Annotated in this window: 57 protein-coding genes and 1 other annotated feature (2 of these 58 running past the window's edge); of the genes, 25 read left to right on the forward strand and 32 right to left on the reverse strand. The window is 60.5% G+C overall.

Annotation, left to right across the window (positions count from 1 at the left end):
- The 6 genes from hisH to hisL form a co-directional block, all read right to left on the reverse strand.
- Window positions 1-91 carry the beginning of an imidazole glycerol phosphate synthase subunit HisH gene (gene hisH, locus ACJ8PN_RS03670; protein ID WP_021504315.1) on the reverse strand. 500 nt of this gene lie to the left of the window's left edge, so 91 of the gene's 591 nt are visible here — the first part of the coding sequence; its start codon is at window positions 89-91; its stop codon lies beyond the left edge, outside the window.
- Window positions 91-1158, reverse strand: coding sequence for a bifunctional histidinol-phosphatase/imidazoleglycerol-phosphate dehydratase HisB (gene hisB / locus ACJ8PN_RS03675; protein WP_015377254.1), 1068 nt, complete (start codon window positions 1156-1158; stop codon window positions 91-93). The genes hisH and hisB overlap by 1 nt, the downstream gene beginning before the upstream one ends.
- On the reverse strand, window positions 1155-2243 hold the full coding sequence (gene hisC / locus ACJ8PN_RS03680; protein ID WP_171453671.1) for a histidinol-phosphate transaminase: 1089 nt from the start codon (window positions 2241-2243) through the stop codon (window positions 1155-1157). Before hisC ends, hisB begins: the two co-directional genes overlap by 4 nt.
- Entirely contained in the window at window positions 2240-3547 is a 1308-nt protein-coding gene (gene hisD / locus ACJ8PN_RS03685; protein WP_351106588.1) for a histidinol dehydrogenase, read from the reverse strand. Before hisD ends, hisC begins: the two co-directional genes overlap by 4 nt.
- Window positions 3548-3551: 4 nt before the next feature.
- Window positions 3552-4451 carry an ATP phosphoribosyltransferase gene (gene hisG, locus ACJ8PN_RS03690; RefSeq protein ID WP_004938793.1) on the reverse strand — a complete coding sequence of 300 codons (900 nt, stop codon included), beginning with the start codon at window positions 4449-4451 and terminating at the stop codon, window positions 3552-3554.
- Window positions 4452-4521: 70 nt separating this feature from the next.
- Window positions 4522-4648 (reverse strand) — a sequence feature (His leader region).
- Window positions 4624-4671: a his operon leader peptide gene (hisL, locus tag ACJ8PN_RS03695; RefSeq protein WP_100396937.1), complete on the reverse strand. Its 48-nt coding sequence runs from the start codon at window positions 4669-4671 to the stop codon at window positions 4624-4626. It overlaps the preceding feature by 25 nt.
- Before the next feature lie 229 nt (window positions 4672-4900).
- Between hisL and ACJ8PN_RS03700 the strand changes: the two genes are divergently transcribed.
- Window positions 4901-5725 (forward strand): SDR family oxidoreductase, encoded by an 825-nt coding sequence (locus tag ACJ8PN_RS03700; RefSeq protein WP_442534621.1) that lies wholly within the window; start codon window positions 4901-4903, stop codon window positions 5723-5725.
- A gap of 15 nt (window positions 5726-5740) precedes the next feature.
- Here the strand turns inward: ACJ8PN_RS03700 and ACJ8PN_RS03705 are convergent, their stop codons facing one another.
- Entirely contained in the window at window positions 5741-6625 is an 885-nt protein-coding gene (locus ACJ8PN_RS03705; protein WP_351106592.1) for a LysR family transcriptional regulator, read from the reverse strand.
- A gap of 137 nt (window positions 6626-6762) precedes the next feature.
- Between ACJ8PN_RS03705 and ACJ8PN_RS03710 the strand changes: the two genes are divergently transcribed.
- A complete protein-coding gene (locus ACJ8PN_RS03710) occupies window positions 6763-7953 on the forward strand; it encodes an MFS transporter (RefSeq protein ID WP_351106595.1) in 1191 nt (396 codons plus the stop codon).
- Here ACJ8PN_RS03710 and ACJ8PN_RS03715 read toward each other — a convergent pair.
- Window positions 7944-8849: a LysR family transcriptional regulator gene (locus tag ACJ8PN_RS03715; RefSeq protein ID WP_171453674.1), complete on the reverse strand. Its 906-nt coding sequence runs from the start codon at window positions 8847-8849 to the stop codon at window positions 7944-7946. The two genes, ACJ8PN_RS03710 and ACJ8PN_RS03715, sit on opposite strands and share 10 nt — an antisense overlap.
- 248 nt (window positions 8850-9097) lie before the next feature.
- Here ACJ8PN_RS03715 and speB point away from each other — a divergent pair, with 248 nt between their 5' ends.
- The 3 genes from speB (at window position 9098) to ACJ8PN_RS03730 (ending at window position 12407) form a co-directional block, all read left to right on the forward strand.
- Window positions 9098-10030: an agmatinase gene (speB, locus tag ACJ8PN_RS03720; RefSeq protein WP_166729752.1), complete on the forward strand. Its 933-nt coding sequence runs from the start codon at window positions 9098-9100 to the stop codon at window positions 10028-10030.
- Between the two features lie 77 nt (window positions 10031-10107).
- Window positions 10108-11493: a sodium:solute symporter gene (locus ACJ8PN_RS03725; protein WP_411261786.1), complete on the forward strand. Its 1386-nt coding sequence runs from the start codon at window positions 10108-10110 to the stop codon at window positions 11491-11493.
- Between the two features lie 104 nt (window positions 11494-11597).
- Window positions 11598-12407: a nitrilase family protein gene (locus ACJ8PN_RS03730; protein ID WP_351106602.1), complete on the forward strand. Its 810-nt coding sequence runs from the start codon at window positions 11598-11600 to the stop codon at window positions 12405-12407.
- A gap of 74 nt (window positions 12408-12481) precedes the next feature.
- Here the strand turns inward: ACJ8PN_RS03730 and ACJ8PN_RS03735 are convergent, their stop codons facing one another.
- On the reverse strand, window positions 12482-13465 hold the full coding sequence (locus tag ACJ8PN_RS03735) for a magnesium and cobalt transport protein CorA (RefSeq protein WP_015377262.1): 984 nt from the start codon (window positions 13463-13465) through the stop codon (window positions 12482-12484).
- 11 nt (window positions 13466-13476) lie between these two features.
- A complete protein-coding gene (locus ACJ8PN_RS03740; RefSeq protein WP_016928392.1) occupies window positions 13477-13896 on the reverse strand; it encodes a GNAT family N-acetyltransferase in 420 nt (139 codons plus the stop codon).
- A gap of 131 nt (window positions 13897-14027) precedes the next feature.
- On the opposite strand from ACJ8PN_RS03740, the gene ACJ8PN_RS03745 reads away from it, so the two are divergent.
- Window positions 14028-15128, forward strand: a complete 1101-nt coding sequence (locus tag ACJ8PN_RS03745) for a PQQ-dependent sugar dehydrogenase (RefSeq protein WP_351106605.1) — start codon at window positions 14028-14030, stop codon at window positions 15126-15128.
- Window positions 15129-15141: 13 nt separating this feature from the next.
- On the opposite strand, the gene ACJ8PN_RS03750 is transcribed toward ACJ8PN_RS03745, so the two are convergent.
- The gene (locus ACJ8PN_RS03750) at window positions 15142-15762 is read right to left on the reverse strand and encodes a glutathione S-transferase family protein (RefSeq protein ID WP_351106609.1); all 621 of its coding nucleotides are present in this window, start codon (window positions 15760-15762) and stop codon (window positions 15142-15144) included.
- 89 nt (window positions 15763-15851) lie between these two features.
- Window positions 15852-16508 carry an HAD family hydrolase gene (locus tag ACJ8PN_RS03755; RefSeq protein WP_004938759.1) on the reverse strand — a complete coding sequence of 219 codons (657 nt, stop codon included), beginning with the start codon at window positions 16506-16508 and terminating at the stop codon, window positions 15852-15854.
- Between the two features lie 107 nt (window positions 16509-16615).
- Here ACJ8PN_RS03755 and ACJ8PN_RS03760 point away from each other — a divergent pair, with 107 nt between their 5' ends.
- Window positions 16616-16852 carry a hypothetical protein gene (locus ACJ8PN_RS03760; protein WP_171453092.1) on the forward strand — a complete coding sequence of 79 codons (237 nt, stop codon included), beginning with the start codon at window positions 16616-16618 and terminating at the stop codon, window positions 16850-16852.
- Complete coding sequence (locus ACJ8PN_RS03765) at window positions 16797-17819, forward strand: isopenicillin N synthase family dioxygenase (RefSeq protein WP_021504376.1); 1023 nt, start codon at window positions 16797-16799, stop codon at window positions 17817-17819. Before ACJ8PN_RS03760 ends, ACJ8PN_RS03765 begins: the two co-directional genes overlap by 56 nt.
- A 59-nt stretch (window positions 17820-17878) precedes the next feature.
- On the opposite strand, the gene ACJ8PN_RS03770 is transcribed toward ACJ8PN_RS03765, so the two are convergent.
- Together ACJ8PN_RS03770 and ACJ8PN_RS03775 are read right to left on the reverse strand one after the other, a co-directional pair.
- Complete coding sequence (locus tag ACJ8PN_RS03770; RefSeq protein WP_004938751.1) at window positions 17879-19024, reverse strand: trans-sulfuration enzyme family protein; 1146 nt, start codon at window positions 19022-19024, stop codon at window positions 17879-17881.
- Between the two features lie 12 nt (window positions 19025-19036).
- Window positions 19037-20404: a cystathionine beta-synthase gene (locus ACJ8PN_RS03775; RefSeq protein ID WP_351106614.1), complete on the reverse strand. Its 1368-nt coding sequence runs from the start codon at window positions 20402-20404 to the stop codon at window positions 19037-19039.
- A 467-nt stretch (window positions 20405-20871) separates the two neighbouring features.
- Between ACJ8PN_RS03775 and ACJ8PN_RS03780 the strand changes: the two genes are divergently transcribed.
- Entirely contained in the window at window positions 20872-22077 is a 1206-nt protein-coding gene (locus ACJ8PN_RS03780; protein ID WP_015377270.1) for a serine hydrolase, read from the forward strand.
- Window positions 22078-22131: 54 nt separating this feature from the next.
- Here the strand turns inward: ACJ8PN_RS03780 and ACJ8PN_RS03785 are convergent, their stop codons facing one another.
- From ACJ8PN_RS03785 to deoC, 4 genes are all read right to left on the reverse strand, one after another.
- Complete coding sequence (locus tag ACJ8PN_RS03785) at window positions 22132-23499, reverse strand: L-serine ammonia-lyase (protein ID WP_166729759.1); 1368 nt, start codon at window positions 23497-23499, stop codon at window positions 22132-22134.
- A 93-nt stretch (window positions 23500-23592) separates the two neighbouring features.
- A complete protein-coding gene (locus ACJ8PN_RS03790) occupies window positions 23593-24891 on the reverse strand; it encodes an HAAAP family serine/threonine permease (RefSeq protein WP_166729760.1) in 1299 nt (432 codons plus the stop codon).
- A gap of 980 nt (window positions 24892-25871) precedes the next feature.
- On the reverse strand, window positions 25872-26636 hold the full coding sequence (deoR, locus tag ACJ8PN_RS03795; RefSeq protein WP_004938695.1) for a DNA-binding transcriptional repressor DeoR: 765 nt from the start codon (window positions 26634-26636) through the stop codon (window positions 25872-25874).
- Between the two features lie 152 nt (window positions 26637-26788).
- On the reverse strand, window positions 26789-27469 hold the full coding sequence (deoC, locus tag ACJ8PN_RS03800; protein WP_004938693.1) for a deoxyribose-phosphate aldolase: 681 nt from the start codon (window positions 27467-27469) through the stop codon (window positions 26789-26791).
- A 217-nt stretch (window positions 27470-27686) separates the two neighbouring features.
- Between deoC and ACJ8PN_RS03805 the strand changes: the two genes are divergently transcribed.
- Window positions 27687-28523, forward strand: a complete 837-nt coding sequence (locus ACJ8PN_RS03805; protein ID WP_171453683.1) for a hypothetical protein — start codon at window positions 27687-27689, stop codon at window positions 28521-28523.
- A 36-nt stretch (window positions 28524-28559) separates the two neighbouring features.
- Here ACJ8PN_RS03805 and ybjG read toward each other — a convergent pair whose 3' ends face one another.
- A complete protein-coding gene (gene ybjG, locus ACJ8PN_RS03810; RefSeq protein WP_015377285.1) occupies window positions 28560-29165 on the reverse strand; it encodes an undecaprenyl-diphosphate phosphatase in 606 nt (201 codons plus the stop codon).
- Between the two features lie 5 nt (window positions 29166-29170).
- The gene (locus ACJ8PN_RS03815) at window positions 29171-29905 is read right to left on the reverse strand and encodes a phosphatase PAP2 family protein (protein ID WP_351106618.1); all 735 of its coding nucleotides are present in this window, start codon (window positions 29903-29905) and stop codon (window positions 29171-29173) included.
- A 293-nt stretch (window positions 29906-30198) separates the two neighbouring features.
- Between ACJ8PN_RS03815 and eco the strand changes: the two genes are divergently transcribed.
- Together eco and ACJ8PN_RS03825 are read left to right on the forward strand one after the other, a co-directional pair.
- Window positions 30199-30711 carry a serine protease inhibitor ecotin gene (gene eco / locus ACJ8PN_RS03820; protein WP_351106621.1) on the forward strand — a complete coding sequence of 171 codons (513 nt, stop codon included), beginning with the start codon at window positions 30199-30201 and terminating at the stop codon, window positions 30709-30711.
- A gap of 471 nt (window positions 30712-31182) precedes the next feature.
- Window positions 31183-31551: a hypothetical protein gene (locus tag ACJ8PN_RS03825; RefSeq protein ID WP_071796762.1), complete on the forward strand. Its 369-nt coding sequence runs from the start codon at window positions 31183-31185 to the stop codon at window positions 31549-31551.
- Between the two features lie 458 nt (window positions 31552-32009).
- Here the strand turns inward: ACJ8PN_RS03825 and ACJ8PN_RS03830 are convergent, their stop codons facing one another.
- Window positions 32010-33698, reverse strand: a complete 1689-nt coding sequence (locus tag ACJ8PN_RS03830; protein WP_004938680.1) for an aspartate:alanine antiporter — start codon at window positions 33696-33698, stop codon at window positions 32010-32012.
- Between the two features lie 294 nt (window positions 33699-33992).
- Here ACJ8PN_RS03830 and ACJ8PN_RS03835 point away from each other — a divergent pair, with 294 nt between their 5' ends.
- A complete protein-coding gene (locus ACJ8PN_RS03835; protein ID WP_015377289.1) occupies window positions 33993-34382 on the forward strand; it encodes an inner membrane protein YbjM in 390 nt (129 codons plus the stop codon).
- Window positions 34383-34419: 37 nt separating this feature from the next.
- On the opposite strand, the gene ACJ8PN_RS03840 is transcribed toward ACJ8PN_RS03835, so the two are convergent.
- The gene (locus ACJ8PN_RS03840) at window positions 34420-34683 is read right to left on the reverse strand and encodes a GrxA family glutaredoxin (protein WP_004938676.1); all 264 of its coding nucleotides are present in this window, start codon (window positions 34681-34683) and stop codon (window positions 34420-34422) included.
- Between the two features lie 230 nt (window positions 34684-34913).
- Here ACJ8PN_RS03840 and ACJ8PN_RS03845 point away from each other — a divergent pair, with 230 nt between their 5' ends.
- From ACJ8PN_RS03845 to rlmC, 9 genes are all read left to right on the forward strand, one after another.
- Window positions 34914-35228: a YbjC family protein gene (locus ACJ8PN_RS03845; protein ID WP_015377290.1), complete on the forward strand. Its 315-nt coding sequence runs from the start codon at window positions 34914-34916 to the stop codon at window positions 35226-35228.
- A 54-nt stretch (window positions 35229-35282) separates the two neighbouring features.
- Window positions 35283-36185, forward strand: a complete 903-nt coding sequence (rimK, locus tag ACJ8PN_RS03850) for a 30S ribosomal protein S6--L-glutamate ligase (RefSeq protein WP_041922205.1) — start codon at window positions 35283-35285, stop codon at window positions 36183-36185.
- 136 nt (window positions 36186-36321) lie between these two features.
- Window positions 36322-36801 carry a YbjN domain-containing protein gene (locus ACJ8PN_RS03855; protein WP_004938666.1) on the forward strand — a complete coding sequence of 160 codons (480 nt, stop codon included), beginning with the start codon at window positions 36322-36324 and terminating at the stop codon, window positions 36799-36801.
- A gap of 405 nt (window positions 36802-37206) precedes the next feature.
- Complete coding sequence (gene potF, locus ACJ8PN_RS03860; RefSeq protein ID WP_015377292.1) at window positions 37207-38316, forward strand: spermidine/putrescine ABC transporter substrate-binding protein PotF; 1110 nt, start codon at window positions 37207-37209, stop codon at window positions 38314-38316.
- A 122-nt stretch (window positions 38317-38438) separates the two neighbouring features.
- Window positions 38439-39572 carry a putrescine ABC transporter ATP-binding subunit PotG gene (potG, locus tag ACJ8PN_RS03865; RefSeq protein ID WP_049187444.1) on the forward strand — a complete coding sequence of 378 codons (1134 nt, stop codon included), beginning with the start codon at window positions 38439-38441 and terminating at the stop codon, window positions 39570-39572.
- 24 nt (window positions 39573-39596) lie between these two features.
- Window positions 39597-40559, forward strand: a complete 963-nt coding sequence (gene potH, locus ACJ8PN_RS03870) for a putrescine ABC transporter permease PotH (protein ID WP_033633472.1) — start codon at window positions 39597-39599, stop codon at window positions 40557-40559.
- Window positions 40556-41401, forward strand: a complete 846-nt coding sequence (gene potI / locus ACJ8PN_RS03875; protein WP_442534622.1) for a putrescine ABC transporter permease PotI — start codon at window positions 40556-40558, stop codon at window positions 41399-41401. Before potH ends, potI begins: the two co-directional genes overlap by 4 nt.
- A 104-nt stretch (window positions 41402-41505) precedes the next feature.
- Window positions 41506-41985 carry a YbjO family protein gene (locus tag ACJ8PN_RS03880; protein WP_442534623.1) on the forward strand — a complete coding sequence of 160 codons (480 nt, stop codon included), beginning with the start codon at window positions 41506-41508 and terminating at the stop codon, window positions 41983-41985.
- Between the two features lie 69 nt (window positions 41986-42054).
- Complete coding sequence (gene rlmC / locus ACJ8PN_RS03885) at window positions 42055-43185, forward strand: 23S rRNA (uracil(747)-C(5))-methyltransferase RlmC (RefSeq protein WP_411261466.1); 1131 nt, start codon at window positions 42055-42057, stop codon at window positions 43183-43185.
- A gap of 32 nt (window positions 43186-43217) precedes the next feature.
- Here rlmC and artJ (ACJ8PN_RS03890) read toward each other — a convergent pair whose 3' ends face one another.
- The 6 genes from artJ (ACJ8PN_RS03890) to ACJ8PN_RS03915 all read right to left on the reverse strand — a co-directional run bounded on the left by artJ (ACJ8PN_RS03890) (window position 43218) and on the right by ACJ8PN_RS03915 (window position 47843).
- Window positions 43218-43952 (reverse strand): arginine ABC transporter substrate-binding protein, encoded by a 735-nt coding sequence (artJ, locus tag ACJ8PN_RS03890; RefSeq protein WP_082996896.1) that lies wholly within the window; start codon window positions 43950-43952, stop codon window positions 43218-43220.
- A gap of 199 nt (window positions 43953-44151) precedes the next feature.
- Complete coding sequence (artM, locus tag ACJ8PN_RS03895; RefSeq protein WP_004928418.1) at window positions 44152-44820, reverse strand: arginine ABC transporter permease ArtM; 669 nt, start codon at window positions 44818-44820, stop codon at window positions 44152-44154.
- Window positions 44820-45536, reverse strand: coding sequence for an arginine ABC transporter permease ArtQ (artQ, locus tag ACJ8PN_RS03900; protein ID WP_171453687.1), 717 nt, complete (start codon window positions 45534-45536; stop codon window positions 44820-44822). Before artQ ends, artM begins: the two co-directional genes overlap by 1 nt.
- 9 nt (window positions 45537-45545) lie before the next feature.
- On the reverse strand, window positions 45546-46277 hold the full coding sequence (gene artJ, locus ACJ8PN_RS03905; RefSeq protein ID WP_004928409.1) for an arginine ABC transporter substrate-binding protein: 732 nt from the start codon (window positions 46275-46277) through the stop codon (window positions 45546-45548).
- Window positions 46278-46309: 32 nt separating this feature from the next.
- A complete protein-coding gene (gene artP / locus ACJ8PN_RS03910) occupies window positions 46310-47038 on the reverse strand; it encodes an arginine ABC transporter ATP-binding protein ArtP (protein ID WP_004928406.1) in 729 nt (242 codons plus the stop codon).
- A 262-nt stretch (window positions 47039-47300) separates the two neighbouring features.
- Complete coding sequence (locus tag ACJ8PN_RS03915) at window positions 47301-47843, reverse strand: lipoprotein (RefSeq protein ID WP_015377301.1); 543 nt, start codon at window positions 47841-47843, stop codon at window positions 47301-47303.
- 159 nt (window positions 47844-48002) lie between these two features.
- On the opposite strand from ACJ8PN_RS03915, the gene ACJ8PN_RS03920 reads away from it, so the two are divergent.
- Together ACJ8PN_RS03920 and ACJ8PN_RS03925 are read left to right on the forward strand one after the other, a co-directional pair.
- Window positions 48003-48326 carry a heavy metal-binding domain-containing protein gene (locus ACJ8PN_RS03920; RefSeq protein WP_044031552.1) on the forward strand — a complete coding sequence of 108 codons (324 nt, stop codon included), beginning with the start codon at window positions 48003-48005 and terminating at the stop codon, window positions 48324-48326.
- A 121-nt stretch (window positions 48327-48447) separates the two neighbouring features.
- A complete protein-coding gene (locus ACJ8PN_RS03925; RefSeq protein ID WP_442534624.1) occupies window positions 48448-49284 on the forward strand; it encodes an N-acetylmuramoyl-L-alanine amidase in 837 nt (278 codons plus the stop codon).
- On the opposite strand, the gene ACJ8PN_RS03930 is transcribed toward ACJ8PN_RS03925, so the two are convergent.
- A complete protein-coding gene (locus tag ACJ8PN_RS03930; protein WP_004928393.1) occupies window positions 49285-50295 on the reverse strand; it encodes an NAD-dependent epimerase/dehydratase family protein in 1011 nt (336 codons plus the stop codon). It lies immediately after the preceding gene.
- A gap of 158 nt (window positions 50296-50453) precedes the next feature.
- A complete protein-coding gene (locus ACJ8PN_RS03935; protein WP_442534625.1) occupies window positions 50454-51893 on the reverse strand; it encodes a DUF2867 domain-containing protein in 1440 nt (479 codons plus the stop codon).
- Between the two features lie 149 nt (window positions 51894-52042).
- On the opposite strand from ACJ8PN_RS03935, the gene ACJ8PN_RS03940 reads away from it, so the two are divergent.
- Window positions 52043-52390 carry a DUF1294 domain-containing protein gene (locus ACJ8PN_RS03940; RefSeq protein WP_060444279.1) on the forward strand — a complete coding sequence of 116 codons (348 nt, stop codon included), beginning with the start codon at window positions 52043-52045 and terminating at the stop codon, window positions 52388-52390.
- Between the two features lie 31 nt (window positions 52391-52421).
- On the opposite strand, the gene ltaE is transcribed toward ACJ8PN_RS03940, so the two are convergent.
- Both ltaE and poxB read right to left on the reverse strand, forming a co-directional pair.
- Window positions 52422-53438, reverse strand: coding sequence for a low-specificity L-threonine aldolase (ltaE, locus tag ACJ8PN_RS03945; RefSeq protein WP_442534626.1), 1017 nt, complete (start codon window positions 53436-53438; stop codon window positions 52422-52424).
- A 75-nt stretch (window positions 53439-53513) separates the two neighbouring features.
- Window positions 53514-55013: the 3' portion of a ubiquinone-dependent pyruvate dehydrogenase gene (gene poxB, locus ACJ8PN_RS03950; RefSeq protein ID WP_033633465.1), read on the reverse strand. Its footprint extends 222 nt past the window's final position; only the last 1500 of its 1722 coding nucleotides appear in the window; the start codon falls outside the window, past its right edge — the gene reads right to left on this strand; the stop codon is at window positions 53514-53516.

Genomic DNA, 55013 nt, shown 5'->3' on the forward strand with positions numbered 1-55013 from the left:
GGCTCACTTCCGGCTGATAACCCAGGCGCCGCACCGCGTAGGTGACGGAGGCCAGGTTGGCGCAGCCGGTATCCAAAATCACCACGTTCATCACAGCACTCCTTTCGAACTCGGCAGGGTATTGCCCTCGACGCGGATCGCCTGGCGCAGCGTGCGGCCAAACACTTTGAACAGGCTCTCGACCCGGTGGTGGTCGTTTTTGCCCTTGGTCTTCAGGTGCAGCGTGCAGCCCATGGTGTAAGAGAGCGAACGGAAGAAGTGCTCGACCATTTCGGTGCTGAGATCGCCGACGCGCTGATAGTTGAACTCGGCCTTGTACTCCAGGTGCGGGCGGCCGGAGATATCCAGCGCGCAGCGCGCCAGGCATTCGTCCATCGGCAGCACGAAGCCGAAGCGGGCGATGCCGCGCTTGTCGCCGAGCGCCTTGTTCAGCGCTTCACCCAACGCCAGGCCGGTGTCCTCTACCGTGTGGTGATCGTCGATATACAGGTCGCCTTTGACGTCGATCTCCATGCGGAAGCCGCCGTGGGTGGCGATCTGATCCAGCATGTGATCGAAGAAGCCGACGCCGGTTTTGATCTTGCTGCCGCCTTCGCGATCCAGCCAGACGTTGACGTCGATCTGCGTCTCTTTGGTCACGCGATTAACCCGCGCGTGACGGTCACGCAGGGTCAGCTGGCGCACGATCTCTTTCCAGCCCAGCACGCCGCGCTGGTAACGCAGCCCCTGGATGCCCATGTTTTCCGCCAGCTGCACATCGGTCGGCCGATCGCCGATCACGTAACTGTGCGCGGTATCGAGCACGCCGGGTTCAAGGTAGCCTTTCACCAGCGCGGTTTTCGGCTTGCGGCAGTCGCAGTTGTCCGCCGGCAGGTGCGGGCAGATCAGCACATCGGCGAACTGAATGCCCTGGGAGCTGAGGATCTGCATCATCAGGTTGTGCGGCGGATCGAAGGTCTCCTGCGGGAAACTGGCGGTGCCGAGCCCATCCTGATTGGTGATCATCACCAGCTGATATCCCGCCTGTTGCAGCGCCAGCAGGGAAGGGATCACGTCTGGCTCGAGCGCCAGCTTGTCCAGGCGGTCAACCTGGAAATCTTCCGGTGGCTCGGCGATCAGCGTGCCGTCACGATCGATAAAGAGGATTTTTTGGCTCACATTGGCTCCTGGCGAGTCTGGTTGGCGCCGGGCAGGGCGGACAACGCGTCCACCACGCGTTGACATTCGTCGCGGGTGCCTATGGTGATGCGCAGGCAGCCGGACAACCCGGGCTGTTTGTTTTGGTCTCGTAAGATAATGCCCTGATCCCACAAGCTTTTAAACACATTACTTGAGGCGGTGAAGCGGGCCAGCAGGTAATTGCTGTCGCTGGCGAAAACCTGCTCGACGCAGGCGCATTTCTCCAGCTGTTGCTGCAGCCAGCTGCGGGTGGCTGCGATGTCGGTGACGCGCTGGCGCATGGTGCGGATACCTTCTTCGCTCAGCGCCTGCGCGGCGATATCCGCCACCGGCGTCGAGAGCGGGTAAGGGGCGATCACCTTCAGCAGCAGGGCAATCAGATCTTCATTGGCGAGCGTAAAGCCGCAGCGCAGGCCGGCCAGCGCAAAGGCCTTTGACAGCGTACGCAGAATAGCCAGGTGCGGGTAGTCGCTCAGCCAACCGGCCACCGAGGCCTGCGGGCAAAACTCGATATAGGCTTCGTCCACCGCGACGATCGCTTTGCCTTTGGCCAGCTCCAGCAGATTGCGCAGAGAGTCCGGGTCGATCAGGTTGCCGGTCGGGTTGTTCGGGCTGCAGACGTAGATCAACTTCACGTTGTCCAGGCTGTCTGCGATGGCCGGCAGATCCAGCTGCCAGTCCTCTTTGGCGGCCACGGTGCGGCGCTCCACGCCAAAGGTTTCGGCGCTGACGGCGTACATGCCGTAGGTCGGCGGGCAGAACAGAATGGCGTCTTTGCCCGGCTCGCAGAAGGCGCGGATCAGCAGCTCGATGCCTTCATCGGCACCGCGGCTGACCAGCACCTGTTCTTTCTTCACCCCGGCGTAGGCGGCGTAGCGTTCGATCACCTGCGCCGGCTGGCACTCCGGATAGCGGTTGAAGGTTTGCGCGGTCAGCTGGAATTCCGGGGCGATCGGGTATTCGTTGGCGTTCAGCCATACGTCACCCTTGCCGCCGAGGCGGCGCGCCGATTGATAAGGGGTCAGCTCGCGAACGTTGGCGCGCGCCAGTTTTTCGATGCTCATGCTTGCTCCTTCAGGGCGGCGACGCGCAGGGTCACGGCGTTCTTGTGGGCGATCAGCTGCTCGGCGGCAGCCAGCGTCTCGATGGTGGCGGCCAGGTTGCTGAAGCCCTGCGGCGTCAGCTCCTGCACCGTCATGCGTTTTTGAAAGTCGGCCAGGCCCAGGCTGGAGCAGGTGGCGGTGTAGCCGTAGGTCGGCAGCACGTGGTTGGTGCCGGAGGCGTAATCGCCGGCGGACTCCGGCGACCAGTCGCCGAGGAACACCGAACCGGCGCTGGTGATGCCGTCCACCAGTTCGCGCGCATTGCGGGTCTGAATAATCAGGTGCTCCGGGCCGTAGCGGTTGCTGATCGCTACGCACTCAGCCAGATCGCGCGCTACGATCAGGCGGCTGCTCGCCAGCGCCTGGCGGGCGGTCTCGGCGCGTGGCAGCTCGGCCAGTTGGCTTTCCACTGCTTCGGCCACCGCCTGCGCCATTGCCGCGTCCGGCGTCAGCAGGATCACCTGCGAATCCGGGCCGTGTTCGGCCTGCGACAGCAGATCGGAAGCGACGAACGCCGGAGTGGCGCCGGCGTCGGCGATCACCAGCACCTCCGAAGGGCCGGCCGGCATGTCGATGGCCGCGCCATCAAGGCGCTGACTGACCTGCCGCTTGGCTTCGGTCACGAAGGCGTTGCCCGGCCCGAAGATCTTCGCCACGCGCGGCACGCTCTCGGTGCCGAACGCCAGGGCGGCGATCGCCTGCGCGCCCCCGACCTGAAACACTTCCTGCACGCCGCACAGCTGCGCCGCATACAGGATCTCATCGGTGATCGGCGGCGGTGAGCACAGCACCACCCGGCGGCAGCCGGCGATGCGCGCCGGCGTCGCCAGCATCAGCACGGTGGAGAACAGCGGCGCCGATCCGCCGGGAATATACAGGCCGACCGAGTCGATGGGGCGGGTCACCTGTTGGCAGCGCACGCCCGGTTGCGTTTCGACGTCCACCGGCGGCAGCTGCTGCGCGTTGTGGAAGGTTTCCACGTTGGCGACGGCTACTGCCATCGCCTGTTTGATGTCGTCGCCCAACCGCGCGGTGGCGGCGGCGATCTGCTCGGCGCTGACGCGCAGCGCCGAGACTTCCGCCTTGTCGAAACGGGCGCTGTAGTCGCGCAGCGCCCGATCGCCGTTGGCCTTCACGTTGTCGAGGATCTCGCTCACCGTGCGGGTGATGCTGTCGGAGGCGGCGATGGCCGGGCGCATCAGCAGCTCGGCCTGGCGTTCGGCGCTGCTGGTCGCCCAATCGATCGGCGTGTTGAAGGTCGACATGGCGTTACTCCATCATCTTTTCAATCGGCAGCACCAGAATCGAGCTGGCGCCGAGCGCTTTCAGTTTTTCCATGGTTTCCCAGAACAGGGTTTCGCTGCTCACCATGTGCATCGCCACGCGGTTCTGCGCGCCGGCCAGCGGCAGAATGGTCGGGCGCTCGGCGCCCGGCAACAGCGCGACGATCTCGTCCAGTTTCTCGCTCGGCGCGTGCAGCATGATGTATTTGGATTCACGCGCCTGGATCACGCCCTGAATGCGGGTCATCAGGCGATCGATCAGCTGCTGTTTGGCTTCCGGCATTTCGCCGTCGCGCTGGATCAGGCAAGCCTTGGAGCGGTAGATCACTTCTACTTCACGCAGGCCGTTGGCCTCCAGCGTGGCGCCGGTAGAGACCAGATCGCAGATGGCGTCGGCCAGACCGGCGCGCGGCGCCACTTCCACCGAGCCGTTCAGCAGGCAAGATTTGAAGCGCACGCCCTGCTTGTCGAGGTATTGCTTCAGCAGGTGCGGGTAAGAGGTGGCGATGCGGGCGTCCTGCAGGCTTTGCGGGCCGGTGTATTCGGCGTCGAGCGGGGTGGCCAGCGACAGGCGGCAGCCGCCGAAATCGAGGCGGCGCAGCGTGAAGTAACGCGGGTCTTCGCCCTGGGCGCGGCGGCTGAGCAGCTCTTCTTCCAGCACGTTTTCGCCGATGATGCCGAGATCGACCACGCCGTCCATCACCAGGCCCGGAATATCGTCGTCGCGCACGCGCAGGATATCGATCGGCATGTTCTCGGCGAAGGCGATCAGACGCTGCTGCTGCAGGTTGATCTTGATGCCGCAGCGCGCCAGCAGTTCCTGGGATTCATCGCTCAGGCGGCCCGACTTCTGCATTGCGATCCGTAAACGTGTCTTGTCCAGCATGGTAACCTCTGTTTAATCTGTAATTTTATGAATTTATTGTAAAAACTATTCTTTCTGTCTGTCCGGAGCCAAAAAAAAACCCTCGGAAGAAATCTTCCGAGGGCTCTCTCTTGCGTTCTGCGCGCCACTGGAAGATTAACAAACCGTCTTCCAGCACTCATCGCCTGAAAGACTAGTCAGGGTGATGGTGATGATGGTGGTTGAACTGAACGCGTGTCATGGTGTTTTTCTCTAATCAAAAGCCGGTAAAAACCGTATGCCAATTAAGCTAAACTATCCGCTGTCCACCGCGCAACCCTTTTTTAACGTCATAAATTTAATTTATTGAAACAGGTTAGGTTATTAGCCACAGACAGCTTTACCTGACCTTAAGCCGGGCAGATTGTATCGCCGTGCGCAGTGGCGTAGCCTTAGGGGTAGGGCGCTGCGATCTTCAGGAGAGGAAGAGGATGAAAAAGGTAGCCATTATTGGTTTGGGTTGGCTGGGCATGCCGTTGGCGCTGTCGCTGATGGGGCGCGGGTATGACGTGGTCGGTAGCAAAACCACGCCGGACGGCGTCGAGGCCGCGCGCATGAGCGGCATCGAATGCTACCAACTGGAACTGACGCCGGAGCTGTTGTGCGATCCGGACGATCTGGAATCGCTGCTGCGCGTGGATGCGTTGGTGGTGACACTGCCCGCTCGCCGCACCGTCGAAGGCAGCGAAAACTATTTCAATGCGGTGCGCATGCTGGTGGACAGCGCGATGGCCTTTGGCGTGCCGCGGGTGATCTTCACCAGTTCCACCTCGGTGTACGGCGAAACCGCCGGCACGCTGCGCGAAGAGTCGCCGCTGCGGCCGGTCTCGCCGTCGGGCCGGGTTCTGGCCGAGCTGGAACGCTGGCTGCATGAATTGCCGAACACCTCGGTGGACATTCTGCGGCTGGCGGGGCTGGTGGGCGCCGATCGTCACCCCGGCCGCTTCCTGGCAGGCAAGCTCGATGTGAAGGGCGGTTCGCAGGGGGTGAATCTGGTGCACCAGGACGACGTCATCGCCGCCATCCAGCTGTTGCTGAAGCTGCCGAAGGGCGGTCACGTGTACAACCTGTGCGCGCCGCGTCATCCGGCCAAGCGCGAATTTTATCCGGCGCTGGCCGAGCAGCTGCACCTGGAGCCGCCGCAGTTCGCCGACGAAGCGGAGCAGGATGAGCGGCTGGTGGACGGCAACCGCATCTGCAACGAGCTGGGTTTTGAGTACCAGCATCCCGATCCGGCGCGTATGCCGGTCAGTTAAGACGGTATATGTCGTTTAAAGCGGGAACAGATGGCTCGTCACAAAGTCGACGAACAGCCTGATTTTGACTGACAGGTGGCGGCCCGACGGCCAGAGGACATGAAAAACCATGTTCTCGCGGTGGTACTCATCCAAAACCGTCACCAGGCTGCCCTGTTCCAGCTGTCTGCGTACGGCTATCTCCGGCAAATAAGCGATGCCGAGCCCTTGTTCCGCGAAGCACACCTGCGGATCGAGGGTATTTGTCACCATGCTGGCCGGCCGTTCGGGGAGCATCTCCGTCTTGTCCCCCAGCGGCCAGATATCCAGTTTGCCGGTGCTGGGAAAGCGATAATGCAAACGGGCATGGCTTGTCAGATCCTCGGGCTTGCGCGGCATACCCGCTTGGCTGAAATAACCCGGCGCGCCAACGAAAACCTTGCGGCAGGTCCCCAACCGGCGGGCAACCAGCCGTGAATCGCTTGGGGTTCCGCTGCGGATAACGGCATCGAAACCTTCCTCAATCACGTCAACCAGCCGATCCGAATAATCAATATCCAGCTCGATCTCAGGATAGCGGCGCTTGAAGTCCCCCAGTTTTGGCATGAAAAGCGTGCCCAGCGACGGGAGACTGATGCGCAGCTTACCCTGGGGCGTTCCTCGCGTTTGCAACAGTTCGGCTTCCGCGTCTTTCACCTCGCTCAAAATGCGACGGCACCTTTCCAGGAACAAGGCGCCTTCCGGCGTCAGGTTGACCGTGCGGGTGGAGCGGTGAAACAACCGCACGCTGAGCCGTTCCTCCAGCCGGGCGATGGTTTTGCTGACCGCCGACGCGGAGATCCCCAGCTGCTGCCCGGCCGCCGTGAAACTGCGGCTTTCACTGACCCGCACGAAAACGTCGAGAGAACCCAAGCTTTCCATAGGCTTCCATTCTATTGGTGACATTTATGTCATGAGTGTTGTTCACTTTAGCCTATTTTTCTTTTATCAGCGAGTGGGCAGCATGATGCAAGCGTCATCCGCAATGAGCGGAAACATCTTTGAATGGGGAGTGATTGATGAATCAAACGACGATATCTGCGCCTGCCGGGAGCATCGAGCGGTTGCCGCTGGGGGGCCTGCTGGCATTGGCAATGGCCGCTTTCATCACGTTGCTGACCGAGATCATGCCGGCGGGCGTGCTTTCTTCGATCGCGGGCGATTTGAACGTGTCTGAAAGCCTGGCGGGGCAATTCATCACCGCCTATGCGGTGGGCGCGTTGGTCGCCGCCATTCCGCTGACCGCATTGACGCAAGGCATGCGGCGCCGCCCCTTGCTGTTGAGCGCGATCTGCGGTTTTGCCATCGTCAACCTCGTCACGGCGCTGTCGCATGACTACCATGTCTCATTGGCAACGCGCTTCTTCGCCGGCGTTTTCGGCGGCATCGTTTGGTCTTTGCTGGCCGGTTACGCCGTGCGCATGTCACCGGCTCATCTTGGCGGCCGCGCTATTGCGATCTCCGGCGCCGGCGCCACCCTGGCGTTGGTGCTCGGCGTGCCGCTCGGCACGTTGCTTGGTCGAGCCATCGGTTGGCAGGGCGCCTTTGGCCTGATGACGTTGATGGCGCTGGCGCTCGTGGCGTGGATCATCGCTATCGTGCCGGATTTCCCCGGCCAGGCTAAGGCGCATCGCCCGTCTCTGAGCGGCGTCTTCTTGCAGTGCGGGATCCGCGCCGTGCTGTTCGTGGTGTTCACCTTCATCGTTGCCCACAACATTCTGTATATCTACCTGGAGCCTTTCCTCAAGCCGTCGGGGTTATCCGAGCGGGTCGATATCGTGCTGTTTATCTTCGGGCTGGGCGCGATTGCCGGATTAGGCATCGCCGGGATGCTGGTCGATCGGCGAGTCCAATCTCTTACGGTGATGAGTATCGTTATCTTTTCCCTCGCCGCCGTGCTGCTGGGGAGCGGGGGACGGGCGGCCCCGATTGTCTATCTCTCCGTCGCATTGTGGGGCGTGGCTTTCGGCGGTTTCGCCACCCTCACGCAGACGGCATTGTCACGGCTTTCCGGCCGTGCGGCCGACGTTGCGCAGTCCATGTATACGACGGGCTGGAATACCGCCGTGGCCGCCGGTGGCGCGGTCGGCGGCATGTTGCTCGACGAGGGCGGAGCGGCCTCTTTTGCCTGGGCCATCATCGGGTTCCTCGTCCTGTCTTTAACCGGCACGCTGTTTGCCATGAATCGGGCGCTGGCCTCTCAGCGATGAGGTGATTGGCGTGCGGTGCGCGCCAAATCCTCCAGCAGCGCGTTCAACGCCTCGTCGGGCTGGACGGGGCGGCTGACCAGGCTAAGCGTGGCGCGATAAGAGAGCGCCGTGCCGCCCAACTGCCGCAGCAGCCCCTGTTCCACCCAGCGCGCCGCGTAGTGGGTGGGCAGATAGCCAAGACAGGTACCGCTCAGCACCAGATGGGCGACGCTTTCCATATGGTGAGCCACCGCCGCCAAGTGAGGCGGCGCGATCGGGCACAGCTGCTGCGCAAGCAGGTAGCCGCGCTTGACCCAGCGCGCGTTTTCAATCTGCTCGCGCTCGGGTTCTTCCACCGCGAACAGCGGGTGATCCGTGCTGCAGTAGATCGCCTGTATTTCCTCCAGCCATGGCTGATAACGTAACTCCTCCAGCTGTTGGCCGAAGTAGCCGATGCCCAGATCGAGCTGCTGGTGCAGCAGCCCTTGCTCAATCTCGTTCGGCGAACAGATGCGGCACTGCAATTGCACGTCCTGATGGCGCCGCTGAAAGTGCTTGATGGCCTGGCTGAACGGATTGCCCGGCAGCGAAACCAGATTGTCCACCAGACCGATTTGCAGATCGCCGGTCAGCAGGCCGTTCAGCGACTGGCTGACCCGGGTGAAGTCGCGGGCGGCGTTGAACAGCGAACGGCAGGCGATCAGCATGCGTTCGCCCTTGGGCGTCAGCCGGAAGCCGGAGCGCCCGCGTTGGCACAGGCGAAAACCCAGTCGGGTTTCCAACGAGGCCAGATGGGTGCTGATGGTGGATTGGTTCATCAGCAGCGCTTCCTGCGCGGCGCTGACGCCCTGGGCTTCCGCTACTGCGACGAACACCCGCAGCAGTTTCAGATCGATATCGCTTAGGTTGGTGAGCATTCCCCCTCCGCAGTACGTCGGCCGGTTAACCCATTTTTAACATCGAAGAAATAGGTGCGGCGCTGAAGATATGGCCTTCCTTATGGCATGAAGTTGAAATAAAAATCAATACTTCAATAAGTTAGTTGCATCGCGTTTTCCGATGTTTACATGCAAAAGCGGGAATGGTAGCCGAGGTGGCCGACGGGGTAGCCTGCAAATGTTGCTCAAATGTTTCAATCAATCGCAGATAACGACAAGGAAACGCCATGCTGAACCAACCCCAAAGCGGTAACGATATGCCGCGCTTTGCCGGCCTCCCCACCATGATGCGCCTGCCCGCGGCAGAACAGGCGCGCGGTCTGGACGCCGCCTTTGTCGGCATTCCGCTCGATATCGGCACCTCCAACCGCAGCGGCACTCGCTATGGCCCGCGCCAGATCCGCCAGGAATCGGTGATGATCCGTCCTTACAACATGGGCACCGGCTCTGCGCCGTTTGAACGGCTGCAGGTGGCCGATCTGGGGGATGTCGCGATCAACCCCTACAGCCTGGCGGACAGCGTGCAGCGCATCGAGGCGGCTTACCACGAGATCCTGGCGCACGGCTGCACGCCGTTGACGCTCGGCGGCGATCACACCCTGACGCTGCCGGTGCTGCGCGCCGTCGCCCGTCGTCATGGCCCGGTCGGGCTGATCCACGTCGATGCGCATTCCGATACCAACGAGGAGATGTTCGGCGAACAGCTGGCGCACGGCACCACCTTCCGCCGCGCGTTTGAGGAAGGGCTGCTGGCGCCGGAAAAGGTGGTGCAGATTGGCCTGCGCGGCAGTGGCTATGCGGCGGACGACTTCGACTGGTCACGCCGCCAGGGCTTTCGTGTGGTGCCGGCTGAGGCCTGCTGGCACCGGTCACTGACACCGCTGATGGCGGAGATCCGCGAACAGATGGGCGACGCGCCGGTTTATCTCAGTTTCGATATCGACGGGCTGGATCCGGCCTTCGCACCGGGCACCGGCACGCCGGAGGTCGGCGGGCTGTCGGTCTGGCAAGGGCTGGAGATCGTGCGCGGCTGTCATGGGCTAAACCTGGTCGGCGGCGACGTGGTGGAGGTGTCGCCGCCTTACGATCGCTCCGGTAACACCGCGCTGTTGGCCGCCAACCTGCTGTTTGAAATGTTGTGCGTGCTGCCGGCCCGCTGAGGCCGGTGCACTGACTCTACCGGCGGAGCGGTTGCGTCGGGGCCCCTGATAACAATAACTACGGAGTGGAGGTACCCATGAATCTCGATTTGCTGGTCGTGGTGTTTTACTTTCTGGTGATAGGCGCGGTGGGATGGATGGGCATTCGCCGCGCCAATTCCAAAGAGGCGTATCTGGTGGCCGGGCGCAACCTGGGGCCGGGGCTGTATCTGGGCACGCTGTCGGCGGTGGTACTCGGCGGTGCGTCGACCATCGGCAGCGTCAAACTCGGTTATACCTACGGTATCTCCGGCGTCTGGCTGTGCGGCGCGCTGGGGCTGGGCATTGTGGTGCTGAGCCTGGTGCTGGCCAAGCCGCTGCTCAAGCTGAAACTGTATACCGTCAGCCAGGTGCTGTCGCGGCGCTATCACCCGGCGGCGCGGGTCACCAGCGGCGCGATCATGCTGGCGTATGACCTGATGGTGGCGGTGACCTCGATCATCGCCATCGGCAGCGTAATGCAGGTGATGTTCGGCCTGTCGTTCAGCGCATCCATTCTGCTCGGCGGCGGGCTGGTGGTGCTGTATTCGACGCTGGGCGGCATGTGGTCGCTGACGCTGACCGACATCATTCAGTTCATCATCATGACCGTCGGCATGATGCTGGTGCTGATGCCGATGAGCATCGTCAAGGCCGGCGGCTGGGAGGCGTTCACCAGCCTGCTGCCCACCGGTTACTACCAGCTGTCGTCGATTGGGCTGGACACCATTCTGGTGTTCTTCCTGATCTACTTCTTCGGCATTCTGATCGGCCAGGACATTTGGCAGCGGGTGTTCACCGCCCGCAGCGCCAATGTGGCGCGCTTCGCCGGGCTGGGGGCGGGCGTCTATTGCGTGCTGTACGGCGTGACCGGCGCGCTGATCGGCATGGCCGGCAAGATCGTGCTGCCGTCGCTCAGCAATACCGATAGCGCCTTTGCCGCCATCGCGCAGGCGGTGTTGCCGGTCGGCGTCAGCGGGCTGGTGGCCGCCGCGGCCCTGGCGGCGCTGATGTCCACCGCCAGCGCCTGCCTGTTGGCGTCTTCGACCATCGCGCTGGAGGACGTGCTGCCGGCCATCCGCCGTAAACCTTCCGGCGGGCTGGCCGCCGGGCGCTTCACCACGCTTTTCATGGGCGCGGTCATGCTGGGGCTGGCGTTTGTGGTGCGCGACGTGCTGGCGGCGCTGACGCTGGCTTACAACCTGCTGGTGGGCGGCATGCTGATCCCGCTGGTGGGGGCGATCTTCTGGCCGCGCGCCACCAGCGCCGGTGCCATCGCCAGCATGCTGACCGGCAGCCTGTGCGTGGTGGGGCTGATGATCTGGCACGGCATCGACGCTAACAGCCCGATCTACGGCGGTCTGCTGGGCGGCGGCGTCGCCTTCGTGCTGGGCAGCCTGCTGAGCCGCCCGGCGCCGCAGCTGCAGGCTCAAACTGAACGCTGAGGCGCGATCCGGGCTTTTATCACGGTGCCTTTACTGATTTACTGAGGAGCAGGGTGCATCGCCGCCCTGTCGGTTTAACGGTAAGGGTAAGGAGAAGGTGAGTCATGGGTAAGATCAGCGTCGCATGCTGCCAGTTAGCGCTGCGGGTAGGGGAGGCAGAGCATAATCGGGCGCAGTCCGCTCAGGCGATCCGTCATGCGGCGCAGCGCGGCGCCAACGTCATTGTGTTGCCGGAGTTGGTGAACAGCGGCTATGTGTTGCGCGATAAGGCGGAGGCGTGGGCGTTGGCCGAGACCGAAGACGGGCCTAGCCTAAGCCTGTGGGTGGCCCTGGCGCGTGAGTTGGATGTGGCGATCGTCGCCGGTTTCTGCGAGCGGCTGCCCGATGGCGGAGTGGCCAACAGCGCGGCATTGATCGATGCGCAGGGCGTGAGGGCGATTTATCGCAAGGCCCACCTGTGGCATGAGGAGAGCACGATCTTTACCCCCGGCGATCGGCCGCCGCCGGTCGTCGAGACCCGCTTTGGCCGGTTGGCGGTGATGATCTGCTACGATCTTGAATTCCCCGAATGGGTGCGGCTGCCGGCGCTGGCCGGCGCTCAGCTGCTGTGCGCGCCGGTCAACTGGCCGCAGGCACCGCGCCCGCAGGGCGAACGGCCGGCGGAGATGGTGAAGGCGCAGGCCAACGCCGCCGTCAATCGGCTGTTCATCGCGGTGTGCGATCGCTGTGAAACGGAGCGCGGCGTTGCGTGGATCGGCGGTTCGGTGATCGTCGATGCCGATGGCTATCCGTTGACGCAGAGCCTGACAGGCGAAGGCATGGTGCTGGCGGAAATGGATATCAGTACGGCTGATGACAAGCGCATCGGCCGCTACAATCACGTGCATCGCGATCGGCGGCCGATGCTGTATTGAAGCGGCGGGGCAGTCGGCGGATCCGGCTGCCCCGCCGATCGTTTCTCCGGCGGGAAAATCCGCCGTTTTGGCGCTTACAGCCAGCCTGATTTCTTCAGCTTCTGATACAGGAAAATACAGCCGACGGCGGTCGCCCCCAGCGTGGCGTGATAGGCCCACGGGAATTTCAACTCCGGCATGTCGGCGAAGTTCATCCCGTACAGGCTGAAGATCACCGTCGGGATAGCCAAAATCGCCCCCCAACCCGCCAGCCGTTTCACCACTTCGTTCTGTTTGACCGTCACCAGCGCCAGATTGACGTGCATGGCGTTGGTCAGCATTTCGCGCATGTCGTCGATGTTGCTGACCACCTGATGCGCGTGATCCTGCACGTCGCGCACGTAGGCGCGCAGCTCTTTCGGGATCACTTCTTCGTGCAGACGGATCAGCTGGTTGCAGATTTCATCCATCGGCAGCGCGGCGTTGCGCAGCGCCAGCAGGTGGCGGCGCAGAGTATAGACGTTCTCGATCGCCGCCTGATCGAACTCCGACTGAAACATGTTGGCTTCGATGTTCTCGATGGTGCTCTCGAAGCGCGTTACCACGCTGCGGTAGTTATCCACCACGAAGTCCAACACCGAATAGAGGGCGAAGCCCGGCCCGCGGCACATCTGCTTGTGGTTCTCTTCCGCCTTGGCGCGGATCGGCGCGTAGCTGGGTGAGGCGCCGTGGCGCACCGTCACCAGAAAGTTTTTGCCGACGAAGAAGTGGGTTTCGCCGTATTCGATTTCGTCGTGCTCGCCCCACTGCGCGGTTTTCACCACGATGAACAGTGAGTCGCCGTAGGTCTCCAGCTTCGGCCGCTGGTGCGCACACAGCGCGTCTTCGATCGCCAAATCGTGCAGGCCGAACTCCTCCTGCACCTTGCGCATAAACGCCGGTTCCGGCTGCCGCAACCCCAGCCAGACGAAGGTGTCCGGTTGTTTGACCACCTCGCTGATATCGTCGATGGTCACTTCGCCCAGCCGTTGGCCGGCTTTGTACGCCACACAGTTCACCACCATGCTTTTGCTGTCCATCTGTCCATCCATCAATCAGTCAGGGTTTTGGTAAGAAAATAGCACTCATGTTCCACCGGATACTCTTTCAGCGTCATTTGCAGCTGATAGCCGAGCTTTTCGTAGAACGGTCGCGCCTGGAAGCTGAAGGTGTCGAGACGGGCGTAGCGGCAGCCGCGTGCCTGCGCCTCATGCTCGGCGGCGCGCATCAGCCGGCCGCCGAGGCCGCTGCCGCGCTGGGTATCCGCCACCCACAGCCACTCGACGCTCAGCCAGTTGCCCCAGGTTTCGGCGGTCAGCCCGCCGATCACCGTGCCGGCCTCGTCGCGCGCATAGACGCTGAGCGGCTTGCGGTGGCTGGCGTCGATATGCGGCAGGTTGTAAGCGCGCAGGCCTTGCCTGATCGCATCGAGGGTATGTTCGTCAATCGCGTCGGTAACGGTAATGTCCATTTTTCCTCCTGGGTTATGGATTAACTTAAGCACACTGCGGCTAAAAGGCAACCCGTTGAAATGTAATGTAAACACCCATTGCGACGGGCTGGGCTACACTAAACGGGTCATTTCATCTTCAGGAGGACGCCATGCCCCGATTGACTCTGCTGGCCGGTTTGCTGCTGTGCAGCGGCCTGCTTCACGCCGCGCCGACGGTCAGCCAATTGCAGGACGGCCTGGAACACCCATGGTCGCTGGCCTTCTTGCCGGCGGAACAAGGCCTGCTTATCACTGAACGGCCCGGCCGGCTGCGGCTGTGGCTGCAGGGCAAGGGCCTGTCGCCGCCGATCGCCGGCGTGCCGCAGGTCTACGCCGAGGGGCAGGGCGGCCTGCTGGAGGTGTTGCCGGCCCCCGACTTCAGCGCCAGTCGCCGGGTATATCTCAGCTTCGCCGAACCGGGCGAGGGCGGCAAAGCCGGTACGGCGGTCGGCTATGGCCGCCTGAGCGACGATGGCGCGCGGCTGGAAAACTTTAAGGTGATCTTCCGTCAGCAGCCCAAGCTGTCGGTCGGCAATCACTTTGGCGGCAAGCTGGCGTTCGATCGGCAGGGCTACCTGTTTATCGCGCTGGGCGAAAACAACCAGCGGCCGACGGCGCAGGAGACCGACAAGCTGCAGGGCAAGCTGGTGCGGCTGACCGCCGAGGGCGCGGTACCGCCGGACAACCCCTGGGTCGGCCAGGCAGGTAAACGCCCGGAGGTTTGGTCCTACGGCCACCGCAATCCGCAAGGGTTGGCGCTGAACCCGTGGAGCGGCGCGATCTGGGAACATGAGCACGGTCCGCGCGGCGGCGATGAGCTCAATATCCCGTTGCCGGGTAAAAACTACGGCTGGCCGCTGGCCACCTACGGCATCAACTATTCCGGCCAACCGATACCGGAGGCCAAAGGGGAACGGGTGCCCGGCACCGAACAGCCGCTGCACTATTGGCGGGTTTCGCCCGGCCTCAGCGGCATGGCGTTTTATGACGGGCAGCGTTTCCCCGCCTGGCGGCATTCGCTGTTCATCGGCGCACTGGCGCAAAAGGCACTGATTCGCCTGACGCTGGAGGGGGACAAAGTGGTGGCGGAAGAGCGATTGCTGGGCGATCGCGGCGAACGCATTCGCGAGGTGCGCAGCGGGCCGGACGGCTACCTGTATCTGCTGACGGACGAACGGGACGGCAAGCTGCTGAAGGTCGGGGCGTCGTAACGCCCCGCACGCGTCAGGTGAGCGCGCTCATCACGCCGCGCTGGTAGGCCGGGCGAGCGCGCAGTTGCTGATACCAGCGCTCCATGTTCGGCCGCGGGCGGCGGGCGATCGGCATTTCGAACCAGGCGTAGGCGAAGCTGCCGAGCGGGATATCGCCGAAGCCGAACGCGTCGCCGGAGAGGTAAGGCTGGTGCGCCAACGTCTGTTCAATGACGTCGAAGTGTTTTTCCAGCGTGGCGATCGCCGCTTCGATTTTCGCCATGTCGCGCAACTCCGGCGCGGTGCGGATCAGGCCCCAAAAGACGATGGTGAAGGCCGGAACGATGGTCGAGGTGGTCCAGTCCATCCATTTCTCGGCGGCGGCGCGCGCCTGCAGACCTTGCGGATAGAACGTCGCGTCGCCGAATTTCGCCGCCAGGTAGCGCACGATGGTGTTGGACTCCCACAGCACGAAGTCATCGTCCTGCAGTAACGGCACCAGGCCGTTCGGGTTCAGCGCGCGGTAACTCTCTTCGTTGACCTTGCCAAACGCCCCGCCGGCGTTGATGTGGGTATAGCTCAGCCCCAGTTCGGCGGCGCACCACAGCACCTTCCTGACGTTGTTCGAATTCTCACGACCCCAAATGGTCAGCATGGGATAACTCCGTTAGCGGATTAAAGACCCTTAATACCTACGCCACAATGCGCTTTTTGTCACACCGCAGGGCATTTTTTGTCTGCCGTTCAACGTTCCCAGCGGCACACTTCCCAGCCGTGCTCCGCCGCCAGCGCGCTCAGTTCGCTGTCGGGGTTGATCACCGTGGCGCTGTCGACGAATTGCAGCATCGCCTTGTCGTTGAGAGAGTCGCTGTAGCCGTGGCTGTGCTCGAACTTCAGGTGCGGGTGCTGCGCCAGCCAATGCTGCAGGCGGATCACCTTGCCCTGTTGATAGGTCATGGTGCCGTAGGTGTTGCCGGTGAAGCGGCCGTCGCTGATTTCCACGCCGATCGCCAGCGCATCGTCGGCGCCGAGCTGTTCGGCGATCGGCGCCACCAGGTGTTCGCCGGTGGCGGAGATCACCAGAATGCAGTCGCCGCGCTCGCGGTGCCACTGCAGGCGTTCACGGGCGGCGGGGTAGACGCGCGGCAGGATGTCGCGCCGGATATAACGCTGCACCCAGCCGGCCACGGTTTGCACGCTCAGGCCGGTCAGCGGCGCCAGCGTAGCCTGCATATAGTCCTCCATCGACAGCTTGCCCTGATAATAGAGCTGCATCAGCTGCTGCTCCTGCAGTTCCAGCTCCGCCGGCGCGAACCCCTGGCCGACCAGCCAGCGGATCCACAGGCTGGCGCTGTCATCGTCAATCAGGGTTTCATCCAGGTCGAATAAGGCTAAATCCATCAGTATTTCTCCGGCAGGCAGGGTATGAGGTCGTTTACAGGATAGCGGATAGCGCACGTCGCCAGCCAGCGGCGTCGGCGAAATTGCGCAGAGCATAAGAAACATTGATGACGGTTTTGCGACAGTTTGTTGAACGTTTGCATAACTTAGAACGCAACAATATTGGCCGCTCCGGCGAGCGCGGTGGTAACTATGGGGCAAATGCAGCCACCCGCTGGGGAGGGTCAATGTTGATTATTCGCCTGTACGGCAGCCCGATCGTAATCGGGGAAGAAGAGGAACCGCATGATGACGCACCTGACGACGCTGAAGACGTTGCCGTTGCTGGATCTTTCGCAGCTTGACGGTGATGCGCGCCGGCGGCGCGCTTTTCTTGACGATTTGCGCGCGGCGGCGCGCGACGTCGGTTTCTTCTATCTGCGCGGTCACGGCGTGGACGGCGCGCTGAATGCGCGGCTGCAGCACGCCGCGCGGCAATTTTTCGCCCTGCCGGAAGCCGACAAGCTGGCAGTGCAGATGGTGCATTCGCCGCACTTTCGCGGTTACAACCGTGCGGCGGCGGAACTCACGCGCGGGCAGCCTGACTGGCGCGAGCAGTTCGATATCGGCGCCGAACGCCCGGCGCTGACGCTGGCTGACGACACGCCGCGCTGGGCGCGTCTGCAGGGGCCAAACCAGTGGCCGGCGGCGCTGCCGGCGCTGAAACCGCTGCTGCTGGAGTGGCAACAGGCGATGACCGCCATGTCGCTGCGGCTGCTGCGCGCTTTCGCGTTGGCACTTTCGCTGCCGGAGCAGGCTTTCGATCGCTTATACGGCGAGAAGCCCAACGAGCACATCAAACTGATCCGCTACCCGGGGCGGGACGCCACCGCCAGCGCACAGGGCGTCGGTGCGCACAAGGACTCCGGCTTTCTCAGTTTCCTGCTGCAGGACGCGCAAAAAGGGCTGCAGGTGGAGGTCAGCGAGGGGCAATGGATAGACGCGCAGCCGCGTGAAGATACCTTCGTAGTGAACATCGGCGAGCTGCTGGAGCTGGCGACCAACGGCTATCTGCGCGCCACGGTGCACCGGGTGGAAACGCCGCCGGCGGGGAGTGACAGATTATCGATCGCGTTCTTCCTCGGCGCGCGTCTGGACGCGGTGGTGCCGCTGTATCAACTGCCGCCGCAGCTGGCGGCGCAGGCGCGCGGCCCGGCCAGCGATCCGCTCAATCCGCTGCTGCGCGACGTGGGGTATAACTACCTGAAAGGCCGCATCCGCTCTCACCCCGATGTGGCACACCGTTTTTATCAGGACGTCATCGGCCTCTGAACGCCGGGCGTAAAAAAGCCCGGCGCGTCGGCCGGGCTGATCGTGCGCTGATGCGGCGATTATTCCGCCAGCGCCTGCTGCAGATCGGCGATCAGATCTTCCACATCCTCAATCCCCACCGACAGGCGCACCAGCTGCGGCGTGATGCCGGTTGCCAGGCGCTGTTCCAGCGGAATGGAGGCGTGCGTCATGCTGAACGGCTGGCTGATCAGGCTTTCCACGCCGCCCAGGCTTTCCGCCAGGGTGAACAGGCGCGAACGCTGGATGACCCGGCGCGCATAGGCGTCGTCGCCTTTCAGCCGTACCGAGATCATGCCGCCGAAGCGCGTCATCTGGCGCGCCGCCAGCTCGTGCTGCGGGTGGCTCGGCAGGCCGGGATAGTAGACGTTTTCCACCTGCGGCTGGCTCTCCAGCCACTGGGCGATGCGCAGCGCGCTGTCGCTGTGGCGCTGCATGCGCAGCGCCAGGGTGCGGATGCCGCGCAGCGTCAGGAAGCTGCTGAACGGATCGAGAATGCCGCCGACCGCGTTTTGCAGGAAACCGAGCTGTTCCGCCAGCGCTGGGTTATCGCCCACCGCCGCGACGCCGGCCACCACGTCGGAGTGGCCGTTGAGGTATTTGGTGGCGGAGTGCACCACCACGTCAAAGCCCAGATCCAGCGGGCGTTGCAGATACGGCGAGGCGAAGGTGTTGTCCGCCACGCTGATGAGCCGGTGCTTTTTGGCGATCGCGGCGATGGCGCTCAGATCCGCCAGCTTAAGCAGCGGGTTGGTCGGCGTTTCCACCCAGATCATTTTGGTGTCCGGCTCGATCGCCTGTTCCAGCCCGGCGAGATCCGCCGGTGCCACGTAGGTGACGCGCAGGCCGGCGGTGCGGCTGCGCACTTTTTCCAGCAGGCGATAGGTGCCGCCGTACAGGTCGTCCACCGCGATCAGGTGGCTGTCTTTATCGAGCAGCTCCAGCACCGTGGAGCAGGCCGCCAGGCCGGAGGCGAAGGCGTAACCGCGGCTGCCGCCTTCCAGTTCGGCGATGGCGCTTTCCAGCGCGGTGCGCGTCGGGTTGGCGCTGCGGGAGTATTCATAGCCGGTATGTTCGCCCGGCGCCGGTTGGGCGTAGGTGGAGGTGGCGTAAATCGCCGGCATCACTGCGCCGGTCGCGTCCGGGGTGTAACCGGCGTGAACGGTCAACGTATCAAACTTGGCCATAATGGGTCCTTATTAACGTAATTTTTGGCGCCAGGCGTTAAGCACGTCTGTGCGGGTAATCAGGCCGAGGAAGCGCTCGCCGTCGAGCACCACCGCGACGTGGCCATGGTTGAAGGTGGCCTGTAATTCCTCGTAGCCGGCTTCCTTTTGCAGCGTATGAACCTGTTTGGTCATCGCGCTGCCGGCCGTCAGGCTGAAGTGGGCGGCGTCGGCCTGGACGGCGTTCAGCAGATCCCACTCATCGATCAGACCGACCACCCGATCGCCTTCCAGCACCGGTAGCTGCGAGATGTCGTACAGCCGCATGCGGGCGTGCACGATCGCCAACGTGTCGTCCGGCGCGGCGGAAACGGCGGCGCCCTCGTCGTGGCGGTAGGCGATCAGATCGCGCAGATCGCCGTGCTGTGGCTTGCTCAGCAGGCCCTGCTCCAGCATCCAGTGGTCGTTATACATTTTAGACAGGTATTTGTTGCCGCTGTCGCAGACGAAGGTCACTACCCGCTTGGGTTCGGTTTGCGCGCGGCAGTAACGCAGGGCGGCGGCCAGCAGGGTGCCGGTGGAGGAGCCCGCCAGCACGCCTTCCTTGCGCAGCAGCTCGCGCGCGGTGGTGAAGGCTTCTTCATCGCCGATGCGGTAAGCGTGGCGTACCTGGTCAAAGTCGCTGAGCGGCGGGACGAAGTCTTCGCCGATGCCTTCCACCAGCCAACTGCCCGCTTCGCCGATTTGGCCGTGGTCGAGATAGTCCGCCAGGATAGAGCCGGCAGGGTCGGCCAGCACGAATTCCGTCTGCGGCGAAACCTCGGCGAAATAGCGGCTCAGCCCGCCCAGCGTGCCGCCGGAACCGACGCCGACCACGATAGCGTCCACGTCATGCTCCATCTGCCGCCACAGTTCGGGCGCCGTGGTGGTGGTATGAGCCGCCGGGTTGGCCGGATTATTGAACTGGTCGATATAAAAAGCGCCAGGGATCTCTTCCGCCAGGCGTTTGGCGTAATCCTGGTAGTAAGCCGGATGCCCTTTGCCGACGTCCGAACGGGTCAGCAGCACTTCCACCCCCAGCGCGCGCAGGTGGAAGATCTTCTCGCGGCTCATCTTGTCCGGCACCACCAGCAGCAGCTTATAGCCTTTCAGCGCCGCCACCAGCGCTAACCCCAGGCCGGTATTGCCGGCGGTGGCTTCGATGATGGTGCCACCCGGCTGCAGTTTGCCGTCGCGCTCGGCCTGTTCGATCATCGACAGCGCCACGCGGTCTTTGATCGAACCGCCGGGATTTTGGTTCTCCAGCTTGACGAACAGCCGGCATGGGCCGGTATCAAACTGGGTCAGTTCCAGCATCGGGGTATTGCCAATCATCTCGATGACGGAATGGGGGATCGCCATGACTCATCTCCAGGATTATTCGGTATAAAAGTCGTTGTGCGGATGATAGCGCTGAGGATAAGCGCTTTAAAAAGAACAAATAGCGGTTCTATATGCCATTATGGAATATATTAATCTTTTTTGGACGTATGGATGCGCGGATGTTTAGCGGTGCAGATGCTTGGCCGTGTAGCCGTGGGTAGATGCGAAAATGCGCGTCACGATGCTTTTTTGAACGATAAGTGCGTGCCTGCGTACAGTTATGTAAAAATGCTGAAAATTCACGCTAAACCCTGCAAAAATAAGATAAATCACATAAACTCACAGCAAGGGCATTTTCGGTGCGTTGCGTTACCCATTACGGGCGCCGCAGGGGGTTGCGGCCGGCACGCGCGCACCGGGCCACTCTCGCTGGTTGGCTTAAAACGTGAACATGTTTGAAAGTTAACGCTATTTCAATGGTTTTGAATGGACACTCTGGCGACGTCATGATGAAAAAAAACTTATCCACTTCCCTGAAAAAACTGACCTTCAGCGTAGGCATCCTGTTGCTGGCCGCCCCGGCCGTGCACGCGGCCGAGCCGCCGGCGCCGCCGCAGGTAGACGCCAAGGCCTTCATTCTGATGGATTACAACAGCGGTAAGGTGCTGACCGAAGGCAATGCCGATACGCGTCTCGATCCCGCCAGCCTGACCAAGATCATGTCCAGCTACGTGATCGGCCAGGCGATCAAGGCCGGCAAGATCAAGCCGGAAGACATGGTCACCGTCGGCAAAGACGCCTGGGCGCCCGGTAACCCGGCGCTGCGCGGCTCTTCGCTGATGTTCATCAAGCCGGGCGATCAGGTGCCGGTGCTGGAACTGAATAAGGGCATCGTGATCCAGTCCGGCAACGACGCTAGCATCGCGCTGGCGGACTACGTGGCGGGCAGCCAGGATTCGTTCGTCGGCCTGATGAACAACTACGCCAAATCCCTCGGCCTGCAGAATACCCACTTCCTGACGGTGCATGGTCTGGATGCGGAAGGGCAGTACAGCACCGCGCGCGACATGGCGCTGCTGAGCCAGGCGTTGATCCGCGACGTGCCGGACGAATACGCGCTGCATAAAGAGAAAGAGTTCACCTTTAACAAAATCCGCCAGATTAACCGCAACCGTCTGCTGTGGAGCAGCAACCTGAACGTCGACGGCATCAAGACCGGTTACACCAGCGGCGCCGGCCACAATCTGGTGGCGTCCGCCACCGACGGCCCGATGCGTCTGATCTCGGTGGTTTTAGGCGCGCCGAGCGATCGCGTGCGCTTTAGCGAAAGCGAAAAGCTGCTGACCTGGGGCTTCCGCTTCTATGAAACCGCGACGCCGATCAAGGCCGATAAGCCGTTCGTCACCCAGAAAGTATGGTTCGGCGACGTCAGCGAAGTGCCGCTCGGCGTGGCGAAAGACGCCTCGGTCACCATTCCGAAAGGGCAGATGAAAAACCTGAAGGCCAGCTACAAGCTGACCCAACCGACGCTGGAAGCGCCGCTGGCGAAAAACCAGGTGGTCGGCACCATCGATTTCCAGCTGGACGGCAAAACCATCGAGCAGCACCCGCTGGTGGCGATGCAAGAGGTGAAAGAGGGCAACTTCTTCAGCCGCATCTGGGATATGGTGATGATGAAGCTGAGCCAGTGGTTCGGCGGGATCTTCGGCTGAATAGCCTTTGAGCCTCATAAAATGACAAGGGCGCCATTCGGCGCCCTTGATTTATCAGTTACAGGCCACGACCTTGATCGCCAGCCCGCCCTGTGAGGTTTCGCGGTATTTGGCGTTCATGTCTTTGCCGGTTTCGTACATGGTTTCGATCACCTTATCCAGACAAACCCGCGGCTCGCTGGTGCGGCGCATCGCCATGCGCGCGGCATTGACTGCCTTGACGGCGGAAATGGCGTTGCGCTCGATGCAGGGCACCTGTACCTGGCCGGCGAGCGGATCGCAGGTCAGCCCCAAATGGTGCTCCATGGCGATCTCTGCCGCGATGCACACCTGCGCCGGGCTGCCGCCCAGCAGCTCGGTCAACCCGGCCGCCGCCATCGAACAGGCGACGCCCACTTCCCCCTGACAGCCCACTTCGGCGCCGGAGATCGAGGCGTTCATCTTGTACAGCGCGCCAATCACCCCGGACGCCAGGAAATAGCGGGTGTAGGAGTTGGCGTTCACCGGGCGGATGAACTTGTCGTAGTAGGCCAGCACCGCAGGGATGATGCCGCAGGCGCCGTTGGTCGGTGCGGTGACCACGCGGCCACCGGCGGCGTTCTCTTCGTTAACCGCCAGCGCGAACATGTTGATCCAATCGACCACGTTCATCGGGTCGATATTGTTCTTGTCGCCGGTCACCAGAATGCGGCGCAGCGCGGCGGCGCGGCGCGGCACTTTCATCGGGCCGGGCAGCAAGCCTTCGGTGTTGATGCCGCGTTCGATACCGGCGCTCATCACCTGCCAGACGTCGGCGAAGTGCGCGTCGATATCCGCTTTGCTGCGCAGCGCCAGTTCGTTCTGCATCACCAGGCCGGACAACGACAGCCCGGTCTCTTTGCAATGCTGCTGCAGATCGTGCGCCGATTTGAACGGGTAGGGCACCGGCGTTGCGCCCTCGGCGGACTGGCCGAAGTGCTCTTCGTCGACGATGAAACCGCCGCCGATCGAGTAATAGGTTTTGCTGTGCAGCAGGCGCTCACCGGCGAAGGCGCGGATGCGCATGCCGTTTTCGTGCAGCGGCAGGTTGTCGCTGTGGAAGTTCATGCCGCCGTGCAGCGGGAAATCCACCTCGTGATGGCCGTTGGCCAGCGGCAGGCGGCCGCGTTGTTCGACGTCGCGGATAAAGCCTGGAATGCTGTCGATGTCCACATCGTGCGGCAGGTTGCCGGCCAGGCCCATGATGATGGCGATATCGGTGTGGTGGCCTTTACCGGTCAACGACAGCGAACCGTAGACGTCGACCACCACGCGGGTGGTGTCTTGCAACTGCTGGTGGGCGATCAGATCGTCAATGAACTGTTTGCCAGCCTTCATCGGGCCAACGGTGTGGGAGCTGGATGGGCCGATGCCAATTTTGAAAATATCGAAAACGCTGACCATGGTCTCGCCTCCTTCTTCAGGTTTCAGGCGGTGAATACGGGAAATGGGGGCAGTGCGGGAGGGCCGGCGCGCAGCGGCGCCGGCCGGACGTGATTAGCCGAGCAGGCTGAACACGATAGCAGAGATGGCGATCAGACCCATCACAACCACAAACACGTTGCTGATGTGGCCGCTGTACTTGCGCATGGCAGGCACTTTACGGATGGCGTACATCGGCATCAGGAACAGCAGCATGGCGATGATTGGGCCACCCAGGGTTTCGATCATGCCCAGGATGCTCGGGTTCAGGGTGGCGACGATCCAGGTGGTCACCAGCATGAAGATAGCGGTCATGCGGTTCAGCTTGGCGGTGCTGACGGTTTTGCCGCGGCTCTTCATCGACTTGGCGACCAGGCCGTTGAAGCCTTCACGGGCGCCCAGGTAGTGGCCCAGGAACGATTTGGTGATGGCGACGAAGGCGATAACCGGCGCGATGTACTCGATCATCGGGTTGTTAAAGTGGTTAGCCAGGTAAGACAGAATCGAGATATTCTGCGCCTTGGCTTCCGCCAGGTTTTCCGGCGTCAGGCTCAGCACGCAGCTGAACACGAAGAACATCACGGTCAGCACCATCATGATGTGTGCGTAAGCCAGAATGCGGGAGCATTTCTTCTCGGCGTCTGCGCCGTACTCTTCGCGTTTGGCGACGGCGAAGGCGGAGATGATCGGCGAGTGGTTGAAGGAGAACACCATTACCGGGATCGCCAGCCACAGGGTCATGATCAGGCCGTGACCCATGCCGGTAGCGCTGCCGGACAGCGACACGTTTTCGAAGATGGCGCCGGTCCAGTTAGGGATCAGATACACCGCCAGCAGCATCAGCACTGCGACGAACGGGAAGACCAGGATGCTCATGGTTTTCACGATGGCCTGCTCACCGAAGCGCACGATGGTCATCAGGCCGACGATCAGGATCAGCGACAGAATGGCGCGCGGCGGCGACGTCATGCCCAACTGGTGGGTAATGAAGCTGTCGACGGTGTTGGTGATCGCCACGCTGTAAACCAACAGAATCGGGTAGATGGCGAAGAAGTACAGCAGAGTAATCAGTTTACCGGCGGTGATGCCGAAGTGCTCTTCCACCACGGCGGTGATGTCTTCACCGGGATTTTTGCCGGACAGAACGAAACGGCACAGACCGCGGTGGGCAAAGAAGGTCATCGGGAAAGCGATGATGGCCATGATGATCAGAGGAATCAAACCGCCGATGCCGGCGTTGATGGGCAGGAACAGGACGCCTGCGCCGATGGCGGTGCCGTACAGGCCCAACATCCACATGGTATCCGTTTTACGCCAGGTACTGCTGGAGCCCGAGGCCGCAGAGGCAATTGTGCCGGTCTGTGTAGTGTCCATAAATATCTCCGAAGTGAACACGAATTTAAAATTAAAAGGCAAAACTTAAGGTTAAACCGTCAAACGTCCTATTCAGGCAACGCTTGCGGTAAGAATCAGGTGTTGCTTGCGGGGATGTTTTGGCGTCCCCCTGGTTGTTTATTGCGTTCATTACCAAGGCACAGCGCCGGGTAATTCACCAAAGACTTTTCACCGCCACGGGGTGATAAAAGTCGTTACCGCTGCCGACAGGTCTTTGCCTGTCGATTTTTGTTGGCGGCAAGATAACGATTTACAGTAGAAACAACCGTGATCCTGCTCTCAAATGCGTAATATGTGCAGTTATCTGCTTTTTCATCGATTTTTCGCGCATTTGTTGCACATTTGTGTAAGATTTTGTGCTGAGAACGCTCTCATAAAAATTTCTGCGATTATGTGGCTTGTACAATAATTAGCCGGATAAAGCGCTGTGCTCAGCAACAAGCCGAGCAATATATTTTATGCGTGGTTTTGGATCTAGCGAAAAACCCGGATTAAGCAGTTTTAGTGATGTAGATCACATTATGTTTTTAAGGTAAATAACGTTTATGTTTTTGTTTTTATTTTATTTTTGTTGAAAAGTACCGCTAGTAACGAAGGGGAATTACTTACGTGGTTAGCGGATAAAAATGCGTAACCATTCATCATATAAATAACAGATACCTAACAGGTATTGGCGAGATTTGCTGCAATCGCGTAAACCGTCGTTTATTTAAACTTCCTGACCTTTGGCTCGATTTATCATATAAAAGCCATAAATAGCCGTTAATTCACCCAACCGACCGCGTGGTTAGCTTGCGAAAAAATAATCACGCGGGTGAGCTGTTGCATTTTATTAACCTGATGTTGCGTGCGGATAAGCGAAAAACGCGAATTGATTGCGCATTATTTGTTCATTTTTCGGCGGGGAAAGAGGGATATCGAAGCGGTGCGCCGTCGATTATGACGGCGCTGAAGGTGGACTAATAGCGGATAGCGATGGCGTTATCGTTGAAGAACGCCATGAAGTCGGCGTCCGGCTGGCGATCGGTGATCACCCGATCGAACTGCGTCAGCGGGCCGATGCAGGCCGGCTTGGTTTTGCCGAACTTGCTGTGATCTGCCACCAGGATCTTTTGCTGCGCCATCGCCATGGCGCGATGCTTCATCTCCAGCTCGTCGAAGTTGAAGCAGGTGGCGCCGTGCTGCAGGCTGAGGCCGGCGGCGGAGATAAAGGCGATGTTCGGGCAGATGTGATCGAGCTCGTTGCGGCCGCCGACGCTGGAAAAGATGTAGTTGTTCGGCTTGAACTCGCCGCCGCACAGCACCACCTTGCAGTTCGGTTTGTCCTGCAGCGCCAGGAAGGTGTTCAGCGAATGACACACGGCGGTGAAAGCCAGCTCGTCGGCGATGGCGTCGATGATCGCCGGCGTGGTGGTGCCGCAGTCGAAAAACACCGTGTCGTTTTCATTGATCAGCGGCGCCGCCAGCAGGCCGATGCGCCGTTTCTCCGTTACCTGTTTGGCTTTTTGATCGGAAACGAAGTAGTTGGTCACGCCGTTGCTGCGCGGATCGGTCACCACGTAGCCGCCGAGCAACACCACGGCCGCCGGTTCGGCGCTCAGATCGCGGCGAATGGTCATCTCCGAGACCCCCAGCAGCACGGCGGCTTCTTTCAGGTGGATCTTGTCAGCGCGTTTTAACGCCTGAACTAACCGGTTGATACGTTCTTCGCGCCGCGTTTCCATAGATCCGTCTTCCCACAGGTAGTAGAGATAAAAGGCGAGCCGGCATTTCCGGCGCTAAACAGAACGATGCGGGGCAATATCGGGCCGCATCAACCGCCCGTATTGTCCCGCATCGGAGTGTATTGGCTATGCCCCTCAGGGCATACCGACGATCAGTAGCTGCCCGCTGCCGCCTGAGCACCGGAGACGATGGCGACGCCGGAGCTGGTGCCGATACGCGTGGCGCCGGCGTTGATCATCTTCTCGGCGGTTGCGCGATCGCGCACGGCGCCGGAAGCTTTCACGCCCATTTCGCTGCCCACGGTCTCGCGCATCAGTTTGACGTGCTCTTCCCGAGCGCCGCCGGTGCTGAAGCCGGTGGAGGTTTTCACGAAGGCGACATCGAGTTCGCGACACATTTCACAAACCTGGACGATCTGCGCATCGCTGAGCAGGCAGGTTTCCAATATTACCTTCAACGGGATCGCCGCGCAAACCTCGCGCACGGCGGCGATGTCGGCTTTCACTTCGTCCAGCAGGCCGCTCTTCAGCCAGCCGACGTTGATCACCATGTCGATCTCTTGCGCGCCGGCGGCGATCGCCGCTTTGGCTTCAAAGGCTTTGGCGACGGTCAGGCCGGCGCCCAGCGGGAAACCGATCACCGAGCAGACTTTCACCGTGCTTTCCTGCAGCAGCTGGGCCGCCAGCGGCACGTAGCCGGAGTTGACGCATACCGCATAGAAGTTGTGCTGCTGCGCTTCTTCGCACAGTTTGGCGATCTGCATTTCGGTGGCGTCCATGGCCAGCAGGGTGTGGTCAACATAGCTGGCGTAATCGATGTTTTCGGTGGTCATCGCGGTTCCTTAGTGAAGTCGAGAAAAGAGCATGGATAGATAATGTGAAAATAATAACATTGCAATGTCGATAAACCTAGCGGGATTTGAAAAATGCCGACGAGATCATAGTTACTTCACTGTTATATGTATAACTTAGGGAGGGTAATTTGTTATTTAAATAACATTTTCAGCGGCCGCTCGCGGCCTGCGCGGGCGAAACGTCGAGGGAAAAAAGATGAAGATCAACATCGACCTGGCTCCTGAAGCTTTCGGGACGTATCGGCAGGAACTGTTCCGCAACGCGGATTTCGCGGTGAGCGCGCATCGCTGCGCAGAACGCGGGCCGATGCTGACGCTGGCGAACTGCCGTGGCGCGCTGACGGTTTTGCCGTATCAGGGCCTCGCGATCTGGGACGCCGAGTTTGACGGTCATTCGCTGAAGTCGGGCCGCCGCAGCGGGCGGGGCGCCGGAAGAAAGCGCGCTGACGACACCGCGTTCTGTCCCGCCTGGCCGAGTCACGACGGCGCGCTGCTCCAGATGCAACGCGTGTGGCTGCAGCTGGCGGGCGATGAGCTGACGTTGCACGGTGAAGGCGAGCGGTTGGGCGGGCGTTGGCGCATCGGCCCGGCGCTGCGTCTGGCTGCCCAGAGCGCGCAGTTCGCCATAGAGATGAAGGTTACCAACCTGGCCGATCGGCCGCAGCCGCTGCGCTATGTGTGCCGCCTCAACTACGATTGCATTCCCGACGCGGTGTTCCGCCAAAACTTGCCGACGCCGGCGCTGTTGGGAGAGGCGCTCGGGCAGGAACTGCTGTGCTCCGACGATCTGACGCGCTACGTGGATCAGGCCGAGTTCTTTATGCTGGCGCCGCAAGGCCGCCGCTATGTGACGCGTTTTGCCACCGGGCAATTCAACTATGGCCTGCGGCGCATCGCTGTCCAGGGCAACAGGCGGCTGCTTGCTTTTATCCAGCCGGCAAACTGCCGGCCTAACGCGCCGGAAGGGGAGGCGGGAGTGATGCTGGGAACGGGAAAAACGCGGGCATTTTGCGTGACCACCGGCGTGGTGTGAAAGCAGGGGCGGTAACGCCCCTGTCATGTTATGCGGTTATTCTTTCACCCAGCCGCGGCGAATGGCGAAGGCGAACAGAAAGCGATACAGACGCGACAGCCTGTCGGCAAGGACATCGCCGAACAGATTCCATACCAGCTGAGCGAACAGGCAGCCGACCAGGCCGAGCAGGAAACCGCCGACCATATCCAGCGGCCAGTGCACGCCGAGGTAAACGCGTGACCAGGCGATGCCGACGGCGACAATCATCAGCAGCGCGCCGGACCAGACCCGGTGCCAGAACAGGAACGCCAGCGCAAAGGTAAAGATGGCGGTGCCGTGATCGCTGGGGAACGAACTGTCCGGCACGTGCGCCAGGAAGGTATAACCCACGCCGGCGACGAACGGGCGCTCATGCGGCAGCAGCGCGCCGATAGCGGAGGCGGCAAGCATGGCGAACAGCAGCGCGATCGTGGTTTTCGCCACCACTTCGCGCTGCGAAACCAGCTGGCTGCGCGGCCCCCACAGCCACAGGCCGACGATCAGCAGCGGCACGATAATGATAAGATCGCGCGCCAGAAAGGTGGCGAAATCGATCATCCATTCGGGAGATGCCGGGGTCGCATTGATCCAGGCGAAAAGAACATGGTTTAACTGCTCCATAACCGTTACCTCATCTTGCGGCACCAATAGCCGCTAACTATCCAATAAATTGCCAACTGGCTTAACCAAACCCACCAACCTGCCCACAGGTTATGGGTAAGAAAATGTGCGCCGCGCATGATCTGACCAAAGCCCATCAACATGCCGAGCGCAATACCGCCGCACCAGCAGCACCAGGCCAGGCGCGGGCGCTGCGGATAAAACAGGAAAAACAACGCCATGACCGCGAAACCGCTCGAGGCGTGCCCGCCGGGGAAACAGCGACCGGGGCCCGGCAGCGCCGGTATCGCGCCGAACAACGGGAAGGACATCGCCTTGCCACCGTACTCGATCAGATCCCACGGACAGGAGTGCGCGCTGGTGGCCTTGAGAATGCCCACCACCAGCGGGCCGATGCCGAGAAGCAGCATGCTGACAATGAGGCGCGCGCTGCGGCGATAGATGCCCCAAAACAGCGTCAGCACCGCTCCCACGATCACTATCTGCTTCAACAGACGGTGATTGATCAGATCCAGCCAGTAATTGTTTTGCCACGGGAAATGCCCGCTGGCGGCATCGTACCAATAGTTGCTGATCGCCCAGTCCAGTTGTTCGTTGCGGGAGAGCCACAGGAACACCAAACCGCTGATCAGCAGGCCAAAAACTTGCCAACGGTAAAAGGATGCCGGCAGGGAGTAAAGGGCGGTTGTCTTAATTTGCTGTGCCGTTGAGGATTGATTTAATGACGATTCTGGATTCACGCGCAGGCTCGGTGACAGTATTGAATAGCGCCACTGTAATAATTCTGTCTTAAGAAAACCTTAGTCCGCCGGCAAGAAAACCCTATCTGATACACCCGGTTGTGCGCAGGTCATCACTTGTTTATCTCGTCTTAATCGGCGGTTTTTCTGGGGTATTGCTCCGGTTAATGGGGAATACCAGGCGATTGTCACTATTTATAGCCTATTGTAAAGAAGATTAAACCTGTGGCGAGGTTGGCGGTAGTGTATTAGTTTATAGGCGGATTATTTAACAAAAAGTGTAGGGATAAAACATGAACAAGGCATCCGTTGTATTTTCCGGCCTGCTGATGGCCGTTTCCGCCAGCGCCATGGCGGCTACCTCTGGCGATGACGCGGATATCAGCAAACTGCCGCTGGAAAAGGTCGCGCCTTACCCGAAAGCCGAGAAGGGCATGAACCGCCAGGTGATCTACCTGCCGAAGCAAGAGCACGAAGAGAACTATAAGGTAGAGCTGCTGATCGGCAAGACGCTGGAAGTGGACTGCAACCGCCATATGATTGGCGGCACGCTGGAGACCAAAACCCTGTCCGGCTGGGGCTACGACTACCTGGTGCTGGAGAAGCTGTCCGAGCCGGCCTCGACCATGATGGCCTGCCCGGATAACACCAAGAGCAAGAAATTCATCGCCGCCAACCTGGGCGACGCCGCGATGCAGCGCTACAACAGCCGCCTGCCGATCGTGGTGTATGCGCCGAAAGACGCGGAAGTGAAATACCGCATCTGGAAGGCCGAAGACACCGTAAGCCAGGCTGAATCAAAGTAATCCGCGATTAGCGCTGTGAATACATGATCTTGTACAAAACCGTTTGAAGAGCATTTTGCGATGATATGCGGCTCTTCAGGCGGTTTTTTATTTTCAGGCAGGAAAGCCGGGCGCTTAGCCAAATTTTTTCAACCTACAGAGGGAAAATGGAAATTGACTCAAGCTAACAAGGTTAACATCCTTGGTTTAAGAGCGTTTTTTTAATTCTCACTCGCAATATCCTCATTTTTATCTCCCTTCATCTTTGATTATATTATTTTGAATTGCAATTATTTCGGCAATAACAAACCGTTTCGGTTACATAAATAAAAATATTCTTATTAATCATTTTATTGTTGTTTTATTGATTTTATTTAATGGCGAAGGAATGGAAATTAATTATTGTGCTGCTAGATTCATCAATGTAATTAGCTCCACGGCAATTACATTGTTCGCTAATTAATATCTAAAAAAACTTACGAGGATATTCCAATGGCTGATTGTAAATGCAATGAACAAGATCCGCATGCTCAAAATGAACATGTTGCTGATTTTACTGCGGTTGGATTTTCGCAAAAAACACCGGCGCCGGTACCTGTAGACCTTAAGCAGCAGGGCGTGTTGGCGCTTAAACTTTCGGTTTGCGTTGGGGCCAGTTATAACCCTGCAAACAACCAAATTTGTTTTACCATTCCTATCTACGGTGACTTTTGCGTTTCATCGCCGATTCCAATTCCCATTGGTGGGCAGCTTAAAGTGTGTGCAGAGACCTGTGGTTCCTTTATTCCTACGGGATTGAAGGCCACTATTTATTTGAACGGTTCCGTTCTGTTCTCTGTCGTTCTTTTTGGCGCTTGTTAATGTAAAAAGAAAAGCAAGGCACCTTAGGTGTCTTGCTTTTTTGATATTAAGATATTGATAAGGCCGTTGTTGAGTTCAGCCCCACTTGCTAATTAATACAGTCACTCCGCTCTCACTCCTTCTGAAATCAAACCTTGGGAAATGCATTGTTTGATAGCCGACCGCCCGACACTAAACGTTAAGAGAAACGATGTTTCAGGAAGGAGCGGACGTGGCGCTGTATGTCGTCAGTTGAGGTGTTGCTGCCATCTGATGGTGGTCCCGCGGGCGGTGGAGTGCAGGCAACAAAAAACCCGATAATCTTGAACCTAGAAGGCGGGATTATCGGGCTCCACAAAATGGGGACATCAAAGAAAAGCAGTGGCACTAATTCAGACTGCGGCCCCCAACGAAAGTTCTGGCCGGCGACAAAAAAATCAAAATATTTTTATCGCCGATCCATCTCTCCCGCTAATCGATCAGCCGAGTATGCCCGGCCATAGCACCACGATGAGCGAACCCGCCAGCGTTAACAGCACGTTAGCGATGGCGTAGGTGCCGGCGTAGCCCAGCGCCGGGATGTTGCTGCGCGCGGTGTCGCTGATGATCTCCATCGCCGGCGCGCAGGTGCGGGCGCCCATGATGGCGCCGAACAGCAAGGCGCGGTTCATGCGCAGCACGTAAGCGCCGAACAGGAAGCAGATAATCACCGGCACCAGGCTGACGATCAGCCCGGCGATCAACATCTGGCCGCCGACCGCGCCCAGGCTGTGGCCGATGCCGGCGCCGGCGCTCAGGCCCACGCCCGCCATAAACACCATCAGGCCGAACTCTTTCACCATGTTCAGCGCGCCCTGCGGAATGTAGCCGAAGGTCGGGTGGTTGGCGCGCAGGAAGCCGAGCATGATGCCGGACATCAGCAGACCGGCGGCGTTACCGATGCCGAACGAGAAGTTGCTGAACTGAATGGTGATCTGGCCGATCAGCAGGCCGATGATGAAGAAGGCGCAGAACGCCAGCAGATCGGTCACCTGGCTGTGGATCGAGATAAAGCCAATCTTCTCCGCCACGCTCTTCACCCGGCGCGCGTCGCCGCTCACCTGCAGCACGTCGCCCTTGTTGAGCACGATGCTGTCGTCGATCGGCATTTCGATCTGGCTGCGGATCACACGGTTGAGGAAGCAACCGTGGTCGGTCAGCTTCAGCTGGCTCAGGCGTTTGTTCACCGCGTTGCTGTTCTTCACTACGATCTCTTCGGTCACGATGCGCATGTCGAGCAAATCGCGGTCGAACACTTCCTTACCGTTGCGGAAGCTCGGATCCAGCCGCGCGTGGGCGTCCGGATAACCGACCAGCGAGATCTCGTCGCCCACCTGCAGCACCGCGTCACCGTCCGGGTTGGCCAGAATGCCGTTGCGGCGGATGCGTTCGATGTAGCAGCCGGTCTGGCGATAGATGCCCAGTTCGCGCAGGTTCTTGCCGTCGGCCCAGGCCACCAGCTCGGGGCCGACGCGGTAGGCGCGGATCACCGGCAGGTAGACCTTGCGCTGGCTGTCGGTGTCCAGGCCGCGTTCGCGGGCGATTTGCTGGGCGGAGGTGGACAGATCCTGGTGCTGCAGTTTTGGCAGGTAGCGCGCGCCGAAAATCAGGCTGACCAGACCGATCAGATAGGTGAGGGCATAGCCGAGGCTCAGATGATCCTGCGCCGCCAGCAGCGCCGGGCCGTTGACGATGGTGTTGCGCAGCGTATCGCCGGCCCCAACCAGCACCGGCGTCGAGGTCATCGAACCGGCCAGCATGCCGGCGGTCAGGCCGATGTCCCAGTGGAACAGCTTGCCGAGGCCGATGGCGATCACCATCGCCGAACCGACCATCACCAGCGCCAGCATCAGGTAATTCTTGCCGTCGCGGAAGAAAATCGAGAAAAAGTTAGGCCCGGCTTCCACCCCGACGCAGAAAATAAACAGCATGAAGCCGAGATTCAGCGCCTCGGTGTTAATGGCAAAGTGTTGCTGGCCGAGCAGCAGAGAAACCACTAAAACGCCAATGGAATTACCGAGTTGGACGGAGCCCAGACGGAGTTTACCGAGGCACAGCCCCAGTGCGAGTACCACGAACAGTAACAGAATGTAGTTACCGTTTAACAAACTAGCGACGTTTATGTTCACGGAGGATAACTTATTGTTTACCAGTAAGTGCTTGATATAGATAACTATAAGAGATAAATTCAGCCTTAAAACGACATCATAAATCACCACCAGCGTAAGGCGAAGCGAACCATCGTTCGGCGGCGTTCATTCTAGACGCTATGACCGATGACAGCCAGCACAGAAAGCTGATTTCCTGCGCCGCCGTGCGCATTTAACTCTCTTTTGACCAAGGAAAAAATTCGGTTCAGCGTCACCGCACGGGTGACCGGGCCGATTTCTATTGATGCGGTAATTGGGCGGGGGAGAATTCGCATGACGAGTTATAGATATTGGCTGGGCATTCTCAGCTGTTTTCTGTTGTTCAGCCTGGTGTTTCTCGGCCAGCAAACCGGCCTGTTCGGCAGCACGGATCATGAGCACCACGGTGAAACCGGCCTGCTGCTGTTTGTGATCCCCGGCGCGATCGCCAGCTATTTGTCGAGCCGCAAGCGGCTGCTTTGCCCGTTGCTTGGCGCGCTGTATGCATTGCCGCTGTGCCTGCTGATCCGCCACTTCTGGCTGACGCCGTCCTCGTCGTTTTGGCAGGAACTGGCTTACGCTACCAGCGCGGTGTTCTGGTGCGTGTTCGGCGCGATGCTGATGCTGTTCGCCCTCGGTTTGTTGCACACGCTCCAGCAGTTGCACCGGCGGCAGCGGCAATAAAAAAGGCGCATTAAGCGCCTTTTTGTCGTTCAAAAACTTACTGGAACAGGTTCAGGTGTTCTTTAGCGTAAGCTTCGAAATCGGTGCAACCACCGATGTGCTTCTCATCCAGGAAGATCTGCGGCACGGTTTCAACCGGTTTGCCGACGGTTTTTTCCAGATCGGCCTTGGTGATGCCTTCCGCGTGGATGTCAACGTAACGGAAGTTGAAATCGTCGCGTTCTTCAGTCAGTTTTTCCGCCAGTTCTTTAGCGCGGACACAATAAGGACAGCCAGGACGCCCGAAGATTACTGCAAACATGCAACGCTCCTTAATTGGATTTTCGATAAATTATTCGCGATTGCAACGACATCCCGTCACCGAAAAAGTCATTACCTGCGTCAGATGGCGCCTACTATGCCCGTTGAGGCGGTGAAAAAAAAGCAGGAATTACCTGTTAATCTGATTCATGTAACCAATTAGTCTGCCGGGGCTGTCGCCATCGGCGGGAATTCACTACACTGGGGGCAGATCTTCTGGAGAGGAAAAATATGCGTTCATTCGGTGACTTACCGCGCCCGGTGCTGGTGTTGGAAGGGCTGGGCATCGTGATGCTGGTGCTGGCCTACCTCAGCATTCACGGCCACCTGCAACTGCCGGGTTGGCTGGCGTCGCAGCAGGCGGCGGTCGGCATGATTTTCCTCGGCGTGGCGCTGATGGTGCCGGCGGCGGCGTTTCTGGTATGGCGCGTGGTGCAGGGCTTCGGGCCGCTGATGCGCGGCGGCTTGCCGCCGGAAAACGATCGCCGCAAACCGCAAGATGCAGACGCATCGAAAGATAATCAGGATCGCGATCCGCGCGCTTGAGCGCCGCGGCCGCTAACTCGCCTGCCGGGCAGGCGTTGGCTTTTGGGGTAACGAGTGAAAATTGCCATTCTTTCTCGCGACGGATCGCTCTATTCATGTAAGCGGCTGCGTGAAGCGGCGGAAGATCGCGGGCACAGTATCGATATCATCGATCCGCTCTCCTGCTATATGAACATCAATCCGGCGGCGCCGACCATTCATTATCGCGGCCGTCAGCTGGAACGTTACGATGCGGTGATCCCGCGCATCGGTTCTGCCATCACCTTTTACGGCACGGCGGTGCTGCGCCAGTTCGAGTTGCTCGGCAGCTACCCGCTAAACGAGTCCGTGGCCATTACCCGCGCCCGCGACAAGCTGCGTTCGCTGCAGCTGCTGGCGCGGCAGGGCATCGATCTGCCGATCACCGGTTTTGCCCATTCGCCGGACGACACTGGCGATCTGATCGAGCTGGTCGGCGGCGCGCCGCTGGTGGTCAAACTGGTGGAAGGCACGCAGGGCATCGGCGTGGTGCTGGCGGAAACCCGGCAGGCGGCGGAAAGCGTGATCGACGCCTTTCGCGGGCTGAATGCCCACATCCTGGTGCAGGAGTACGTGCGCGAGGCGCAGGGGTGCGACGTGCGCTGTCTGGTGGTGGGTGGCCGGGTGGTGGCCGCCATCGAACGGCAGGCCAAGCCCGGCGAGTTTCGCTCCAACCTGCACCGCGGCGGCACCGCCCGCAAGGTGACCATCACCGCCAGGGAGCGTGCGATCGCGGTGAAAGCGGCGAGCACGCTGGGGCTGGACGTCGCCGGGGTGGATATCCTGCGCGCCCAGCGCGGCCCGCTGGTGATGGAGGTCAACGCGTCGCCGGGGCTGGAAGGGGTGGAAACCACCACCGGGCTGGACATCGCCGGCATGATGATCGAATACATTGAGCAGCGCGGCCGGCCTGGCTTCCGCCTGAAATCCGGCGGTTGACGGGGCGGGCGGTGCGCTTTTCCCGCCGTGCAATATCTGAATTAGTGAATTAAGCCGCATTGATCGTGGCGTATCGGGTGAATATTCCGTAAGCTATGCGCCTTTTCGCGTATTGAATATTGTGAGGCTGGTTATTATGGATTCACTCATTGTCCCCGATTTGGCGCTGTTGCGGCGCTGGCTGGATCAGTCGGGCATTTCTTTCTTTGAGTGCGATTCCTGCCAGGCGCTGCACCTGCCGCACATGCAGAACTTCGACGGCGTGTTCGACGCCAAGATAGATCTGGTGGACAACGTCATTCTGTTCTCCGCGCTGGCCGAGGTGAAGCCGACCGCGCTGATCCCGCTGGTGGCGGACCTGAGCCAGATCAACGCCAGCTCGCTGACCATCAAGGCCTTTGTCGACATTCAGGACGACAACCTGCCGAAGCTGATCGTCTGCCAGTCGCTGAGCGTGGCGGTCGGCATCACCTACGAGCAGTTCACCCACTTCATGCAGCAGGGTGAAGAGCAGGTCTCGATGGTGATCCTCGAGGCGCGGGCGAACGATCTGCTGTTTATGGGTGACGAAGAAGAGATCCCCGCTGGCGCCGTGCGTCAGCCGATGCTGCACTGATCCTCGCCATACCTTAAGCATGCCGTCGCTCCGGCGGCATGCTGCCGTGACTTCCCTCCGCAATTAAATATTCTGCACTTTGGCCTCTGCCGCCCGATCTTTCTCGGCTTTTACGCCGTTAATGCCGTATCACATAGAGAAAAATTGCATAAAAAATCGATAAATGGCGTTTTTTACCCTGGGGGCTGGCGGGTTGCGATGGCAGCGGCTATGCTGCTGATTCTGCAAAGGGCTTGCGATTTCCCTTGTGACCACGCGAGCAGGGCAGTGAAAAAGGCGCATGCAATCATATGCATAGCCATTCAATTCGCGGTTGCAACGATTGCGCTCAATCAGGAAAGGTTTTGTATCGCTGCAGATACAAGTTCAATTCTATGATTCACCCTGTTTTGGAGGAAGTTACGGATGGTCACCCAACGTAAAAAGTGGTTATCGGGTGTGGTTGCCGGCCTGTTGATGGCCGCGTCCGTCAATGCGTCAGCTGAAGAGAAAACGCTGCACGTGTATAACTGGTCCGATTATATCGCGCCGGACACTTTGGCTAATTTCCAGAAAGAAACCGGCATCAAAGTGGTGTACGACGTCTTTGACTCCAACGAAGTGTTGGAAGGCAAACTGATGGCGGGCAGCACCGGTTATGATCTGGTGGTTCCTTCATCCAACTTCCTCGAACGCCAGTCGCAGGCCGGCATCTTCGAACCGCTCGACAAGAGCAAAATGCCCAACTACAAGAATCTCGATCCCGAGATGCTGAAGCTGGTTGCACACAACGACAAAGACAACAAATACGGCATCCCATATCTGATGGTGACCACCGGCATCGGCTATAACGTCGACAAGGTGAAGGCGGCATTGGGCAAAGATGCGCCTGTCGACAGTTGGGATCTGATCCTCAAGCCGGAAAACCTCGAGAAGCTGAAAAGCTGCGGCGTCTCCTTCCTCGATGCGCCGAGCGAGGTTTACGCCACCGTGCTGCACTACCTGGGCAAGGATCCCAACAGCACCAATGCGGCGGACTACACCGGCGCGGCCAACGATCTGCTGCTGAAACTGCGGCCGAACATTCGTTACTTCCACTCTTCTCAGTACATCAACGATCTGGCTAACGGTGATATCTGCGTGGCAATCGGCTGGTCCGGCGACGTGATGCAGGCTGCCAACCGCGCCAAAGAGGCGAAGAACGGCGTGAACGTAGCCTACGCGATCCCGAAAGAGGGGGCGCTGACCTACTTTGACATGTTCGCCATGCCGGCGGACGCCAAGAACAAAGACGCCGCGTACCAGTTCCTGAACTTCCTGATGAAACCTGACGTGATGGCGGGCATCAGCAACTATGTCTATTACGCCAATGCGGTGAAAGACTCCACGCCGCTGGTGAATGCCGAAGTGCGCGAGAACCCGAACGTCTATCCGCCGGCCGATCTGCGCGCCAAGCTGTTCACGCTCAACGTGCAGTCGCCGAAGCTGGACCGTGTCATTACCCGCGCATGGACTAAAGTTAAAAGCGGGAAGTGATGATGGGGGGGCTCCCCCCATCGTCGGTAAACCGGCAGGCGGGCGCTCCCCGCCTGCATTGCCGTTTTGGGCCACGGCGCTCGCCGTGGTTTTGTGCCGCTTTACGCCGGAGAGCACCCCGATTGAACGACGCCATCCCTCGTCCTCAAGCCAAGTCGCAGAAGGTCTTCACCCCTCTGCTGGAAATCCGTAACCTCACCAAAACCTTCGACGGGCAGAATGCGGTCGAAGACGTCAGCCTCACCATCTACAAGGGCGAGATCTTTGCGCTGCTTGGCCCGTCCGGCTGCGGCAAGTCCACCTTGCTGCGCATGCTGGCCGGCTTTGAACAGCCGACGGAAGGGCAGATCGTGCTCGACGGGCAGGATATGTCGCACGTGCCGCCGTACCAGCGGCCGATCAACATGATGTTTCAGTCGTACGCGCTATTTCCGCACATGACCGTGGAGCAAAACATCGCGTTCGGCCTGAAGCAGGACAAAATGCCGCGGGCGGAGATCGCCGAACGGGTGGCGGAAATGCTGGCGCTGGTGCACATGCAGGAGTACGCCAAACGCAAACCGCACCAGCTTTCCGGCGGCCAGCGGCAGCGGGTGGCATTGGCACGCAGCCTGGCCAAGCGGCCGAAGTTGCTGCTGCTGGATGAACCGATGGGCGCGCTGGACAAGAAGCTGCGCGATCGCATGCAGCTGGAAGTGACCGACATTCTCGAGCGCGTCGGCGTGACCTGCGTGATGGTGACGCACGATCAGGAGGAGGCGATGACCATGGCGGGGCGTATCGCCATCATGAACCGCGGCAAGTTCGTGCAGATCGGCGAGCCGGAAGAGATCTACGAGCATCCGAACAGCCGCTTCAGCGCCGAATTTATCGGTTCGGTCAACGTCTTCGACTGCGTGCTGCAAGAGCGCCACGACGATGCGCTGATCCTGCAAAGCCCCGGGTTGCGCCATGCGATCAAGGTGGATCCGGATGCCTCGGTGGTGGATGGCGTGCCGATCCAGGTGGCGCTGCGGCCGGAAAAGATCCTGCTGTGCGAACGGGTGCCGGAAGACGGCTGCAACTTTGCGGTGGGGGAAGTGGCGCACATTTCCTACCTGGGCGATCTGTCTATCTACCACGTGAAGCTGCACAGCGGGCAGATTATCAGCGCCCAGCTGCAAAACGGCCATCGTTTCCGCAAGGGGATGCCCACCTGGGGCGATGAAGTGCGTCTGTGCTGGGAAACCGACAGCTGTGTCGTGTTGACGGTGTAGTGGCGCTGGTGAGGAGTAACCCGTATGACCCTGCTTTCTGAACGCACGCCGGAACCGCCGGCCAAAACGCCCGCCACCCTCAAGGCCCTGTTCCATCGCCTGCTGATGGCTCACGGCCGCAAGCTGGTGATCGCATTGCCGTATTTATGGCTGACGCTGCTGTTTATGCTGCCGTTCCTGATCGTGTTCAAGATCAGCCTGGCGGAGCTGGCGTTGGCGGTGCCGCCCTACACCGAGCTGATGAGCTGGGTGGACGGCAAGCTGAACATTGCGCTCAACTTCGCCAACTATCTGCAGCTGACCGACGATCCGTTATATATCGATGCCTACCTGCAGTCGCTGCGCGTGGCGGCGGTCTCGACGCTGTGTTGCCTGATCATCGGCTATCCGTTGGCCTGGGCGGTGGCGCACAGCAAGGCGTCGACCCGCAACATTCTGCTGTTGCTGGTGATCCTGCCTTCCTGGACTTCGTTCCTGATCCGCGTCTACGCCTGGATGGGGATCCTGAAAAACAACGGCACGCTGAATAACTTTCTGATGTGGCTAGGGGTGATCGATCAACCGCTGGTGATCTTGCACACCAACCTGGCGGTGTATATCGGCATCGTTTATTCCTATCTGCCGTTTATGGTGCTGCCGATTTACACGGCGCTGATCCGGCTGGATTACTCGCTGGTGGAGGCGTCGCTGGATCTGGGCGCCCGGCCGCTGAAAACCTTCTTCAGCGTGATCGTGCCGCTGACGCGCGGCGGCATCATCGCCGGTTCGATGCTGGTGTTCATTCCGGCAGTGGGGGAGTTCGTGATCCCGGAACTGCTCGGCGGGCCGGACAGCATCATGATCGGCCGCGTGCTGTGGCAGGAGTTCTTCAATAACCGCGACTGGCCGGTGGCCTCGGCGGTCGCCACCATCATGCTGCTGTTGCTGATCGTGCCAATTTTGTGGTTCCACAAACACCAGAACAAGGAAATAGGGGGGCAGGAATGAACAACTTGCCGGTAGTGCGTTCACCGTGGCGCATCGCCATCCTGACGATCGGCTTTACCTTCCTGTATGCGCCGATGCTGATGCTGGTGATCTACTCCTTCAACAGCTCCAAGCTGGTGACGGTGTGGGCCGGCTGGTCCACGCGCTGGTATAGCGAACTGTTCCACGATTCGGCGATGATCAGCGCGGTGGGGCTCAGCCTGACCATCGCCGCCGCCTCCGCCACCGCCGCGGTGGTACTGGGGGCCATCGCCGCCGTGGTGATGGTGCGATTCGGCCGCTTTCGCGGTTCGACCGGCTTCGCGTTTATGCTGACCGCGCCGCTGGTGATGCCGGACGTGATCACCGGCCTGTCGCTGCTGCTGCTGTTCGTGGCGATGGGGCATGCCTTCGGCTGGCCGTCGGAACGTGGCATGTTCACTATCTGGCTGGCGCATGTCACCTTCTGTACCGCTTATGTGGCGGTGGTCATCAGCTCGCGTCTGCGCGAGGTGGAGCGCTCGATTGAAGAGGCGGCGATGGATCTGGGGGCGCCGCCGCTGAAGGTGTTCTTCGTCATCACCTTGCCGATGATTGCGCCGGCGCTGATCTCCGGCTGGATGCTGGCGTTTACCCTGTCGCTGGACGATCTGGTGATCGCCAGCTTCGTCTCCGGCCCGGGCGCCACCACGCTGCCGATGCTGGTGTTCTCCAGCGTGCGGATGGGGGTGAACCCGGAAATTAACGCGTTGGCCAGCCTGATCCTGCTGGTGGTGGGCATCCTCGGCCTGATCGCCTGGTGGTTTATGGCGCGCTCGGAAAAACAACGATCGCGTGAATTGCAGCGGGCGGCCCGTAGCTGAATCGTAACAAACCTGCTATTTTTGCAATCAATAAGTATTGCAACTAACTACCTGACTTTACATGCGCCACCTGTATAGGTGGCGCGTCGTAGCGGAACACGGATATGTCAGACATGCTGAAAAGCGGGCAGGGAATGGGATCGACTTCGGATGCGCCGGTGCCGGTGATGGTGGCGGGCACCGCCATGGTGGCGATCAAGTGTATCAGCGTGCTGCTGCTGCTGGGTGAGCTGGGCGTCGACGGCGCGCAGGAGTTCGTCAACACCAGCGCGCAGGCGTGGGATTCCACCTTTATCTTTCTGGCCGGCCTGATGCTGCTGTGCCTGCAAATCAGCTGCGGCTTTGCGGTGATGCGCGGCCGCAATTGGGGGCGCTGGGGCTATGTGGTCTGCCAGTGCATCGTGGTGCTTTACCTGCTGTTGGCCACCATCGGCAGCGTCTTCCCCGAGGTGTTCACCGTGGAGGGGGAAACCAGCGGCCAAATCCTGCACGTTCTGATCCTGCAAAAGATCCCCGACGTGCTGATCCTGGCGTTGCTGTTCGTTCCTGCCGCCAGCCGCCGCTTCTTCACCGCGCGCAAGTGAGATTTTAGGCGCGCGGAGTGGTAAACTCTGCGCCCTTAATTCGTCATCCTGAACTTCACGGTAATCTTCATGCATTGCGCTTTGTATACGGCGGGCACCTGCCGTTCCTGTCAGTGGCTGGAAAAGCCCTATCCGCAGCAACTGGCCGACAAACAGCATCACCTGCAATCGCTGCTGGCCGGGCGCGACGTCGCGCAGTGGCTGCAGCCGGTGGCGGGGGAACTGAGCGCATTTCGCAATAAAGCCAAGATGGTGGTCAGCGGCAGCGTGGAGCGACCGCTGCTCGGCATGTTGCACCGCGACGGCACGCCGGTCGATCTGAGCGATTGCCCGCTGTACCCCGCCGGTTTTGCGCCGATGTTTGCGGTGCTGAAAAGCTTTATCGCCCGCGCCGGTCTGACGCCGTATAACGTGGCGCGCAAACGCGGCGAGCTGAAATACCTGCTGCTGACCGAAAGCACGCTCGACGGCGGCGTGATGCTGCGTTTCGTGCTGCGCTCGGAAACCAAACTGGCACAGCTGCGCGCCGCGCTGCCGTGGCTGCAGCAGCAGCTGCCGCAGCTCAGGGTGATCTCCGCCAATATTCAACCTGTGCATATGGCGATCATGGAAGGGGAGCGCGAGATCGCGCTGACCGAACAGCAGGCGCTGGAGGAACAGTTCAATCAGGTGCCGCTGTTCATCCGCCCGCAAAGCTTCTTTCAGACCAACCCGCAGGTGGCCGCCGATCTGTATGCCACCGCCCGCGACTGGGTGCGCGCGCTGGGTATCGACAGCATGTGGGATCTGTTCTGCGGCGTCGGCGGTTTCGGCTTGCACTGCGCGCAGCCGCAGACGCGGTTGACCGGCATCGAAATCAGCGCGGAGGCGATCGCCTGCGCGCGCCAGTCGGCGCAGCGGTTAGGGTTGTTGCAGGTAGATTTTCAGGCGCTCGATTCCACCCGCTTCGCTACCGCCGAAGGCCAGGTGCCGCAGCTGGTGCTGGTCAATCCGCCGCGGCGCGGCATCGGCCAGGCGCTGTGCGACTATTTGGGCCGGATGGCGCCGGACTATATTCTTTATTCGAGCTGCAACGCCGAGAGCATGGCGAAAGATATCGAGATGTTGCCGGGGTATCGCATCGAACGGGTGCAGCTGTTCGATATGTTCCCGCATACCTCGCACTACGAAGTGCTGACGCTGCTGGTGCGGATTTTATAAAACATAAGGCCCGGATAACCGGGCCTTATTGCTTACTGCGGGAACCACTTGTCGTTGATGGCCTTATAGGTGCCGTCGGCCTTGATGGCGTCCAGCGCGGCGTTCAGCTTGGCCAGCAGCGCCTGGTTGTCCGGGCGCACCGCGATGCCGAGACCGGTGCCGAAGTATTGCGCATCGGTGATGTGCTCGCCCACCGGCGCCAGCTGCGGGTTGGTTTTCAGCCACTCGTTCACCACGGCGGTGTCGCCGAACACGCCGTCGATACGGCCGTTTTTCAGCTCCAGAATGGCGTTCTGGTAGCTGTCGTAAGAAACGGTGTTAATCTCCGGGTGCTTGTCCTGCATGTATTTCTGGTGGGTGGTGCCGTTTTCCATGCCGAGCTTTTTGCCTTTCAGATCCGCCAGCGAGTTGAACTTGCCTTTTTGCGCGATCACGATCGCCGAGTTGGCGTAGTAAGGCTGGGTGAAGGCGACCTGTTTGCTGCGCTCCGGCGTGATGTCCATACCGGAAATCACCGCATCGTATTTCTTGAATTTCAGCGCGGCGATCAGGCTGTCGAACGCCTGGTTGGTGAAGGTGCACTGCGCCTGCATCTGCTTGCACAGCGCGTTGGCCAGATCGATATCGAAGCCGACGATCTGGTTGTTGGCGTCAAGCGATTCGAACGGCGGGTAGGTGGCGGAGGCGGCGAAGCGGATGGTTTCGGCCGCGGTGGCGTTAAAGGTCATCCCGGCTAACATCGTCGCGGCAAGCAGCAGTTTTTTCATGCGTAGAGCTCCTGTCTGGATCCTGAAAGTGATTATTCGCTATCGTTTGTTTTTACTGGTAATCGCCAGAGGTTTTTGCGCGAATGCCTGTTGTTAACCCTGCCATTGAGTGAATTAAAATGCAATATAAATGATTAAGTATTGCCTTGAGGGGTAAAAAAAGCCCCGCACAATGGCGGGGCTCATGGGGGCGGCGGCCTCAGTTGCGGCGTTCAAACGCCAGCGCGCGGCGCTCCACCAAGCGCATCAGCAGCGTCAGCAGGCCGTTGACGCACAGGTACACCAGGCCGGCGGCGCCGAACACCATCACGTCGTAGGTGCGGCCGTACATCAGCTGGCTGTAACCCATCACTTCCATCAGCGTGATGGTATAGGCCAGCGAGGTGCTTTTGAACACCAGCACCACTTCGTTGGAGTAAGACGACAGCGCGCGCTTGAAGGCGAACGGTAGCAGAATGCGCAGCGTCTGCCGGCGCGACATGCCCAGCGCTTCGCACGATTGCCACTGCCCGGCGGGAATGGCGCGCACCGCGCCGTAGAACAACTGCGTGGTGTAGGCCGCGCTGTTCAGCGCCAGCGCTATCATCGCACACAGCCAGGGCTGCGACAGCAGATTCCACAACCAAGGGTAGTCGCGGATCGCCGGGAACTGGCCGGGGCCGTAGTAGATCAGGAAGATCTGCACCAGCAGCGGCGTGCCGGTGAACAGCGTCACATAAACCTTGACCAACGGCGTCAGGATCGGCGTTTTCAGCGTCAGGATCACCGTCAGCAGCAGCGACAGCACCAGTGCGACGATCAGCGCGGCGACGGTCAGCGTCAGGCTGGTGTGCAACCCTTTGAGGATTTCCGGCAAATATTCAATCATCAGGCCGGCCCCCGCTCAAAGCGCGTGGCGCGCAGCTCAATGCGTTTGATGACGTATTGGCTGAACAGCGTCACCAGCAGGTAGATGGCCGCGGCGATCACATACCAGGTAAAAGGCTCCTGGGTGCGGGTAGCGATGCTCTTGGTTTGCAGCATCAGATCGTTCACGCTGATCAGCGACACCAGCGCGGTGTCTTTCAACAGCACCAGCCACTGATTGCCGAGGCCGGGCAGGGCGTGGCGCCACATCTGCGGCATGATCAGGCGAAAGAAGATCGCCGCCTTACTCAGTCCAAGCGCCTGACCGGATTCCCACTGCCCCTGCGGCACCGCTTTGAGCGCGCCGCGCAGCGTCTGCGAGGCGTAGGCGGAATAGAGCAGGGCCAGAGCGATCACCCCGCACAGGAACGGGCTGACTTCGAAATTGTCGATCGCCAACTGAATCGGCAGCTGGAACAGACCGAGGTTGAGGATAAAGCCGTCGGAGAGCATCAGCAGCAGCTGCGACGAGCCGAAATAGATAAACAGCACCACCAGGATTTCCGGCAGGCCGCGCAACACGGTCACCCAGGCGGTGCCGAGCCAGCTGACCGCTTTCCAGCGTGACGATTCCCATACGGCGAACAGCATCGCCAGAATCAGTCCGAGGATCAGGGCGCAAACGGCAAGGCCGACGGTCATGCCGGCGGCGCTTGCTAAAGGTTGTAATTCATTCATTTGGGCGTATTACTGCTGGAACCATTTTTTGTAGATGGTTTCATAGGTCCCATCCTGCTTGATCTTGTCCAGAGCGGCGTTGAACTTGCCCTGCAGATCGGTGTTCTTCTGGCGCACCGCGATGCCAAGGCCGGTGCCGAAGTAGTCTTTGTCGGTCACTTTGGCGCCCACTGCCGCCAGCGCGTCATTCTGCTTCAGCCACTCGTTGACCACCGCGGTATCGCCGAACACCGCATCAACGCGGCCGTTCTTCAGATCCAAAATGGCGTTCTGGTAGCTGTCGTAAGGCACTGTGGTGATTTCCGGGTGCTTGTCGGTCAGGTATTTCTGGTGGGTGGTGCCGTTTTGCACGCCGACTTTCTTGCCTTTCAGCGCCGCCACGTCGGCGATTTTGCCTTTCTGCGCGATGAACAACGCTGAGTTATCGTAGTAAGGCTTGGTGAACAGCACCTGCTTCTCACGCTCCGGCGTAATGTCCATACCGGCCATCACCGCATCGAAACGCTTGAACTTCAGGCTCGGGATCAGGCTGTCGAACGCCTGGTTGGTGAAGGTACACTCGGCCTGCATTTCTTTGCACAGCGCGTTGGCCAGATCGACATCAAAACCCTGAATCTTGTTGCCGGCGTCAATAAATTCAAACGGAGGATAGGAGGCTTCGGTAGCGAAACGGATGGTTTCGGCTGCGGAGGCGGAAACGCTGATGCCGGCCAGAACGGCGGCGATTATTAGTTTTTTCATCGCAAACTCCCCAAATTACAGCAAGTTAATTGTTAATGTGATAAGTAATTAGCAAACTCGGTGGTCCGCGGCTGCGTGAAGTGGCTGCTGTCGCCTTGCTCCACTACGTGGCCGTTTTCCATGTACACCACGCGGCTGGCGGTTTTGCGCGCCACTTCCACTTCGTGGGTGACGATCACCTGCGTGATACCGGTGCCGGCCAGTTCGCGAATGATGCTGACGATCTGGGCGGTGATTTCCGGATCCAGCGCTGCGGTCGGTTCATCGAACAGCAACACCTGCGGCTCCATCATCAGGGCGCGGGCGATCGCCACGCGCTGCTGCTGGCCACCGGAAAGGTGCAGCGGGAAGCGATCGGCGAAGTCGGTCAGGCGCAGACGCTTGAGCAGCTTGTCGGCGCGCTCCATCGCCTGAGCCTTGGTCAGACCCAGCACGCGGCAAGGTGCCTCGATCAGGTTCTGAACCACGGTGAGGTGAGGCCACAGGTTGTATTGCTGGAACACCATGCCGACGTTTTGCCGCAGTTCGCGAATGGCTTTCTCGCCCGGCGCCTGCCTGAAGTCGAATTGGTTGCCGGCGATCTGCAGTTGGCCCGAACGCGGCATTTCCAGCAGGTTCAGCACCCGCAGCAATGAACTTTTCCCGGCGCCGCTTGGGCCAAGCAGCACCAGGGTTTCCCCGGCTGGACATTCCAGCGTGATGTCAAACAGCGCCTGGTGAGCGCCGTAATAGCAATTGATACCGTTAAGTTGAATACTCATGCGCCAGAATTGAATAGACATTGATGCCGCAAATGTTAACTTCCACAGAATACTTATGCAATCTTTGTGCGTTAAAATTTATGAGTGTGCGGCGGGACAGTAAAAGATTAGCACAAGATACCGCGACTCAAGCCGGGGGAGGGGATTTGTGGCGCAGGCTGTGAGATCGGTAGCGAAATTTTTTCTATTGGACGAAATTCGAGCGGTAGACGGGCGGCGGGATGACCGACGCGGCCAGCCCGCGTCGGCCGGGGGAAGCGGGTTACTGGTTTTCCAGCACCTGGCGTACGCTGCCGTTGGTGGCGTGCGCTGGAACATTCAGGTAGCGAATATCATCAACCACCCAGCAGGTGCCTTCGCGCACCATCAGCACTTCGTCCTGCCAGTTCACGGTGCTGTTGGCGTCTTTCTGGTAGCTCAGGTCAACGCGCAGCGGGATGTTCTTCGCATCGGTGTTAGGAATGGTCGAGGCGCTGGCGACGGACGCGCTGCTAGGCCCTTGCGCATTGCCGGAGAACAGATCGCCGGTAATCTGATGCTTGCCCGGGTTTTGAGCGGTGCTGACCAGATCCTGATACAGCACTTTGCTCAGATAAGGCTGCAGCTGCGCCAGGCGGTTGCTGTCCGGCAGGCCGGCGCCCTGCTGGATGCGCAGGTCATAGAACTTTTGCGCGACCGTATCCGGGCCGCCTTCCACACAGCTGCCGCTGCGGGTGCCGATATCCTTGTATGCCGGTTCCACCGTGGTACAGGCACTCAGCAACAGCGCTAAGGGTAAAACAGCCGCAATCGTTTTTGTTTTCATCTTATTACCTTATGTGAAAGTCTCTACCATGAAGACCGATAGCTTACAGTATAAATGCGTTTTTTGGCCTTGCATTCGTACTGCGTGCCATTGATTAAGCGAACATAATGTCAATCTTCTGGTCATAGATACGTTGAATTAATCAAACAAGGAGTTCTGATGCAGCTTTCAACTACCCCGACCCTGGAAGGGTTTACCATCACCGAATACTGCGGCGTCGTCACCGGCGAAGCGATTCTCGGCGCCAACATTTTTCGTGATTTCTTCGCCGGCGTGCGCGATATCGTCGGCGGCCGTTCGGGCGCTTACGAGAAAGAGCTGCGCAAGGCGCGACTGATCGCGTTCGAAGAACTGGAAGATCAGGCGAAAGAGCTGGGCGCCAACGCGGTGGTCGGCATTGATATCGATTATGAAACCGTTGGTAAAGACGGCAGCATGCTGATGGTGACCGTCAGCGGCACCGCGGTGAAAGTCGGCCGCTAATCCCATGCCTTAACGCCCAGGCTCACGCCGGGGCGTTTTTACTTTGTCGGCGGGTGGCTTCCGTGGCGACTATTGCTTAGCGTTAACGCTAGACCAAATCATCAAACCACAGGGAGGATGAGTGAAAATTTGGCCAGGGATCATCGCCGCCGCGCTGTTGGCGGGATGCCAAAATCCGCAGCAGAACACGCTCGTCGATCGTGGCGCTTACCAGCTCGAAACCTTGCATCAGGCGCAGGGCGCCGATCGGCGCATTCGCTTTCTGGTGATGCACTATACGGCGGAAGACTTTCATTCATCACTGAAAACGCTGACCGATGAACACGTCAGCGCACACTACCTGTTGCCGGCGCACCCGCAGCGCGAACACGGCAAACCGACGGTGTACCGGTTGGTGCCGGAAGCGATGCGCGCCTGGCATGCCGGCGCCAGCGCCTGGCGCGGGCGCAGCAATCTCAACGACACCTCGATCGGCATTGAAATCGTCAACAAGGGGTTCACCCGCAGCATGCTGTTCACCCATTGGCAGCCTTATACGGCGGAGCAGATCGCCGTGCTGATCCCGCTGAGCCGCGACATCATCCAACGCTATGGCATCCAGCCGCAGGACGTGGTGGGGCACAGCGACATCGCACCGCAGCGCAAACAGGATCCCGGCCCGCTGTTCCCCTGGCGACAACTGGCGCAGGCCGGCATTGGCGCCTGGCCGGACGAGGCAGACGTGCAGCGACTGCTGGCGGGGCGAGACAGACAGGCGCCGGTGCCGATGGCATCGCTGCTCAATAAACTGGCGCGTTACGGCTACGCGGTTGATTCGTCGTGGGATGCGCGGCAGCAGCGCAATGTGATGGCGGCGTTTCAGATGCATTTCCGGCCCGACGATGTTCGCGGTGAGCCGGATGCAGAGAGCGAGGCGATTATCGATGCGCTGCTGGTGAAGTACGGCGCGTGGCGTTGATTACAGGCCGTGCAGTTTGCCGTGATCTTTCAGCCAGCGGGCAGTGCGCGCGATGCCTTCTTCCAGCGAGACGATCGGCTGATAGCCCAGCTCTTGCTGCGCGCGGGTGGTATCGAGCGTGAGGTCGAAGTTGAGTTTGGCGACGCCGTAGTGGGTCAACACCGGCTCCTTTTCGCTTTTGCTGCCCAGGCGCTCCATGCCGCGCGCCATCATGTCGAGCATCGGGTAGGGGACGGAGCGAATGCGGCATTTCATGCCCAGATCGTCGATCAGCTGCTGCACCACAGTGCGCAGCGGGCGCGGCTGCTGGTTGGTGATGTTGTAGGCGCGGCCGGACGGCGTATCTTCTTTTAACGTCGCCAGCCACATGGCGTGCACCGCATTCTCCAGATAGGTCATGTCCACCATCGCCGCGCCGCCGCGCGGCAGCAGCAGGTTGCCGTAGCGTTTGATCATCTGCAGCAGCCGCGGCAGCATCACCTTGTCGTGCGGCCCAAACAATCCCTGCGGGCGCAGAATGGTGAAATGGGTCTGCGGATTGGACAGCGCCAACTGCTGGATCACCTGCTCGCCGGCGGCTTTGCTGCGCGCGAACTCATTGGCGTAGCGCTGCGGGCGGAAGTCTTCGGTTACGTTGCGGTGATGGTGGTAATCGAAATAGATCGCCGGGGAAGAGATGTGAATGAACTGCGCCACGCCATAGGCCGCCGCCCATTCACCAAGGCGGCGAGTGGCGCGCACGTTGGCCAGCTCGAAGGCTTCTTCGGTGCCCCAGGGAGAGGTAAAGCTGGAGCAGTGCCACAGCACGTCGACATCCGCCAGCATCGCCTTGGCCTGCGAAGAGATCAGGTTGGTGAGATCGGCATGAATGAACTCAGCGCCCATTTTTTCCAGCAGGCCGCCCATCGCCTGGTTGCGGCCGGTGGCGCGCACTTTGATGCCCTGGCGGCGCAGATATTCAACGGCGTTACGGCCTAACCCACTGGTGGCACCGGTGACCAATACCTTCATAACGGACTCTATTCTCACCCAAAATCGGAATACCGGCGGGCGCTTGCGGCGCTCCCAGCAAATAAGATGCCATTCTTCCGTGATTTCGTGCGCTATGCAATCGGAAAGCCCCGAAGCACAGCGGCAAACTGTGCGGTTGATCGACAAATGAGCGCCGTTCAGTGCTGTTGGCGGTCCAGGTTCTCGGCAAGCTCGGCGATGCGCTTCGCCATGCCGCGAAAAATAAACAGATGCGCGGGCATCATGGCGAACCAATACAGCAGCCCGCTGAAGCCGGCCGGGTGCCACCAGGCGCGCACGTCCAGCGTGCGGCGATCGCCGCGATCGGTAATGGTGAAGCTCAGCCGCCCCAGCCCCGGCGCCTTCATGCCGAACAGCAGCGCCAGCTGCCGCAGCGGCTTCAGCGTGATGACTTTCCAGCCGTCGATCTCGTCGCCCAGCGCCAGGGCCGCGCGCGCCGGGCGGCCATAGACCACGCCGTTGCCGATCATGTCGTCCATGCGGGCGCGGATCCGCCACAGGATATTGGCGTAGAAATAGCCTTCTTCGCCTCCCAACTGCTGCACCGTTTGCCACAGGGCCTGGCTGGAGGCGGCGGTGTCCAGCGCGCAACCGGCCTGTTTGGGGTAGTAGCCGTAGCCGGGGCGCCAGCGAGCCCGCGCCGCCGGATCGTAGCCCCAGTCGGCGGAGTCGACCACTTCCAGTTCGCGCTGCAGCGTGGCGGTGACCGCCTGATCAAAAGTGTGCAGACGCTGCGGGATCAAGGCTTGCAGAGGCCGGCCATCGGCGGGCAGATCGTGCTTCAACCCCTGGATCAGCGCGCGGGCGATCGGCGTTGGCACCGAGGTGATCAGGCTGATGAACCACACTGAAATCAGCCGCGTCGGCAAGGGGATCGGGATCAGCCAGCGCCGTTTGCCGCTGATGGCGATAAAGCGTTGGAACATGTCCTGATAGCTGAGGTATTCCGGCCCGGCGACATCGAAGATGCGGTGTTCCTGCGCCGGGTGCGCCAGCAGATCGGCCAGGTAAACCAGCAGGTTCTCCAGCGCCACCGGCGAGGACTTCGAGCGCACCCAGCGCGGCGGCGTCAGCACCGGCAGGTTATAGACCATGTCGCGCATCACTTCGAACGCCGCCGAGCCGGGGCCGACGATGATGCCGGCGCGCAGCTCGGTCACCGGCACGCCGCTCTGGCGCAAGATCTCGCCGGTCAGGCGGCGGGCCGCCAGGTGTGGCGAACTGTCGTCGTTCGGCTGCAGCGCGCCGAGAAAGACCACCTGCCTGACGCCGGCATTGCGCAGCGCGTCACGCAGATTTTCCGCCGCCTGGCGCTCCTTTTCGATAAAGTCGTCGCCGTCGCCCATCGCGTGCACCAGATAGTACAGCGTATCTATCTCCCACAGCGCCGCGCTCAGGGTGTCCGGGCGGTACAGATCGACATACAGGCAGTTGACCTGCGGCCAGTTCTGCTCCTGCAGCCACTCGATGCGCCGCGCGGCGGCGGTAATCTGGTGCCCCTGTTCGATCAGGTGCGGGATCAGGTTCTGGCCTATATAGCCGCTGGCTCCAAGAACCAGTACGCGTTGGGGTGTCATCGGGCCGCCTTGTGCGGTGAAAGAGTCGCAGAACGACAGGATGCCAAATTCAGGGTTTAAATGCACTTTTTGTATGGGTATAAGCCGGTTGCATCCGCCGCGGCGCAGGTTCACACTACGCGCCCCTTATCGAACGAAGACCGGATGTCATGAAGCTCAATGTGATTTGTTACGCCCTGCTGGGCCTGGCGCTGATCGCCAGCCTGTTCTCGCCGCATCCGGTGTGGATGGGGTTGCTGCTGGCGAACCTGCTGACGTTTCTGATCTATGGCGGCGATAAGCTGGCGGCGCGCAAAGGGTGGCGACGGGTGCCGGAGGCGACGCTGTTGCTGTTCGGCGCGCTGGGCGGGTGGTTGGGTGCATTGCTGGCGCAGCAGCTGTTTCGCCACAAGACCCAGAAGCAGCCGTTTAAAACCTGGTTCATCCTCAGCGTCGCGCTCAACCTGGCGGCGGTGCTGGGGCTGTGGTACTGGGTTTACGGCCGCTGGATCTTCTGATTGCGGGGCGCGGCCTGTGCGCCCCAAGCGATCAGGCGTGCTGCTGAAGAAACTCCCGCCACAGTTCGACCACCCGCTGCAGATCCTGACGGCTGACGTCGAGGTGGGTCAGAATGCGCGTTAGCGGGCCGCTGCTGATCAGCACGCCGCGTTCGCGCATCCACGGACCGAATTTGGCCGCCAGCGCCGGCGGTTGGTGCAGGTACAGCACGTTGGTCTGCGCGCCGGGAGCGGCGATCTCCACGCCGATCTGCCGCAGCTGTTGCTCCAGCCAGGCCGCGTTGTCATGGTCTTCGCGCAGCCGCGCAACGTTATGCTCCAGCGCGTAGAGGCCGGCCGCCGCCAGGATGCCGGCCTGACGCAGCCCGCCGCCGGTCATCTTACGCCAGCGCAGCGAACGCTGAATGAAGGCCTCGCTGCCGCACAGCAGCGATCCGACCGGCGCGCCCAACCCTTTCGACAGGCAAATGGTGAAGGTGTCGCAGTATTGCACGATCTCTTTCAGCGGCAGGTTCAGCGCCACGGCGGCGTTGAAGATGCGTGCGCCGTCGATATGCAGCGCCAGCTGGCGCTCGCGGGTAAACTGCCACGCCTGCTGCAGGTAGGCCTGCGGCAAGACTCTGCCGCTGATGGTGTTTTCCAGGCTCAGCAGCCGGGTGCGGGCGAAGTGGATGTCGTCGGGTTTGATGGCGGCGGCGAGCTTGTCCAGCGGCAGCGTGCCGTCGGCGTCGGCCTCGATTGGTTGCGGCTGAATGCTGCCCAGCACCGCTGCGCCGCCGGCTTCGTATTTGTAGTTGTGCGCCTGCTGGCCGACCAGGTATTCATCGCCGCGCTGGCAGTGGCTCAGCAGCGCCACCAGGTTGGCCTGGGTGCCACTGGGCAGAAACAATGCCGCTTCTTTGCCTGACAGGCGCACCGCCTCGGCCTCCAGCGCGTTGACCGTCGGGTCATCGCCGTAGACGTCGTCGCCGACCTCTGCCTCAGCCATCGCCTGGCGCATGGCGGCGCTGGGGCGGGTAACGGTGTCGCTGCGTAGATCGATAAGCATAGGGTTCCTGGAATGTAAGGGAGAGGAAAAGGGTACATGGCATCATATACCCTTTATTTTATCGGGGCAGCTTGCTTAGCGCAGCCAGTTGGTTTTCGCCAGTTCAACCACTTCGTCGCCGCGGCCGTTGATGATGGCGCGCAGCATGTACAGGCTGAAGCCTTTCGCCTGTTCGAACTTGATCTGCGGCGGCATCGCCAGCTCTTGCTTGGCGGTGACCACGTCCAGCAGCGCCGGGCCGGGATGCGCCAACATCTCCTGCAGCGCGCCGTCCAGGTCGGAGGCTTTTTCCACGCGGATGCCCTTGATGCCGGCGGCGTTGGCGATCGCCGCGAAGTCCGGATTATGCAGATCGGTGCCGTCGGTCAGGTAGCCGCCGGCCTTCATCTCCATCGCCACGAACCCCAGCACGCTGTTGTTGAACACCACGATTTTCACCGGCAGCTTGAGCTGCGCCAGCGACAGGAAATCCCCCATCAGCATGGTGAAGCCGCCGTCGCCGCACATGGCGATCACCTGTTTATCCGGCGCGGTGGCCTGAGCGCCGATCGCCTGCGGCATGGCGTTGGCCATCGAACCGTGGTTGAACGAACCGAGCAGGCGGCGCTTGCCGTTCATTTTCACGTAGCGGGCGGCCCACACCGTCGGCGTGCCGACGTCGCAGGTGAAGATGGCGTCGTCGCTGGCGTACTGGCTGAGCTGCTGCGCCAGATACTGCGGGTGGATCGGCTGGTCGTCGTTGGCAGTCGCCAGCCCGTCGAGATCCTTGCGCGCGTTGCGGTAATGCTCCAGCGCCTTGTCGAGGAACGCCCGATCGCGCTTCGGCTCCAGCTGCGGCAGCAGGGCGGTGAGGGTGGTGTGGATATCGCCCACCAGCGCCATATTGACCGGACAGTGCGCGCCGATGCTGCCGGGGTTGATGTCGATCTGAATGATGTTGGCGTTGGTGGGGTAGAACGCGCGATAGGGGAACTGGGTGCCGAGCAGCACCAGCGTGTCGGCGTTCATCATCGCATGGTAGCCGGAGGAGAAACCGATCAGTCCGGTCATGCCGACGCTGTACGGGTTATCCCATTCGATATGTTCTTTGCCGCGCAGCGCGTGGACCACCGGCGCCTGCAGCAGTTCGGCCAGCTTGACCACTTCATCGTGCGCGCCGGCGCAGCCGCTGCCGCACATCAGGGTGATGTTCTTCGCTTTATTCAGCGTTTCCGCCAGCTTGTTCAGCTCGCTCATCGGCGGCTGCACCAGCGGCAGCGCCGGGGTATGCCAGGTCAGGGGCGCGTCTTCCGGCGCCATGCGCAGCGCCACGTCGCCCGGCAAGACGACCACCGAGACGCCACGATTGAGGATCGCCTTGCGCATGGCGATCTCCAGCACGCGTGGCAGCTGTTCCGGGTTGGAAACCAGCTCGCAATAGTGGCTGCATTCGCGGAACAGCTCCTGCGGATGCGTTTCCTGGAAGTAGCCGCTGCCGATTTCGCTGGAAGGGATATGCGCGGCGATCGCCAGCACCGGCACATGGTTGCGGTGGCAATCGAACAGACCGTTGATCAGGTGCAGGTTGCCGGGGCC

Origin of the sequence: Serratia sp. CY76391, assembly GCF_052166695.1 — a bacterium.
In the GTDB taxonomy this organism is placed as follows: domain Bacteria; phylum Pseudomonadota; class Gammaproteobacteria; order Enterobacterales; family Enterobacteriaceae; genus Serratia; species Serratia nematodiphila.

Excerpts from the sequence above, each read along its gene's own strand:
- ACJ8PN_RS03825 (WP_071796762.1), top strand. The coding sequence starts at position 31,183 with ATGGCTGATTGTAAATGCAATGAACAAGATCCGCATGCTCAAAATGAA.
- ACJ8PN_RS03935 (WP_442534625.1), bottom strand. The coding sequence starts at position 51,893 with ATGACACCCCAACGCGTACTGGTTCTTGGAGCCAGCGGCTATATAGGC.
- ACJ8PN_RS03710 (WP_351106595.1), top strand. The coding sequence starts at position 6,763 with ATGAATCAAACGACGATATCTGCGCCTGCCGGGAGCATCGAGCGGTTG.
- ACJ8PN_RS03750 (WP_351106609.1), bottom strand. The coding sequence starts at position 15,762 with ATGCTGACCATTTGGGGTCGTGAGAATTCGAACAACGTCAGGAAGGTG.
- ACJ8PN_RS03840 (WP_004938676.1), bottom strand. The coding sequence starts at position 34,683 with ATGTTTGCAGTAATCTTCGGGCGTCCTGGCTGTCCTTATTGTGTCCGC.
- ACJ8PN_RS03730 (WP_351106602.1), top strand. The coding sequence starts at position 11,598 with ATGGGTAAGATCAGCGTCGCATGCTGCCAGTTAGCGCTGCGGGTAGGG.
- ACJ8PN_RS03765 (WP_021504376.1), top strand. The coding sequence starts at position 16,797 with ATGACGCACCTGACGACGCTGAAGACGTTGCCGTTGCTGGATCTTTCG.
- ACJ8PN_RS03915 (WP_015377301.1), bottom strand. The coding sequence starts at position 47,843 with ATGAAAACAAAAACGATTGCGGCTGTTTTACCCTTAGCGCTGTTGCTG.
- potH (WP_033633472.1), top strand. The coding sequence starts at position 39,597 with ATGACCCTGCTTTCTGAACGCACGCCGGAACCGCCGGCCAAAACGCCC.
- ltaE (WP_442534626.1), bottom strand. The coding sequence starts at position 53,438 with ATGCTTATCGATCTACGCAGCGACACCGTTACCCGCCCCAGCGCCGCC.
- ACJ8PN_RS03700 (WP_442534621.1), top strand. The coding sequence starts at position 4,901 with ATGAAAAAGGTAGCCATTATTGGTTTGGGTTGGCTGGGCATGCCGTTG.
- deoR (WP_004938695.1), bottom strand. The coding sequence starts at position 26,636 with ATGGAAACGCGGCGCGAAGAACGTATCAACCGGTTAGTTCAGGCGTTA.
- potI (WP_442534622.1), top strand. The coding sequence starts at position 40,556 with ATGAACAACTTGCCGGTAGTGCGTTCACCGTGGCGCATCGCCATCCTG.
- artQ (WP_171453687.1), bottom strand. The coding sequence starts at position 45,536 with ATGAATGAATTACAACCTTTAGCAAGCGCCGCCGGCATGACCGTCGGC.
- ACJ8PN_RS03775 (WP_351106614.1), bottom strand. The coding sequence starts at position 20,404 with ATGGCGATCCCCCATTCCGTCATCGAGATGATTGGCAATACCCCGATG.
- ACJ8PN_RS03805 (WP_171453683.1), top strand. The coding sequence starts at position 27,687 with ATGAAGATCAACATCGACCTGGCTCCTGAAGCTTTCGGGACGTATCGG.
- artJ (WP_004928409.1), bottom strand. The coding sequence starts at position 46,277 with ATGAAAAAACTAATAATCGCCGCCGTTCTGGCCGGCATCAGCGTTTCC.
- speB (WP_166729752.1), top strand. The coding sequence starts at position 9,098 with ATGCTGAACCAACCCCAAAGCGGTAACGATATGCCGCGCTTTGCCGGC.
- ACJ8PN_RS03715 (WP_171453674.1), bottom strand. The coding sequence starts at position 8,849 with ATGCTCACCAACCTAAGCGATATCGATCTGAAACTGCTGCGGGTGTTC.
- ACJ8PN_RS03725 (WP_411261786.1), top strand. The coding sequence starts at position 10,108 with ATGAATCTCGATTTGCTGGTCGTGGTGTTTTACTTTCTGGTGATAGGC.
- ACJ8PN_RS03930 (WP_004928393.1), bottom strand. The coding sequence starts at position 50,295 with ATGAAGGTATTGGTCACCGGTGCCACCAGTGGGTTAGGCCGTAACGCC.
- hisG (WP_004938793.1), bottom strand. The coding sequence starts at position 4,451 with ATGCTGGACAAGACACGTTTACGGATCGCAATGCAGAAGTCGGGCCGC.
- hisD (WP_351106588.1), bottom strand. The coding sequence starts at position 3,547 with ATGTCGACCTTCAACACGCCGATCGATTGGGCGACCAGCAGCGCCGAA.
- ACJ8PN_RS03790 (WP_166729760.1), bottom strand. The coding sequence starts at position 24,891 with ATGGACACTACACAGACCGGCACAATTGCCTCTGCGGCCTCGGGCTCC.
- artM (WP_004928418.1), bottom strand. The coding sequence starts at position 44,820 with ATGATTGAATATTTGCCGGAAATCCTCAAAGGGTTGCACACCAGCCTG.
- potF (WP_015377292.1), top strand. The coding sequence starts at position 37,207 with ATGGTCACCCAACGTAAAAAGTGGTTATCGGGTGTGGTTGCCGGCCTG.
- ACJ8PN_RS03845 (WP_015377290.1), top strand. The coding sequence starts at position 34,914 with ATGCGTTCATTCGGTGACTTACCGCGCCCGGTGCTGGTGTTGGAAGGG.
- deoC (WP_004938693.1), bottom strand. The coding sequence starts at position 27,469 with ATGACCACCGAAAACATCGATTACGCCAGCTATGTTGACCACACCCTG.
- ACJ8PN_RS03755 (WP_004938759.1), bottom strand. The coding sequence starts at position 16,508 with ATGGATTTAGCCTTATTCGACCTGGATGAAACCCTGATTGACGATGAC.
- hisC (WP_171453671.1), bottom strand. The coding sequence starts at position 2,243 with ATGAGCATCGAAAAACTGGCGCGCGCCAACGTTCGCGAGCTGACCCCT.
- ACJ8PN_RS03940 (WP_060444279.1), top strand. The coding sequence starts at position 52,043 with ATGAAGCTCAATGTGATTTGTTACGCCCTGCTGGGCCTGGCGCTGATC.
- ACJ8PN_RS03735 (WP_015377262.1), bottom strand. The coding sequence starts at position 13,465 with ATGGACAGCAAAAGCATGGTGGTGAACTGTGTGGCGTACAAAGCCGGC.
- artP (WP_004928406.1), bottom strand. The coding sequence starts at position 47,038 with ATGAGTATTCAACTTAACGGTATCAATTGCTATTACGGCGCTCACCAG.
- ACJ8PN_RS03705 (WP_351106592.1), bottom strand. The coding sequence starts at position 6,625 with ATGGAAAGCTTGGGTTCTCTCGACGTTTTCGTGCGGGTCAGTGAAAGC.
- artJ (WP_082996896.1), bottom strand. The coding sequence starts at position 43,952 with ATGAAAAAACTGCTGCTTGCCGCGACGATGTTAGCCGGGATGACCTTT.
- eco (WP_351106621.1), top strand. The coding sequence starts at position 30,199 with ATGAACAAGGCATCCGTTGTATTTTCCGGCCTGCTGATGGCCGTTTCC.
- ACJ8PN_RS03835 (WP_015377289.1), top strand. The coding sequence starts at position 33,993 with ATGACGAGTTATAGATATTGGCTGGGCATTCTCAGCTGTTTTCTGTTG.
- ACJ8PN_RS03785 (WP_166729759.1), bottom strand. The coding sequence starts at position 23,499 with ATGGTCAGCGTTTTCGATATTTTCAAAATTGGCATCGGCCCATCCAGC.
- ACJ8PN_RS03855 (WP_004938666.1), top strand. The coding sequence starts at position 36,322 with ATGGATTCACTCATTGTCCCCGATTTGGCGCTGTTGCGGCGCTGGCTG.
- ACJ8PN_RS03740 (WP_016928392.1), bottom strand. The coding sequence starts at position 13,896 with ATGGACATTACCGTTACCGACGCGATTGACGAACATACCCTCGATGCG.
- ACJ8PN_RS03760 (WP_171453092.1), top strand. The coding sequence starts at position 16,616 with ATGACGGTTTTGCGACAGTTTGTTGAACGTTTGCATAACTTAGAACGC.
- ACJ8PN_RS03770 (WP_004938751.1), bottom strand. The coding sequence starts at position 19,024 with ATGGCCAAGTTTGATACGTTGACCGTTCACGCCGGTTACACCCCGGAC.
- ACJ8PN_RS03920 (WP_044031552.1), top strand. The coding sequence starts at position 48,003 with ATGCAGCTTTCAACTACCCCGACCCTGGAAGGGTTTACCATCACCGAA.
- ACJ8PN_RS03745 (WP_351106605.1), top strand. The coding sequence starts at position 14,028 with ATGCCCCGATTGACTCTGCTGGCCGGTTTGCTGCTGTGCAGCGGCCTG.
- rlmC (WP_411261466.1), top strand. The coding sequence starts at position 42,055 with ATGCATTGCGCTTTGTATACGGCGGGCACCTGCCGTTCCTGTCAGTGG.
- ACJ8PN_RS03780 (WP_015377270.1), top strand. The coding sequence starts at position 20,872 with ATGATGAAAAAAAACTTATCCACTTCCCTGAAAAAACTGACCTTCAGC.
- ACJ8PN_RS03880 (WP_442534623.1), top strand. The coding sequence starts at position 41,506 with ATGTCAGACATGCTGAAAAGCGGGCAGGGAATGGGATCGACTTCGGAT.
- ybjG (WP_015377285.1), bottom strand. The coding sequence starts at position 29,165 with ATGGAGCAGTTAAACCATGTTCTTTTCGCCTGGATCAATGCGACCCCG.